This is a genomic window from Sphingomonas sp. (assembly GCF_025362505.1).
Lineage (GTDB): Bacteria > Pseudomonadota > Alphaproteobacteria > Sphingomonadales > Sphingomonadaceae > Sphingomicrobium.
This window is the reverse complement of sequence record NZ_JANYGG010000083.1, coordinates 1-46641: the sequence shown is the minus strand read 5'-3', so window position 1 is coordinate 46641 and position 46641 is coordinate 1. Positions and strand designations below refer to the sequence as shown.

The 46641-nt window shown below is 66.2% G+C and carries 47 protein-coding genes, 2 tRNA genes and 1 other RNA gene; 25 read left to right on the top strand and 25 right to left on the bottom strand.

What is annotated here, in order from left to right; translation table 11 throughout:
- Both Q0R27_RS08685 and Q0R27_RS08680 read right to left on the bottom strand, forming a co-directional pair.
- A partial coding sequence (locus Q0R27_RS08685; protein WP_293943389.1) for a hypothetical protein occupies positions 1 to 665 on the bottom strand: 665 nt, incomplete at its 3' end.
- A gap of 222 nt (positions 666 to 887) precedes the next feature.
- Positions 888 to 977, bottom strand: a tRNA-Ser gene (locus Q0R27_RS08680).
- 382 nt (positions 978 to 1359) lie between these two features.
- Between Q0R27_RS08680 and Q0R27_RS08675 the strand changes: the two genes are divergently transcribed.
- The 9 genes from Q0R27_RS08675 (at position 1360) to mazG (ending at position 9880) form a co-directional block, all read left to right on the top strand.
- A complete protein-coding gene (locus Q0R27_RS08675; RefSeq protein WP_293943388.1) occupies positions 1360 to 2523 on the top strand; it encodes a lytic murein transglycosylase in 1164 nt (387 codons plus the stop codon).
- 69 nt (positions 2524 to 2592) lie between these two features.
- The gene (locus Q0R27_RS08670; RefSeq protein WP_293943393.1) at positions 2593 to 3765 is read left to right on the top strand and encodes a D-alanyl-D-alanine carboxypeptidase family protein; all 1173 of its coding nucleotides are present in this window, start codon (positions 2593 to 2595) and stop codon (positions 3763 to 3765) included.
- A 9-nt stretch (positions 3766 to 3774) separates the two neighbouring features.
- On the top strand, positions 3775 to 4404 hold the full coding sequence (gene tmk / locus Q0R27_RS08665; protein WP_293943386.1) for a dTMP kinase: 630 nt from the start codon (positions 3775 to 3777) through the stop codon (positions 4402 to 4404).
- A complete protein-coding gene (locus Q0R27_RS08660; protein WP_293943384.1) occupies positions 4401 to 5357 on the top strand; it encodes an AAA family ATPase in 957 nt (318 codons plus the stop codon). Before tmk ends, Q0R27_RS08660 begins: the two co-directional genes overlap by 4 nt.
- Positions 5358 to 5388: 31 nt before the next feature.
- Complete coding sequence (metG, locus tag Q0R27_RS08655; protein WP_293943382.1) at positions 5389 to 6894, top strand: methionine--tRNA ligase; 1506 nt, start codon at positions 5389 to 5391, stop codon at positions 6892 to 6894.
- Positions 6891 to 7670, top strand: coding sequence for a TatD family hydrolase (locus Q0R27_RS08650; RefSeq protein ID WP_293943380.1), 780 nt, complete (start codon positions 6891 to 6893; stop codon positions 7668 to 7670). The genes metG and Q0R27_RS08650 overlap by 4 nt, the downstream gene beginning before the upstream one ends.
- On the top strand, positions 7667 to 8437 hold the full coding sequence (locus Q0R27_RS08645; protein WP_293943378.1) for an MBL fold metallo-hydrolase: 771 nt from the start codon (positions 7667 to 7669) through the stop codon (positions 8435 to 8437). The genes Q0R27_RS08650 and Q0R27_RS08645 overlap by 4 nt, the downstream gene beginning before the upstream one ends.
- Positions 8438 to 8443: 6 nt before the next feature.
- On the top strand, positions 8444 to 9031 hold the full coding sequence (locus Q0R27_RS08640; RefSeq protein WP_293943376.1) for a retropepsin-like aspartic protease: 588 nt from the start codon (positions 8444 to 8446) through the stop codon (positions 9029 to 9031).
- A 96-nt stretch (positions 9032 to 9127) separates the two neighbouring features.
- Positions 9128 to 9880 (top strand): nucleoside triphosphate pyrophosphohydrolase, encoded by a 753-nt coding sequence (gene mazG, locus Q0R27_RS08635; protein WP_293943375.1) that lies wholly within the window; start codon positions 9128 to 9130, stop codon positions 9878 to 9880.
- On the opposite strand, the gene hflX is transcribed toward mazG, so the two are convergent.
- Genes hflX through dusB form a run of 5 tightly spaced genes read right to left on the bottom strand, consistent with a single transcriptional unit; the run spans position 9868 to position 16402 of the window.
- The gene (gene hflX, locus Q0R27_RS08630) at positions 9868 to 11166 is read right to left on the bottom strand and encodes a GTPase HflX (protein WP_293943392.1); all 1299 of its coding nucleotides are present in this window, start codon (positions 11164 to 11166) and stop codon (positions 9868 to 9870) included. The genes mazG and hflX overlap by 13 nt on opposite strands.
- Positions 11163 to 11714 carry an RNA chaperone Hfq gene (gene hfq / locus Q0R27_RS08625; RefSeq protein ID WP_293943373.1) on the bottom strand — a complete coding sequence of 184 codons (552 nt, stop codon included), beginning with the start codon at positions 11712 to 11714 and terminating at the stop codon, positions 11163 to 11165. Before hfq ends, hflX begins: the two co-directional genes overlap by 4 nt.
- A complete protein-coding gene (locus tag Q0R27_RS08620; RefSeq protein ID WP_293943371.1) occupies positions 11714 to 13096 on the bottom strand; it encodes a sigma-54 dependent transcriptional regulator in 1383 nt (460 codons plus the stop codon). The genes hfq and Q0R27_RS08620 overlap by 1 nt, the downstream gene beginning before the upstream one ends.
- Entirely contained in the window at positions 13086 to 15350 is a 2265-nt protein-coding gene (locus tag Q0R27_RS08615; protein WP_293943369.1) for an ATP-binding protein, read from the bottom strand. The genes Q0R27_RS08620 and Q0R27_RS08615 overlap by 11 nt, the downstream gene beginning before the upstream one ends.
- A gap of 56 nt (positions 15351 to 15406) precedes the next feature.
- Positions 15407 to 16402 carry a tRNA dihydrouridine synthase DusB gene (gene dusB / locus Q0R27_RS08610; RefSeq protein WP_293943368.1) on the bottom strand — a complete coding sequence of 332 codons (996 nt, stop codon included), beginning with the start codon at positions 16400 to 16402 and terminating at the stop codon, positions 15407 to 15409.
- Between the two features lie 50 nt (positions 16403 to 16452).
- Here dusB and Q0R27_RS08605 point away from each other — a divergent pair, with 50 nt between their 5' ends.
- Both Q0R27_RS08605 and Q0R27_RS08600 read left to right on the top strand, forming a co-directional pair.
- Positions 16453 to 17610, top strand: a complete 1158-nt coding sequence (locus Q0R27_RS08605; protein WP_293943366.1) for a bifunctional 2-C-methyl-D-erythritol 4-phosphate cytidylyltransferase/2-C-methyl-D-erythritol 2,4-cyclodiphosphate synthase — start codon at positions 16453 to 16455, stop codon at positions 17608 to 17610.
- Positions 17607 to 18107, top strand: a complete 501-nt coding sequence (locus Q0R27_RS08600) for a CinA family protein (protein WP_293943364.1) — start codon at positions 17607 to 17609, stop codon at positions 18105 to 18107. Before Q0R27_RS08605 ends, Q0R27_RS08600 begins: the two co-directional genes overlap by 4 nt.
- Here the strand turns inward: Q0R27_RS08600 and Q0R27_RS08595 are convergent.
- Both Q0R27_RS08595 and lipA read right to left on the bottom strand, forming a co-directional pair.
- On the bottom strand, positions 18068 to 18529 hold the full coding sequence (locus tag Q0R27_RS08595) for a type II toxin-antitoxin system RatA family toxin (RefSeq protein ID WP_293943362.1): 462 nt from the start codon (positions 18527 to 18529) through the stop codon (positions 18068 to 18070). The genes Q0R27_RS08600 and Q0R27_RS08595 overlap by 40 nt on opposite strands.
- Positions 18529 to 19467, bottom strand: a complete 939-nt coding sequence (gene lipA, locus Q0R27_RS08590; protein WP_293943360.1) for a lipoyl synthase — start codon at positions 19465 to 19467, stop codon at positions 18529 to 18531. The genes Q0R27_RS08595 and lipA overlap by 1 nt, the downstream gene beginning before the upstream one ends.
- A 79-nt stretch (positions 19468 to 19546) precedes the next feature.
- Here lipA and Q0R27_RS08585 point away from each other — a divergent pair, with 79 nt between their 5' ends.
- Entirely contained in the window at positions 19547 to 19702 is a 156-nt protein-coding gene (locus tag Q0R27_RS08585) for a hypothetical protein (protein WP_293943358.1), read from the top strand.
- A gap of 60 nt (positions 19703 to 19762) precedes the next feature.
- Complete coding sequence (locus Q0R27_RS08580) at positions 19763 to 20383, top strand: carbonic anhydrase (protein ID WP_293943357.1); 621 nt, start codon at positions 19763 to 19765, stop codon at positions 20381 to 20383.
- A 50-nt stretch (positions 20384 to 20433) separates the two neighbouring features.
- On the opposite strand, the gene Q0R27_RS08575 is transcribed toward Q0R27_RS08580, so the two are convergent.
- Positions 20434 to 20784: a hypothetical protein gene (locus tag Q0R27_RS08575; protein WP_293943356.1), complete on the bottom strand. Its 351-nt coding sequence runs from the start codon at positions 20782 to 20784 to the stop codon at positions 20434 to 20436.
- Positions 20785 to 20896: 112 nt separating this feature from the next.
- Between Q0R27_RS08575 and Q0R27_RS08570 the strand changes: the two genes are divergently transcribed.
- Positions 20897 to 21619 (top strand): NYN domain-containing protein, encoded by a 723-nt coding sequence (locus Q0R27_RS08570; RefSeq protein ID WP_293943355.1) that lies wholly within the window; start codon positions 20897 to 20899, stop codon positions 21617 to 21619.
- Positions 21620 to 21882: 263 nt separating this feature from the next.
- Entirely contained in the window at positions 21883 to 22329 is a 447-nt protein-coding gene (locus Q0R27_RS08565) for a DoxX family protein (protein WP_293943353.1), read from the top strand.
- A gap of 21 nt (positions 22330 to 22350) precedes the next feature.
- On the opposite strand, the gene ettA is transcribed toward Q0R27_RS08565, so the two are convergent.
- The 9 genes from ettA to Q0R27_RS08520 all read right to left on the bottom strand — a co-directional run bounded on the left by ettA (position 22351) and on the right by Q0R27_RS08520 (position 30957).
- Positions 22351 to 24030, bottom strand: a complete 1680-nt coding sequence (gene ettA, locus Q0R27_RS08560) for an energy-dependent translational throttle protein EttA (RefSeq protein ID WP_293943351.1) — start codon at positions 24028 to 24030, stop codon at positions 22351 to 22353.
- Positions 24031 to 24125: 95 nt separating this feature from the next.
- Positions 24126 to 25736, bottom strand: coding sequence for a long-chain fatty acid--CoA ligase (locus Q0R27_RS08555; RefSeq protein WP_293943391.1), 1611 nt, complete (start codon positions 25734 to 25736; stop codon positions 24126 to 24128).
- A 117-nt stretch (positions 25737 to 25853) separates the two neighbouring features.
- Complete coding sequence (locus Q0R27_RS08550; RefSeq protein ID WP_293943349.1) at positions 25854 to 26177, bottom strand: YbaB/EbfC family nucleoid-associated protein; 324 nt, start codon at positions 26175 to 26177, stop codon at positions 25854 to 25856.
- Positions 26164 to 27810, bottom strand: coding sequence for a DNA polymerase III subunit gamma/tau (locus Q0R27_RS08545; RefSeq protein WP_293943346.1), 1647 nt, complete (start codon positions 27808 to 27810; stop codon positions 26164 to 26166). Before Q0R27_RS08545 ends, Q0R27_RS08550 begins: the two co-directional genes overlap by 14 nt.
- Before the next feature lie 65 nt (positions 27811 to 27875).
- Positions 27876 to 27973: signal recognition particle sRNA small type (gene ffs / locus Q0R27_RS08540), an RNA gene on the bottom strand.
- A gap of 57 nt (positions 27974 to 28030) precedes the next feature.
- Positions 28031 to 28315 (bottom strand): hypothetical protein, encoded by a 285-nt coding sequence (locus tag Q0R27_RS08535; RefSeq protein ID WP_293943344.1) that lies wholly within the window; start codon positions 28313 to 28315, stop codon positions 28031 to 28033.
- A 136-nt stretch (positions 28316 to 28451) separates the two neighbouring features.
- Entirely contained in the window at positions 28452 to 28781 is a 330-nt protein-coding gene (locus Q0R27_RS08530; protein WP_293943342.1) for a 2Fe-2S iron-sulfur cluster-binding protein, read from the bottom strand.
- Positions 28778 to 29890, bottom strand: coding sequence for a cysteine desulfurase family protein (locus Q0R27_RS08525; protein WP_293943340.1), 1113 nt, complete (start codon positions 29888 to 29890; stop codon positions 28778 to 28780). Before Q0R27_RS08525 ends, Q0R27_RS08530 begins: the two co-directional genes overlap by 4 nt.
- The gene (locus Q0R27_RS08520) at positions 29887 to 30957 is read right to left on the bottom strand and encodes an aminotransferase class V-fold PLP-dependent enzyme (protein WP_293943338.1); all 1071 of its coding nucleotides are present in this window, start codon (positions 30955 to 30957) and stop codon (positions 29887 to 29889) included. Before Q0R27_RS08520 ends, Q0R27_RS08525 begins: the two co-directional genes overlap by 4 nt.
- A gap of 90 nt (positions 30958 to 31047) precedes the next feature.
- On the opposite strand from Q0R27_RS08520, the gene Q0R27_RS08515 reads away from it, so the two are divergent.
- Positions 31048 to 31701 carry an alpha/beta hydrolase gene (locus Q0R27_RS08515; protein WP_293943337.1) on the top strand — a complete coding sequence of 218 codons (654 nt, stop codon included), beginning with the start codon at positions 31048 to 31050 and terminating at the stop codon, positions 31699 to 31701.
- A gap of 14 nt (positions 31702 to 31715) precedes the next feature.
- Here the strand turns inward: Q0R27_RS08515 and Q0R27_RS08510 are convergent, their stop codons facing one another.
- Positions 31716 to 31889: a hypothetical protein gene (locus Q0R27_RS08510; protein ID WP_293943335.1), complete on the bottom strand. Its 174-nt coding sequence runs from the start codon at positions 31887 to 31889 to the stop codon at positions 31716 to 31718.
- Positions 31890 to 31941: 52 nt separating this feature from the next.
- On the opposite strand from Q0R27_RS08510, the gene Q0R27_RS08505 reads away from it, so the two are divergent.
- From Q0R27_RS08505 to Q0R27_RS08490, 4 genes are all read left to right on the top strand, one after another.
- On the top strand, positions 31942 to 32193 hold the full coding sequence (locus Q0R27_RS08505; protein ID WP_293943333.1) for a hypothetical protein: 252 nt from the start codon (positions 31942 to 31944) through the stop codon (positions 32191 to 32193).
- A gap of 243 nt (positions 32194 to 32436) precedes the next feature.
- Entirely contained in the window at positions 32437 to 33660 is a 1224-nt protein-coding gene (locus tag Q0R27_RS08500) for a type III PLP-dependent enzyme (protein ID WP_293943331.1), read from the top strand.
- 159 nt (positions 33661 to 33819) lie between these two features.
- On the top strand, positions 33820 to 34872 hold the full coding sequence (locus Q0R27_RS08495) for a deoxyhypusine synthase (protein WP_293943330.1): 1053 nt from the start codon (positions 33820 to 33822) through the stop codon (positions 34870 to 34872).
- A gap of 93 nt (positions 34873 to 34965) precedes the next feature.
- Complete coding sequence (locus tag Q0R27_RS08490) at positions 34966 to 35400, top strand: MAPEG family protein (protein WP_293943329.1); 435 nt, start codon at positions 34966 to 34968, stop codon at positions 35398 to 35400.
- A gap of 6 nt (positions 35401 to 35406) precedes the next feature.
- Here Q0R27_RS08490 and Q0R27_RS08485 read toward each other — a convergent pair whose 3' ends face one another.
- From Q0R27_RS08485 to Q0R27_RS08465, 5 genes are all read right to left on the bottom strand, one after another.
- Complete coding sequence (locus Q0R27_RS08485) at positions 35407 to 36591, bottom strand: class I SAM-dependent RNA methyltransferase (RefSeq protein WP_293943327.1); 1185 nt, start codon at positions 36589 to 36591, stop codon at positions 35407 to 35409.
- Complete coding sequence (locus Q0R27_RS08480) at positions 36588 to 37922, bottom strand: NAD(P)H-hydrate dehydratase (protein WP_293943325.1); 1335 nt, start codon at positions 37920 to 37922, stop codon at positions 36588 to 36590. Before Q0R27_RS08480 ends, Q0R27_RS08485 begins: the two co-directional genes overlap by 4 nt.
- Complete coding sequence (locus Q0R27_RS08475) at positions 37922 to 38743, bottom strand: 4-(cytidine 5'-diphospho)-2-C-methyl-D-erythritol kinase (RefSeq protein ID WP_293943323.1); 822 nt, start codon at positions 38741 to 38743, stop codon at positions 37922 to 37924. Before Q0R27_RS08475 ends, Q0R27_RS08480 begins: the two co-directional genes overlap by 1 nt.
- Positions 38740 to 40314 carry a tetratricopeptide repeat protein gene (locus Q0R27_RS08470; protein ID WP_293943322.1) on the bottom strand — a complete coding sequence of 525 codons (1575 nt, stop codon included), beginning with the start codon at positions 40312 to 40314 and terminating at the stop codon, positions 38740 to 38742. Before Q0R27_RS08470 ends, Q0R27_RS08475 begins: the two co-directional genes overlap by 4 nt.
- A gap of 79 nt (positions 40315 to 40393) precedes the next feature.
- Positions 40394 to 42043 carry an electron transfer flavoprotein-ubiquinone oxidoreductase gene (locus tag Q0R27_RS08465; RefSeq protein WP_293943321.1) on the bottom strand — a complete coding sequence of 550 codons (1650 nt, stop codon included), beginning with the start codon at positions 42041 to 42043 and terminating at the stop codon, positions 40394 to 40396.
- A gap of 83 nt (positions 42044 to 42126) precedes the next feature.
- Here Q0R27_RS08465 and Q0R27_RS08460 point away from each other — a divergent pair, with 83 nt between their 5' ends.
- The 5 genes from Q0R27_RS08460 to Q0R27_RS08440 all read left to right on the top strand — a co-directional run bounded on the left by Q0R27_RS08460 (position 42127) and on the right by Q0R27_RS08440 (position 46332).
- Positions 42127 to 42834 carry a uracil-DNA glycosylase family protein gene (locus Q0R27_RS08460; protein WP_293943319.1) on the top strand — a complete coding sequence of 236 codons (708 nt, stop codon included), beginning with the start codon at positions 42127 to 42129 and terminating at the stop codon, positions 42832 to 42834.
- Entirely contained in the window at positions 42834 to 44624 is a 1791-nt protein-coding gene (locus Q0R27_RS08455) for a lytic transglycosylase domain-containing protein (RefSeq protein WP_293943317.1), read from the top strand. The genes Q0R27_RS08460 and Q0R27_RS08455 overlap by 1 nt, the downstream gene beginning before the upstream one ends.
- A gap of 62 nt (positions 44625 to 44686) precedes the next feature.
- Positions 44687 to 45757 (top strand): PA0069 family radical SAM protein, encoded by a 1071-nt coding sequence (locus Q0R27_RS08450; RefSeq protein WP_293943315.1) that lies wholly within the window; start codon positions 44687 to 44689, stop codon positions 45755 to 45757.
- 61 nt (positions 45758 to 45818) lie between these two features.
- Positions 45819 to 46187 (top strand): hypothetical protein, encoded by a 369-nt coding sequence (locus tag Q0R27_RS08445; protein ID WP_293943314.1) that lies wholly within the window; start codon positions 45819 to 45821, stop codon positions 46185 to 46187.
- A gap of 68 nt (positions 46188 to 46255) precedes the next feature.
- Positions 46256 to 46332: transfer RNA gene (locus tag Q0R27_RS08440), tRNA-Pro, on the top strand.
- The last annotated feature ends 309 nt before the right edge of the window (positions 46333 to 46641 follow it).

The following is a 46641-nucleotide window of genomic DNA, read 5'->3' as shown; positions in this document are numbered from 1 at the left end:
GAGTCGGCGCTAGGGTAATACTTCAATTGTCCACCAGACTGCGCGTACCAGTCGAACAAGACTTCGTTGGGAGCCTCTGGATCATATCCCTTAAGCGCCTTACCCCGATATTCCCATTCTATGTCAGTAGGAAACACCAGGGGAAAGGCGTGGAACTGAAACAATCGGGGGCGACCGTCTTGCCATTCACGATATGAAAGGCAGAGATAGATCGAGTGGAGCAGATCGAGAACGTGTCCCTTGTTGGCGCGTTCGAACAGCACCTTACCTTCCTCATGCCATTCATTGACCGTCGCCAGGACACAGCTTCCGACTACATTCGGATCAGCGCCTGCTCGGAAGTCCTCGATAGTTAAGGAGTGTTTTCGCTCAAGCGCGTCGAACATTTTGGCAGGTGAGTTTGCAATTTCCATGTACGTTCGGGCGCCACCCGAAAGTCCGTCAAAGTTGCGCTTGGAAAGCTGTTTCGACTTGATGGAGAGCCCGTAACTTAGCCGAGCAGTTTCTAGCGATGGAGCAATTACATCGAAGATTGACTTGCTCTCGGGTGGCGGTTCCCCGGTAAAAAGTTCCGCGACAACGCGCTCCATTTGGCGCCAGTTCGCTCGTGTAAAGCCGTCAGGATCTCGCTCCGTTCCGCTCCCATCGCGATATGTGCTCAGCATTAGGCGTATGGCTTGCACCTCAGCCTGCGTAGGGTTCCTAGTCGCGAATGGAAACGTCACCTATCTGCCCCCGAGATTTTCGGAGTCTGCTGACAGACAAATGCAGCGGAGTCATCTCGAAGTTTAATTCGCTTCCAACGCGAACGTCTTAACGATGCTCATACTTCCATAGACGTAACACCGTCACGTAGACCATCCGGCTTAGGAGCGCCTGCGAAACTTTGGCGGAAGCGGTGGGATTCGAACCCACGGACGGGTTTCCCCGTCGCTGGTTTTCAAGACCAGTTCCTTAAACCACTCGGACACGCTTCCAAACCGCTTCAGCGGCGCGGCTAGGATTGCGCTAGACGGCGCGCAGGTCGCCGTGCAATAGCAAATCACCGCTTGCTGTTAACGTATTGTAACCACACTCCTTTTTCGTTCCTTCACGCTTCGAGGGGCGCGAACCCCCATAAGCTTTCAAGACCAGTTCCTTAAACCACTCGGACACTCTTCCCTGCCGTCGCGAAGACCGGTGGCTTGCACCGCTCGGCCACCGATCCGCGCTTGGCGAGCGACGCGGCTAGCGCGGAGGGGGCAGTGTGTGCAAGCGGCGCGATGAACTGCGATGGGCATGACGCGTTGGGGCCGGTAGCAGGGTCACAAGAAGGGCGGGGTTGGTTTGCGTCGAGCCGGACAAGATTATCGGAGGCGGATGATGCTCGCGGCGGTCGCGCTGGTGACGACCCCGTCGCTCGCCCAGCGCGATCCGCTCGCCCCCTTGCCCGAGGCGGCGCCCCAGGTCCTGCCCCAAGTCCTGTCACGATTGTTGCCGGCCGCTCCGGCGCCGGTCAGGCCGCCGATGCTGGTGCCCGTCCCGGTCGTCGTCCATCCGGGCACGCCGCCGCTCGTCCTTCGGACCGGCCAGATGGGGTTCGCCTCCTACAAGCTGCAACTGACCGATCGCGCGCGCCGCGACGGGATCAGCGAGACCTCGATAAGCTCGACCATCCCGTGGCTGTCGCTGAACGCGCGCGTGATCCAGCTCGACCGGGGGCAGCCGGGCAACATCGGCAATCCCAACAGCACGCCGCCGTTCGCCCCCTATCGCCGCGATCACGTCAGCGCGTCGCTCATCTCGCGCGGCCGCTCGGTCTACGCGGCCAATTACCCCCGACTCGCCGGGATCCAGGCGCGCACCGGGGTCGACGCGGCCATCCCGATCGCCATCTTCGGCCATGAAACCAGCTATGGCATCGTCACCGGCGGGTTCGACCTGCTCGATGCGCTCGCCACGCTCGCCTATGAAGGCCGCCGCCGCGAGCTGTTCGAAAGCGAATTCGTCGCCGCGCTGCGTTTGCTCGATCGGGGCACGCCACGCGCACGATTGAGAGGCAGCTGGGCGGGCGCGACCGGCTATCCGCAATTCATGCCCTCCGCCGTCCTCCGCCTCGCGACCGACGGCGACGGCGACGGTCGCGCCGACATCTGGTCGAGCGAGGCCGACGCCTTCGCCTCGATCGGCAATTTCCTGAAGGATGCCGGGTGGAAAGCGGGCGTCCACTGGGGTGTCGCGGTGCGGACCCCGCCGGGCCTCGATCGCCTGTCGCTGCGCAACCCGGTCGTCGCAACGCGTTGCCCGCGGGTCTTCGCCCGTCACAGCAAGTGGCTGACGATGCGCGAATGGCGCGCGCTCGGCGTCGTTCCGCGCGGCCGCTCGCTGCCCGACGACGAGCCGGCCTCGTTGCTCGAACCCGATGGCCCCGGTGCCACCGCCTATCTCCTGACGGCCAACTACCGCAGCATTTTGAGTTACAACTGCTCGAACTTCTATGCGCTGTCGGTTGGGCTCCTCGCCGACGCGATTGCCGCGGGTTAAGGCTCGCCAGCCCCGCACCGCCGGGATAGAGAGGAGGCAACCTCTAGTCCTCCGGGAGTCGCCCCCTTGATCCGTGCCGTCCTGCTTTCCTCCGCCGCCGCGCTGACCCTGTCGACCGCCGCGCCCGCCGCCGCTCCGCCCTATGATACCCCCGCGCCGGTCGCCTACCTGATCGACCTGTCGTCGGGCGCCGAGCTGCTGGTCAAGGATGCCAACCGGCGCATGCCGCCCGCGTCGATGGCCAAGATGATGCAGACCGAGCTCGCCTTCGAACTGATCGACCAGGGCCAGTTGCCGCTTGCCAAGATGTGTACCGTCCAGCCCGCGACCTGGCAGAAATGGCATGGCCCGGCAGCGGGTTCGACGATGTTCCTGTCACCGGGTGAGCAAGTCAGCGTCGAAAATCTGCTCCACGGGGTCGTCACCTTGTCGGGCAACGACGCCGCGATCGTGCTTGCCGAATGCGTCGCCGGCACATCCGAGGCGTTCGTCGCGCAGGAGAATGCGCTGGCGAAGAAGATCGGCCTGACCAACAGCTATTTCGGGACCCCCAACGGCTGGCCCGACAATGGTGTCACGATGGTCACCGCGCGCGACCTCGCCAAGCTCGCCCGCGCCAGCATCGAGCGCCACCCCGCGCTATACCGGAAATTCTACGCCCAGACCTCGTTCACCTGGGGCAAGACGCTGGGCTCGGGCGCCGACATCAAGCAGGACAATCGCAACCCCCTGCTCGGGCGCGTCCCCGGTGCCGACGGGCTCAAGACCGGCCACACCGACGAGGCGGGCTATGGCTTCGTCGGGTCGGCCGAGCAGAATGGCCGTCGGCTGATCGTCGTCATGGCCGGGATGACGAGCTTCAACCAGCGCATCGCCGAAGGCGTTCGCCTGATGAACTGGGGCTTCAACGCCTGGACGACCAAGCCGCTCTACGCCGCCGGCGCCAGGGTTGGCTCGGCCAAGGTCCAGCTCGGTTCGGCCAAAGAGGTCAGCCTCGTCGCGCCCGGCAGGATCGCGCTGACCATGCCCGCCGGGCTCGGCAGCCAGATCAAGTCGACGCGGATCCGCTACGACGGGCCGCTGAAGGCCCCGATCGCCAAGGGCGCGCATGTCGCCGACCTCGTCGTCACCACCGACCATGGCCCGCAGGTCATGCCGCTGGTCGCCGGCGAAGCGGTCGCCGAGGCGGGATTCTTCGGTCGTGCGTGGATCGGCCTCAAGCAGATGCTGGGCATGGCGTGACCCCGGTTCGTGCCTGACGGACGGTTCATCAGCCTCGAGGGCGGGGAGGGGGTCGGCAAGACCACCCAGCTGCGCGCACTGGCGACCGAACTCGGCAAGCGCGGGATCGAGGTCGTCACGACGCGCGAACCGGGTGGCAGCCCGGGCGCCGAGGCGATCCGCGGCCTGCTGCTGAGCGGCGAGGACGGCCGCTGGTCGCCGCGCGCCGAAGCACTGCTGTTCGCCGCGGCCCGCGCCGACCATGTCGAAAAGACCATCCGTCCGGCACTCGACGCCGGCAAATGGGTCATCTCCGACCGCTTCCTCGACAGCAGCCTCGCCTACCAGGGTGGCGGCACCGATCTCGGGGTCGACGCGGTGCGCGGCCTGCACCGGTTCGGCAGCGCCGGGTTCCTGCCCGACCGCACGCTGGTCCTGCTCTTGCCCGATCGCGCCGGAGTCGCCCGGGCCAACGAGCGCGACGGCGACGAGCCCGACCGCATCGGCCGCCGCGACGCCGACTATCACCTCGCCGTCGACCGCGCCTTCCGCGCACTTGGCGCCGAGGAACCCGAGCGCGTCCGGCTGGTCGATGCGTCGGGCGAACAGCGCCAGGTCACCGAGCGTCTCCTCGCCGAACTCGCGGACCTCCTGCCATGATCGTCGGGCAGGATCGCGCGGTCGCCCAGTTCACCGACGCGATGCGCTCGGGCACGCTGCATCACGCCTGGCTGCTCGCTGGGCCGCGCGGGGTCGGCAAGGCGAATTTCGCGCGCGCCGCGGCGATGCGCCTGCTCGCCGATGCCGCCGGTCCGCCCGTCGACCTGCCCGGCCTCGGCACGCCCGCCGACCATCGCATCGCGCACCTCCTCGCCGCGGGCAGTCACCCCGACTATCGCGAGCTCGAGCGGCTCGAGCGCATGACCGGCGGGCTCGCGCGTAACATCAGCGTCGAGCAGGTGCGCAGCCTCGGCGACCTGTTGGGCGCAACGCCGTTCCTCTCGCCGTGGCGCGCGGTGGTGATCGACGCCGCCGACGATCTCGAACCGTCGGGCGCCAACGCGCTCCTCAAAATGCTCGAAGAGCCGCCCGCCAAGTGCCTGTTCCTGCTCGTCGCGCACAACCCCGGACGGCTGCTCCCGACGATCCGCTCGCGCTGTCGAAGGCTTGATTTTCAAGCAGTTGACGATGACGCCATGACGTCAATACTGATCCGCGAGCTAGCCGGGACGAGCATGGACGAGATCGCGCGGCTGGTGTCGCTCGCCGGCGGGTCGGTCGGCCGCGCTATCGCCTACGCCGGGCTCGACCTCGCCCCGCTCGAAACTGGCGCACTGGCCATCCTGCGCGAGGGCGACCCGTCCAACGCGCGCCGTTCGAAACTCGCGCAGGGTATGTCGGCGAAGGCCGCCGCCGAGCGCTACGCCGCCTTCCTGCAACTCGTCCCCTCGCTGATCGCCCGCGAGGCGCGCCGGCTCGACGGCCCGCGCCAGGAGCGCGCGCTCGACGCCTACGCCCGCGCCCGCGAGACCGCCGCCATCGCTCAGCGCCTGTCGCTCGACCCCGCCGCGACCGTCTTCCAATTGGGATCGATCCTCGCCTCGGTTCCTTGAAGCGCGGGCATGGCCCGGCTAGGGCAGGCCGATGTCCGAACCCTATTACATCACCACCGCGATCAGCTATCCCAACGGCGCGCCGCACATCGGCCACGCCTATGAAGCGATTGCCGCCGACGCCATCGCGCGCTTTCAAAAGGCCCGGGGCCGCGACGTCCGCTTCCAGACCGGGACCGACGAGCATGGCCTCAAAATGGCCCAGGCAGCGCGCGCCGAAGGGACTGATCCGGCCATTTACGCTGAAAATATGTCAGCCAAGTTCAAAGCGATGTGCGATGCGCTTAATGTCAATTATGATCGCTTTATCCGCACGTCCGAGCCCGACCACCATCGCGCCAGCCAGGCGATCTGGCAGGCGATGGAGACCAACGGCGACCTCTACCTTGGCCGCTACGAAGGCTGGTACTCGGTCCGCGACGAGGCCTTCTACGAGGAAAGCGAACTGACCGAAGGCGAGGGGGGCAAACTCTCCCCGCAAGGCACGCCGGTCGACTGGACCGTCGAGGAAAGCTGGTTCTTCAGGCTCTCCGCCTACCAGCAGCGCCTGCTCGACCATTACGCCGCGCACCCCGAGTTCATCCAGCCCGACAGTCGCCGCAACGAAGTGCTGCGCTTCGTCGAGGGCGGGCTCAACGACCTATCGATCTCGCGCACCAGCTTCGACTGGGGGATCAAGGTTCCCGGCGGCGACGGGGCCCACGTCATGTACGTCTGGCTCGACGCGCTGACCAACTATCTGACCGGTTTGGGCTATCCCGACGGCGGCGAGCTGTTCGACCGTTACTGGCCGGCCAACGTCCACCTCATCGGCAAGGACGTCGTGCGCTTCCACGCGGTCTATTGGCCGGCCTTCCTGATGTCGGCGAAGATCGCGCTGCCGAAGCAAATCTACGGTCACGGCTTCCTGCTGAGCCGCGGCGAGAAAATGTCGAAGAGCGTCGGCAACGTGGTCGATCCGCTCGACCTTGCCGCGCGCTACGGGGTCGACGCGCTGCGCTATTTCCTCCTGCGCGAAGTGACCTTCGGCCAGGACGGCAGCTACAGCCACGAAGCGATCGTGGGCCGCGTCAACGCCGAACTCGCCAACAGCTTCGGCAACCTCGCCCAGCGCAGCCTGTCGATGATTTTCAAGAACTTGGGCGGCGTTCTTCCGGTGCCAGGAGAGGCCGAGGAAGATCATAGCCTCCTCGAAACCGTGCGCACCGCGTGCCGTGGCACACTCCCCGCCGAGTTCGAGTGCTTCGCTTTTGCCGCTGGACTCGAGGCATGGATGGCGGCGGTGTACGCCTGCAACGCGTACGTCGACACGACCGCGCCGTGGGGGCTCAAGAAGACCGACCCCGATCGTATGGCCGCCGTCCTCGGCACGCTCGTCGTCGCGATCCGCGAACTTGCCCAGGCCGTCGCGCCGATCATCCCGGGATCGTCGGCGAAGCTCATCGCGCTGATCGACAGCGGGGAAGGGGGCCAGCCGATTGCCCAGCCGACCCCAATCTTCCCCCGCCTCGAACTCGAAGAGGTCGCCGCGGCGTGAGCCTGATCGACAGCCACTGCCACCTCAACTACGCCGGGCTCGTCGAACGGCAGGGCGAAGTACTCGAACGCGCCCGCGCCCGCGGCGTCGCCGGCTTCCTCAACATCTCGACCCGGCAGAGCGAGTGGGCCGACATCGTCGCCGTCGCGGAGCGCGAGCCCGACGTCTGGGCGAGCATCGGCGTCCACCCGCATGAAGCCGATGCGCACCCCGATCTCGGTGCTGCCGCACTGATCGACGCCGCCGACCACCCGCGAGTCATCGCCATCGGCGAATGCGGCCTCGACTATTATTACGACAAGTCCGACCGTGCGGCCCAGCGCGAGCGGTTCGGCGCGCACATCGAGGCGGCGAGGGCGACCGGCCTGCCGCTCGTCGTCCACACCCGCGATGCGGAGGAGGATACCGGCCAAATCCTCACCGCCGCAGTCGCCAGGGGCGGCGTCACCGGCGTCCTCCATTGCTTCACCGGCAGCGCCGACCTTGCGCGCAAGGCGCTCGACCTCGGCTTTTTCATCAGCCTGTCGGGCATCGTCACCTTCAAGAATGCGCGCGACCTGCAGGACACCGCGAAATTCATCCCCGCCGATCGGCTGCTGGTCGAGACCGACGCCCCGTTCCTCGCCCCCGTCCCCAATCGAGGCAAAACCTGCGAGCCGGCATTCGTCGCCGACACCGCCGCCTTCGTTGGGACGCTGCGCGATAAGCCGCTCGATCAACTCGCCGCAACCACGACCGCCAACTTCTTCAAACTCTTCGCGAAAGCCGCTGCGTGAAGCTGACGGTGCTGGGCTGCGGCACTTCTTCGGGGGTGCCGCGCATCGGCAATGACTGGGGCAGCTGCGATCCCAGGAATCCGCGCAACCGCCGCACCCGCTCCTCCTTATTGTTTGAAAGCGCGGGCAAGCGGCTGCTCGTCGATTGCGGGCCCGACCTTCGCGAACAACTGCTCGCCGCCGACGTTGTGGCCATCGACCGAGTGATCGTCACTCACGATCATGCCGACCATCTACACGGGATCGACGATTTGCGCCCGGTCGCGCAGGCCAGCGGCCACGCCATTCCGCTCGCCGCGCGTCCCGACACGCTCGAACGGATCGTTCGTCGCTTCGGCTATGTTTTCGACGGCAATCCGCTTTATCCGGCAGTGCTCGTCGCCAATCCGGTCGAGGGCGGGGAGGAGCACTTCGGCGCCGCCCGGCTCAACTTCGCCGACCAGCCCCACGGCGGCATCACCTCACTCGGCATCCGCTTCGACGAGGGCCCAAACTCGGCCGCTTATTCGATCGATTTCCATCACATGACCGAAGACATGCGGGCGCTGTATCAGGGTGTCGACCTGTGGATCTGCGACTGCCTGCGCCGTCGTCCGCACCCGACGCATGCCCATCTCGACGCGGTGCTCGGCTGGGCGCACGAATTAGGCGTCGGCCAGTTATTGCTTACCCACCTTGATAATTCGATGGACTTCGCCGACCTCACTGCCACGCTTCCGACATGGGCCAGCCCGGCCTTTGATGGCCTAGAGTGGTGCAATGTGTAGTTTCAAATGACCAATGACCTCATGCTCGGCGGCCTTTACCTCCTGATGGCGATGATGCTCGTTCTGGGATCGCTCATGTCGCGCAGGGAGCCTTGGGCAAAGCTCGTGAAGGTGGCCCTGATGTGGGTCACCATCTTCGGTGCGGGCTTTATCCTGTTCACATTTCGCGATAATCTCGGCTTCGTCGCACAGCGGCTCAAGGCCGAAGCGCTCGGCACGCCGGTGGTCGAGGGTCGCACCGTTCGCATCCCGATGGCGATCGACGGCCATTTCTGGGTCGATGCGACGATCAACGGCGTGCCCGCGAAGTTCCTCGTCGACAGCGGCGCGACGGTCACCACCGTCGGCAATGCGCTGGCGGTTGAGGCTCGGCTCAACCGCGACGAAGCGCGCGATCAGCTCGTTCGCACCGGCAACGGCATCGTCAAAGTCTCGAGTGCGCGCGCCGACACGATCGAGGTCGGCTCGATCGAACGTCGCAACCAGCGCGTCTATGTCGCTGATAATGATGACCTAAACGTGATTGGCATGAGCTTCCTGTCGAGCCTGACGCGGTGGGGGGTCGAGGGCCGCTGGCTGATCCTCGAACCTTGATCCACGCCACTACCTATCTTGGACTTTACATAATGAATATTATCATACTTTCTGGGGCAGGATGGCGAGGGGGCTCTGCGACCCCTCAGATGCGCGATGTTTGAGAAGTTCGCGCAAAACCTCGATCGGCTTGTGAAGATCATGGAGCACCTCCGCGATCCGGTCACGGGTTGCGACTGGGACCGCGTCCAGACCTTCGCCACCATCGCGCCCTACACCATCGAGGAAGCCTACGAAGTCGCCGACGCGATCGCGCGCGACGACATGGCAAGTCTCGCCGACGAGTTGGGCGACCTTCAGCTCCAGGTCGTGTTCCACTCGCAGATGGCGCGCGAGGCCGGCCACTTCACGCTCGACGACGTCCTCGCCGGCGTGTGCGACAAGCTCGAGCGCCGCCACCCGCACATCTTCGGCGACGCCGCGGCGAGCCCTGGCTGGGAGGCGCTCAAGGCCGCCGAACGCAACACAAACGAGGACCAGAGCGCGCTGGCCGGTGTCGCGCTCGCTCTCCCCGCGCTCGAACGCGCCGCCAAGCTGCAGAAACGCGCCGCGCGAACCGGCTTCGACTGGCCCGACGAGACCGGTCCGCGCGCCAAGATCGAAGAGGAGCTCGCCGAGCTCGCCGAGGCCGCGCCAGCGGACCGCGCCGAAGAGCTTGGCGACCTGCTGTTCGCCGTCGTCAACCTCGCACGTCACCTCAAAATCGACCCGGAAGATGCCCTTCGGTTGGCCAACCGTAAATTCGAACGCCGCTTCCGCGCGATCGAAACCGCGCCTGGGTTCAGTTCGCTCAACCTGGAGGACATGGAGCGCCTGTGGCAGGTCGCGAAGGCCGATCAGAGCGCCTGAAAACGGGCCCAATTATCGGCCGACAGCTTGACCGCGAGATGCATCATCTCCCCTTCGTTTCGCTGGTCCAGCACATCGCCGCGAGCATGAAGCCACGCCAGCCGCACCCCGTCCGATGCCGACAGCTTGAGCCGGTGGATGACCGACCCTTCCTGCAACCGCTGCCCGATCTCGGCGCGTAACGCCTCTACCCCCTCGCCGCTCAGCGCCGACAAGGTCACGACATCGTCGCGTCGCGTCGCCTCGTTGAGCAAATGCTCACGCTCCTCGGCGTCGAGCAGGTCGAGCTTGTTCCATGCCTCGAGCCGCGGCGGCGAATCCTCCTCGTCGAGCCCCAGTGACGCCAGCACCGCCACGACATCGGCCGCCTGCGCATCACTGTCGGGATGAGCAATGTCGCGAACGTGGACGATGAGGTCGGCCGACGCCACTTCCTCGAGCGTTGCCCGAAACGCCGCGACCAGCTCGGTCGGCAGGTCGGATACAAAGCCGACCGTGTCCGACAATATCGCCTTCTCGAACCCCGGTATGCGCACCTCGCGCATCGTCGGGTCGAGCGTCGCGAACAGCAGATTTTCCGCAAACACCGTCGCGCTCGTCATGCGGTTGAACAGCGTCGACTTGCCGGCATTGGTATAGCCGACCAGCGCGACCACCGGCCAGGGCGCGCGCTGGCGCCGGTCGCGATGAAGTCCACGGGTCCGCTTGACCTGTTCGAGCTCGCGGCGAATCTTCGCCATACGGTCGCGGATCTGGCGGCGATCGGCCTCGATCTGGGTTTCGCCCGGGCCACCGAGAAAGCCGAAGCCACCGCGCTGGCGCTCGAGGTGGGTCCAGCTGCGCACCAGCCGTCCGGCCTGGTAATCGAGATGCGCGAGTTCCACCTGCAAGCGCCCCTCGGCGGTCGCGGCGCGCTCGCCGAAAATCTCGAGGATCAGGCCGGTCCGGTCGATGACCTTGGCCTTGGTCAGCTCCTCGATCGACTTCTGCTGGACCGGGGTGAGCACGGCGTCGACCACGATCAGATGTGCATCGCCTTCGCGCGCAAGTTGCCCGATCTCCTCGACCTGCCCCTTGCCGAACAGGCTGGCCGGCCGCACCGCGCGCAGCCGATACGCTTTGCGCCCGACGACATCGATCCCGATCGCCGCCGCAAGTCCCGCCGCCTCATCGAGCCGCGCCTCGGTCGATCGCATGACCCGCTCGCCGGCGCGTTCGGGCAGGACGATCAGCGCCTTTTCGCCGCGTGAAACCCCCTCGCCCTCGGCACGGTCGAAGACGCTCAGCTGCCGTCCCCTTCCTCTACGCCATCTTCGAAGTCGTCGTCGTGGGCAGCGTCCTCCTCGTCCGCCGGATCCTCGCCAGACAAGTAGAGCGGACTGTTCGGCTGCAACGTCGACATGGCGTGCTTGTAAACCAGCTGGACCTGCCCGCTGCGCTCGAGCAGCAGCGAAAACTGGTCGTGGCCGGCGACCGCTCCCTGCAGCATGACGCCGTTGACCAGGAAGATCGTCATCGGTTCATGCTGCTTCTCGGCGGCGATCAGGAAGATGTCCTGCAAGCTGGTCGCTTTGCGCGCCTGCGTCTCGCGCGTGCCGCGATCGAGCCCGGCGAGAAGGTCGACGGGCACATTCGCCGGCATGATCGTCGAGATCGAATGCTTGTAGACCAGCTGGCTCACCCCGTCGCGGCGAAGCAGGATCGAGAAGGGATCGAACCAGGTGACGATGCCCTGCAGCTTGACCCCCTTCATCAGGAAAATCGTCACCGGTGACTTCGCGCGGCGCACGCCATTGAGGAAATGATCCTGCAGCGAGAAAGACTTATCAGTCATTATTCGTCGTCTTCCCTCTTGTCGCCCAAACCGAGCGCCTTCAGTTTGCGGTGCAGCGCCGAGCGTTCCATGCCGATGAACGACGCGGTGCGCGAGATGTTGCCCGAAAATCGCCTGATCTGGATCTTGAGATATTCACGCTCGAAATTCTCGCGTGCCTCGCGGAGCGGCGAGCCCATGATCGCCATCGATGCGGTCGATACGCCAACCGTGCCCGGGCTGTCGATGATTTCGGGCGGCAACAGGTCAACCTCGATGCATTGCGCGCGGCTGCCCGGTGCCATGATCAAGGTGCGCTCGATGATATTGCGCAACTGGCGAACATTCCCCGGCCAGTCGTGCGCCTGCAGCGCGGCGGCCGCCTCGGCGGACAGGGTCGGCGGCGGAATCCGGCGGTCGGCAGCGAAGCGGGCGAGGAAATGGTCGACCAACTCGGGGATGTCCTCGCGCCGTTCCTTGAGCGGCGGCATCCGCACGGGGACGACGTTGAGCCGATAAAACAGGTCTTCGCGGAACCGTCCCGCGGCAATCTCGTCGGCCAAATTGCGCGAAGTCGCCGACAGGAAGCGAACGTCGACCTTGACCGGCCGCTGGCCGCCGACCCGCGGATAGCTCTGGTCGGTCAGTACGCGCAGGATCTTGCCCTGCGTCGTCAGCGGCATGTCGGCGATCTCGTCGAGGAACAATGTACCGCCGTGCGCCTGTTCGAGCAGCCCCGGCCGCGCCACGCCATCGCGCTCGGTGCCGAACAATTCCTCCTCGACCCGATCGGGACTCATCATCGCGGCCGACAGCACGATAAACGGGGCGTTGGCGCGCGGGCTCCAGTTGTGGATGGTGCGGGCGGCGATCTCCTTGCCGACCCCGGCTGGTCCGGTGATCATCACCCGGCTGCCGGTCGGGGCGACGCGCTTCAGCACTGCCCGGACGGTATTGATCGCGACCGACGAGCCGTTAAGCACGTCCTCGGGTCCGGCCCGCTCGCGCAGGCTGGCATTCTCGCGCTTCAATCGCTCGGTTTCGGTCGCCCGCCCGACGAGGTGGAGCAGTCGCCCGGCTTCGAACGGTTTCTCGATGAAGTCGACCGCGCCCTCGCGCACCGCGGCAACCGCCGTGTCGAGGTTGCCGTGGCCCGAGATCATGATCACCGGCAGCGTCGGATCGCGCCGCTTGACCTGCTCGAGGATCTGCAGCCCGTCGAGCTTCGAGCCCTGCAGCCAGACGTCGAGCAGCACCAGCGACGGGCGCCGCTCCTCGATTGCGTCGAGCGCGGCGGTGCTGTCGGCGGCGGTGCGGACGGTATAGCCTTCGTCTTCGAGCACGCCGGCGACGAGGTCGCGGATGTCGGCTTCATCGTCGACGACGAGCACTTCAAGCGCCATTTGGATCTTCCCTATCTTCGCGCATACGGACCTCCTCAGCCCCCTCCCCGGCTTTGTCGGCGAGGGCGGCGAGGCGGGCCGAATCGAACGCGATCCGGACCCTTGTTCCACCGCCATCTCGGTCTAGAAATACAATCGTTCCAGAGTGTTCCTCGATGATCTTTTGAACAATTGCGAGCCCGAGCCCGGTGCCCCTGACGCGGGTCGTCATATAGGGCTCGGTAAGCCGCTCGCGATCTTCCGGTAACCCCACGCCTGTATCACTGATCTCGACTACCAACTCGTCCGACGCCTGCGAAATCGACAGCGCAACCCGGTCGCCGTCGGGGCTGGCCTCGCCCCGCGTGCGGCGCGCTTCGATTGCTTCGACGCTGTTCTTGACGATGTTGGTAAACGCCTGGCTGAGCTGGCGGCGATCGCAGACGAGACGAATGTCGGCCATCTCCGGGTCGATCGAGAAGCCGATGTCGGGATGCGCGACTTCGTGCAGGAACAGGGCGTTGCGCGCTATATCGTGGACATTTTCGTCGCGGAACACGGGCTTGGGCATGCGCGCGAAGTTGGAGAATTCGTCGACCATCCGCCGCAGGTCGCCGACCTGGCGAATGATCGTCTCGGTCAACCGGTCGAACGTATCGCGGTCCGAGGTCACTTCCTTGCCATAGCGGCGCTGGAGCCGCTCGGCGGCGAGCTGGATCGGGGTCAGCGGGTTCCTGATCTCATGCGCGATGCGCCGCGCGATGTCGGACCAGGCGGCGCGGCGCTGGTCGGACAATTGCTCGGTGATGTCGTCGAACGTCAGTACGGTGCTTCCGCCGTAGAGCACGCGCTTGACCGCCAGCGTGCGCTGGCCGCTTCCGGCGGCCACAAGCACATTGGCTTCCCGCGCCTCGCCCGCCAAGAATTCGGCGAGATCGGGCGAAAGGTCGGCGAGGCGGCGACCTTCAAGCCCCTGCCCGCCTGACTGGAGCAATGTTTCGGCCGAGCGATTGGTGAGCAGGATCTGGCCCGCGCCATCGACCGTCAGCACGCCGGCGGTGACGCTCGACAGCACCGCCTCGATGAACGCGCGGCGGGTGTCGAGCTGGCTGTTCGCGGTGATCAGCGCGCTGGTCTGCGTTTCAAGGCGACCGGCCATACGATTGAAGGCCGTCGCGAGCGTACCAATCTCGTCGGCGGTCTCGCTGACCGGCACCCGCACCGAGAAATCGCCTTCCTCGATCCGCCCGGCCGCATTGACGAGCGATCCAACCGGCTGGACCAGTCGATCTGCCAGCTTGAGCGCCGCGAGAATTGCCAGCCCGACGATGATCAGCGCGCCGAGATAGAGCGCCACGTTGAAGCGCAACTGATTGACCCGCGAGCGGTTGAGCAAGGCGCGATAATCGCCGAGCACACGGCCCGCGCCGTCGATCTGAGCGCGGACACCGGGATCGATACTCTTGGCGACATAAAGATAGGTCGACTGACCAAAATCGAGCCGGGTGAGGACCGCGACCCGGCCCGGGCTGGCGACTTCGGCGACCTTGTCGGACTTCAGCTTCGCCAGCGCATCGCCGATCCGCTTCTGGTCGATCATCCCTTCGTAGATGTTGACCGCGGCGAGCGTCTGGACCTGTCCCGATGGCTGGACATTGAGCACCGCCGCCTCGTTGAGGCTGCGCACATAGGTCTGGTAGCTGACCCCGGTCGCGAAGCGCGGGCTGTCGATCGGCAATTGCTTCAGATAGCCGCCAAGGTCGCCCGACATCGTCACCGCCTCAGTTCCGAGCCGGTGAACCTCGTTGGCATAGGCCCCTTGCGCCAGCGACACCGTATTTTCGAGCATCGTCCGCGCGCGGTTCGAGAACCAGAATTCGAGCCCGCTCTGCAGCAGCAGCGAGGCAAAAATTGCGACGACCACCGTCGGCACGGCGGCGACGAGCGAGAACAGCGCGACGAGCCGCGTGTGGAGCTGGCCGGTGCCGACTCCCCTGCCCTCGGCGTCGCGCCTGGCGGCATCGCGCGCGACAAGCACCATCAACACGATCGCGGGAATGAGGTTGGCGATGAGCAGCAACGCCATCAGTGGCGGCGAGATCAGCGTGCCCGGCTCTGCGCCGCGCGGGATCAGCGCGATCGTTCCGAGCAGAACCCCGGCCAGGACGAGTGCCGCCGCCAGCTTGGCGAAGCGGTAGAAGCGCCCATTCGCTCGCTCGCTCGCGAGCCAGCCGGTCGCGGGTCCCAAATCAGAATCGGCTGCGCGGGCATCCATCGCGGCCAGCCCTAGCATGACCGCGTTGCATGAAAAACACAGTGTGCGATATTTTCTTAAGCGGCGGCCTGAACGAGCCACGGCGCGTAGAATTCGCGGAGCATGGCGATGACGGTCGCCGGATCGTCGACCGCATTGACGCGATTGCGAAATTCAGCCGAGCCGGTCAGGCCCTTGGTGTACCAGCCGAGGTGCTTGCGCGCGATCTTGACCCCGGCTTCCGCGCCATAAAGCGACAGCATGGCGTCATATTGTTCGAGGATCACACCGAGCTGTTCGTCGAGCCCCGGGGTCGGGCGCGTCCCGTCCGAGGCGAGCGCGCTCATCACCTGGCCGAGCAGCCACGGCTTGCCATAGGCGCCGCGACCGATCATCACCCCGTCGGCACCCGACTGGGCAAGCGCCTCGCGCGCGTCCTCGATCGAGCAAATGTCGCCGTTGACGATCACCGGCAGCGAGGTCGCCGCCTTGACCTTCGCCACGAACGTCCAGTCAGCCGAGCCCTTGTACATCTGGCAGCGGGTGCGGCCGTGGACGGTGATCATCCTGATTCCGAGATCCTCGGCGATGCGCGCGAGTTCGGGCGCGTTGAGGCTGTGATGGTCCCAGCCCATGCGCATCTTGAGCGTCACCGGCAGCTCGACCGCCTTGACCGTCGCGTCGATGATCGCAGACGCCAGCGGCAGGTCGCGCATCAGCGCCGAACCGGCGTCGCCGTTGACGACCTTCTTGACCGGGCAGCCCATGTTGATGTCGATGATCGCCGCGCCGCGCTGTTCGTTGAGCTTCGCCGCTTCGGCCATTTCATGCGGCGAGCAGCCCGCGAGCTGAAGCGAGACGGGCTCCTCGGACGGGTCCCACTCGGTCTTCTGGAGCGATTGGCGCGTTTCGCGGATCATCGCCGCCGAGGCGACCATTTCGCTCACCGTGAGGCCGGCGCCATAGCGTTTGACGACTTTGCGGAACGGCAGGTCGGTCACCCCGGTCATCGGCGCGAGGATGACGGGCACGTCGAGGCGGAGCGGGCCAATCGAGATCGGTTTGAGCTGCATGGGAAGCCGCGCCTTTACAGGAGGGGGGCGGCACGGGCAAGGCGCGCGGGATGACCGTCACCGCCCTGATCGTCGCCGCCGGAGCGGGAAGCCGGATGGGCGGCGAGTTGCCGAAGCAATTTCGCCTGATCGGAGGCAAGTCGGTGCTTCGTCACGCGGTCGATGCAATGGCGGCGCATCCCTGTGTCGATGTCATCCGCGTCGTGATCGGTGCCGGGCAGGAGGCACTCGCAAGCAAGGCGCTGGGCGAGGTCGATGTCGGCGCGTTCATCATCGGTGGAACGGAACGGGCGGAGAGCGTGGCGAAGGGGCTCGCGGCGATCGAGAGCGAGATTGTGCTGGTTCACGACGCGGCACGGCCGTTTTGCCCGCCCGCGGTTATCGACCGGCTGCTTGCTGCGCTCGAGAAGCATCACGGCGCGGTCCCGGTTCTTGCCGTCGCCGACAGCCTTGCGAAGGGCGACACGCTGCTTGGCGAGGCGGTCGACCGCAAGCGGCTGCTCCGCGTGCAGACCCCGCAGGCCTTCTACCGCGAGGATTTGCTCTATGCACTCGAGGAAGCGGGCAAGCGGCTCGCCACCGACGAAAGCTCGGTGATGGTCGCCGCCGGGCTCAAGGTCGCGACGGTTGAAGGAGATCGCATGCTCGACAAGCTCACCACCCCCGCCGACTTCGTCGAGGCCGAGGCGCGCGTTGCCGCGCTGCTGGTCAGCCGGACCGGAATGGGGTTTGACGTCCACGCGTTCGAGGGGCCCGGGCCGTTGATGATGGGCGGGATCGAGATCGCCCACGATCGCGGGCTGGCCGGGCACAGCGACGCCGACGTCGTGCTCCACGCGATCACCGATGCGCTGCTCGGCGCGGCGGGCCAAGGCGACATCGGCGAGCATTTCCCGCCATCCGATCCGCAATGGAAGGGTGCCGCCTCCGACCAGTTCCTCGCCCACGCCGCGCGGCTGATCCGCGACCGGGGCGGGATCATCGACCATGTCGACTGCACTGTGATCTGCGAAGCGCCCAAGGTCGGACCGCACCGCACCGCGATGCGCGCCAATGTCGCGCGCATTCTCGGTGTCGCCGAGGGCGCGGTGAGCATCAAGGCGACGACCACCGAGCAGCTCGGCTTTACCGGCCGGCGTGAAGGCATCGCCGCGCAGGCCATCGCGACGGTGCGCCTGCCCGCGCCACCTGCTACGGCGCCGCAATGACATCGGTCCTGCACGACTCGCTGGTCGACCTCGCGCGCCGGGTAATCGATGAAAATCGGTCCGCCGGGAAGCGCATCGTCGTAGCCGAAAGCTGCACCGGCGGGCTGGTGTCGGCGGCACTGACCGAGATTCCCGGCTCGTCCGACGTGTTCGATGGCGGGTGGGTGACCTACTCCAACGCCGCCAAGATTGCCGACCTCGGGGTTTCGAGCGAAGTGCTCGACACGTTTGGCGCGGTCAGCATCGCCGCCGCCTGGGCGATGGCGCGCGGCGCACTGGCGGCGTCCACCGCCGACCATGCCGTCGCGATCACCGGGATCGCCGGGCCGGGCGGCGCGACCCCGGGCAAGCCGGTTGGAACCGTCGTCTTCGCCCGCGCCGAGCGGGGCGGCGATCCGAACGATATCGTCACCGACAGCCGATTCTTCGAGAATGAGGACCGCAGCGGGGTGCGGCTTCAGGCGGCGCTTTGCGCGCTCGAGCTGTTGCTGCCGTAAAGCGCCTCCGCGCGAGTTTCGAACGCGCCGGTCATGCGCCGCAGTGCGCGGTCGAACATCTGCCCGGCGATGGCTTCGAAAATGCGCGACTTGAAGGCGAAGTCGACCGAGAAATGGAGGTTGGTGCCGCCGTCAGGAGCCGGATCGAAGTGCCACTCATTCTTGAGATGTTTGAGCGGGCCTTCGATATAGTTGACGGTGATGCGGTCGGGCGCCTGTTTGGTCACGCGGCTCTTGAAGCGCTCCTTGAACGCGGTAAAACCGACGACGAGGTCGGCGATCGTCTCGGCCTCGCTCGATGAGCGAACCCGCACCGCGACTACCCACGGCAGGAACTCGGCGTAGCGGCCGACGTCGGCGACGAGGTCGAACAACTGCGCCGGGGTAAAGGGCAAATGCTTCGTTTCGCTGTGCCGCGGCATCAGGTGGTGGCGGCCCCTGCCCGCGCCAGTTGCGCCTGGCGCGCGGCGCGCATTTTCTCGAAGTCGTCGCCGGCGTGATAGCTCGAGCGGGTCAGCGGCGAAGCGGCGACGAGCAGGAAGCCCTTGGCGCGGGCGATCGAGGCATAGGCCTTGAACGCATCGGGGGTGACGAATTCATCGACCTTGGCATGGCGCGGGGTCGGTTGGAGATATTGGCCCATCGTCAGGAAATCGATCCCGGCCGAGCGCATGTCGTCCATCACCTGGTGAACTTCGAGGCGTTGCTCGCCCAGTCCGACCATCACGCCCGACTTGGTGAAGATCGACGGGTCGAGCCGCTTGACCGTCTCGAGCAGCCGCAGCGAGGCATAGTAGCGCGCGCCGGGGCGGATCGTCGGGTAGAGCCTCGGGACGGTCTCGAGGTTGTGGTTGTAAACGTCGGGTCGGGCCGCGACGATCGCCTCGACCGCGCGGTCATGCTTGTTGCGGAAGTCGGGGGTGAGGATCTCGATCGTCGTCGTGGGCGTGGTGCGGCGGAGCGCCTCGATCACCTTGACGAACTGGCTCGCCCCGCCGTCGGGCAGGTCGTCGCGGTCGACCGAGGTCACGACGATATGCTTGAGCCCCAAGGCGGCGGCGGCGTCGGCGGTGTGCTGAGGCTCCAGCAAATCGACCGCGCGTGGCATGCCGGTCTTGACGTTGCAGAAGGCGCAGGCGCGCGTGCAGGTATCGCCGAGGATCATCACCGTGGCGTGCTTCTTGCTCCAGCATTCGCCGATGTTGGGGCAGGCCGCCTCCTCGCATACCGTGGCAAGGTTGAGCGAGCGCATCAGCCGCTTGGTCTCGGCATAGCCCTCGCTGGTCGGCGCCTTGACGCGGATCCAGTCGGGTTTGCGTTGCCTCGGGGCAGTGACAGGGGCGATCAGGGGAGTGGTCATGGAAGCGGCAGATAGGCGCTCGCCCCCCGATTGCCAACACGGCCCGAGGCCATAAGCAAGCGTCACAGCCGGGGCTGGCATGATCATTGCGGCACTGGGCTCACCGATCATCCTGTTCGTCGTGCCCGGCATGTTCGCCGGTTTCGCGCGCTCCGACCTCGCCATTCCGGAAGCGATGGCCAAGCGCCGGTCGAACCGGATCATGGAGCGAAGATGGGCTGAGTCCCTTGCTTGACAGCCACCGCCTGCTTCTGACCATAGGCGAAGTCGACGTGATCCGGGGTGACCGCTTTTAATGCCAGAATTCCAGCGCTTGCTCGAAGGCTACCAGCGCTTCCGTGAGGTTGAATATCATACCGAACGCCAGCGGTGGGAGGAACTCGCCGAGGGGCAGGAACCACCGGTGATGATCATCGGCTGTTGCGATAGCCGCGTCGATCCGGCGACGATATTCGATACCCGGCCGGGCCAGGCCTTCATTCTGCGCAATGTCGCCAATCTGGTGCCACCATATGAGACGGGCGGCGGCTTGCACGGTGCGTCGGCCGCGATCGAGTTCGGAGTGACCAGCCTCAACGTGGCGCACATCGTCGTCGTCGGGCATGGTGCGTGCGGCGGGATCAGCGCGGCGCTGAATGAAACCGACCGCGACGGCGGGCATAGTTTCATCGATCAGTGGATCAGCATCATCGATGTGCCGCGCACGCGGATCCTCTCCGATACGATGATCGTCGACAAGCAACTCGCCCTGGAACTGGAGGCGGTCAAGCTGAGCATGGCGAACCTGCGCACCTTTCCCTTCGTCCAGGAACGGGTGGCGGCGGGCACGCTCAAGCTCCACGGTTGCCACTTTACCATCGCACAAGGGCAATTGTTCGTCCTCGACGAAACGGAAACGACCTTCCACCCGGTCTGAGGAGTTGGGCGCCGGCGAGGAACTCCGCGCCGACGCTCAGTCATGGTAAATTAGCAGCGGGTATTATAGTCATAGATCGCGTTGCCGTTCCTATCGACATAGTAGCAATAGCCGCGCGTATCGCGGTAATATTGCTTGCCCTTCACGACCGCGCCGAGCACGCCGCCAAGTACTGCGCCGGCGATCGCGCCTCCGGCGACGCTAACGCCTGGAACGACCGCGCCGATGACGCCGCCGGCAACGCCGCCGATGACCGCGCCGGTGACCGCGCGACCGGCCTGGGTCTGCTGGCCGCTGCCGTAACCGCCGTTGTTGTAGCCGTACTGATCATAGGGGTTGGTCGCACAGGCCGACAGCGACAGTGCGCTGGCCAAGGTCGCGCCGAGTATAAGCTTTTTCATGTTCGTTCCTCTTAATCACCGTCCAATGCGGCAAAAGCGTCCGAAGGGGTCATTTCGTTCCGCCGCCGATGCGGTATGATCATCGAAACGGAGTCAGAAGATGAATGAACGATTGTCCGCGTCAGACCCAAGCCTCAATATCGCATTGCTGATCGACGCAGATAACGCCTCGCCCGAACACCTCGACGAAGTGCTGCTGGTGTTGAGCGAGCTCGGCACGATCAATATTCGCCGCGCGTATGGCAATTGGTCGAAACCCAGCCTCAAGACATGGGGCACGCTGACCGGGCTGCACTCGATCGTCCCGATGCAGCAGTTCGACATCGTCAAGGGCAAGTCGGCGACCGACATGCGGATGGTGATCGACGCGATGGACCTGCTTTACCGCGGTCACGTCGATGGATTCGGGATCATGTCGAGCGACAGCGACTTCCTGCCCCTCGCTCAGCGGATCCGCGAAGACGGGTTGCCAGTCTATGGCTTTGGCACGACCAAGACCCCCGTCAGCTTCCAGCAGGCGTGCACGCGCTTTTTCGACGTCGCCGCGCTGGCGATCGATGAAGCCGAGGCTCTCGAGGCGCCCAAGGCGAGCGAAGGCCAGCGGACGGTCGACGCCGAACTGCTCAAGATATTGGGATCGGCCTACAAGGCTTCGAAACGCGACGAGGAAGGCTTCGCTTCCCTGTCCGAAGTCGGCCAGCGCGCCACCGCCGTATCGAGTTTCGCGGTCCGTAACTATGGCTTCTCGCGACTGTCCGACCTGATCAAGGCGGTTCCCAATTTCGAGGTCAAAACCGGGACTGACGGGCGGCTGGCGGTGAAACGGCTGCGCTGACAGGAACGCGCATCCCGCCTGTTTGTTGTGTTCGGCACCCCTTCATCGTCAGTGGCCTGCTTTTACTCCGCCGCGCTGGCCTGGAATCTCTCCGCCGTTGACAGACCCTACTGGCCGGACACGGCGGGATAGGCTAGCATCGCTGTCTTGGCAGATAATTGTCGATGCCTGCGGGAACAGCGGGCAGGGGAATTGTCGGCGGATTGTGTAGCGTGACGAGGAGCGTCGCTGCTTCCGCGTCTCCCTGCACCAACGGGAGGTGGATGATGATCGACCAGGATTCGACGGGGCTCGATGGCCGTTGGACAACGTATGCGCTGAGCCTGCTGCGCATCGTGACGGCGCTGTTGTTTCTTCAGCATGGCACGAGCAAAATCCTGTCCTTTCCCGCAACCGCCGCAAGCGACCCGTCGATGTGGTCGCTGTTCTGGGTCGCCGGGTGGCTGGAACTGATCGGGAGCCTGCTGTTGGTCGTCGGCCTGTTCACCCGCCCGGTCGCCTTCCTGCTCACCGGCGAAATGGCGATCGGCTACTGGATAGTCCACGCGCCGAAATCGGTCTTCCCAGTGCTGAACGGGGGCGAATCGGCGGTCTTGTTCTGCTTCGTCTTCCTGCTGTTCGCGGCGACCGGTCCGGGCGAGTGGAGCATCGATGAGGTCCTGCGCAAGCGGCGAAGCGACAGCGACGGCTACTCTTCGCCCAGGATGTAAGCGCCACTGCCAGGAAGCGGCCTACCGCGTGAGCTTCTTGTAGCTCATGCGGTGCGGGCGGTCGGCTTCGGGCCCCATGCGGCGGCGTTTGTCTTCTTCGTACGCTTCGAAATTGCCCTCGAACCATTCGACGTGGCTGTCGCCCTCGAACGCGAGAATGTGCGTCGCGAGGCGATCAAGGAAGAAACGGTCATGGCTGATGACCACCGCGCAACCGGCGAAATTCTCGAGCGCTTCCTCGAGCGCGCGCAGCGTTTCGACGTCGAGGTCGTTGGTCGGCTCGTCGAGCAGCAGGACGTTGCCACCCTCCTTGAGCATCTTGGCGAGGTGAACGCGGTTGCGCTCGCCGCCTGACAGCTGGCCGACCTTCTTCTGCTGATCGACACCCTTGAAGTTGAACGCGCCGACATAGGCGCGGGTCTGAAGCTCCTGCTTGCCGATCGTCATGAGCTCGGCCCCACCCGAGATTTCTTCCCAGACATTCTTGTTCGGGTCGAGGTCGTCGCGGCTCTGGTCGACGAAGCCGAGGCGCACCGTCTCGCCGATCTTGACCGCGCCGTCGTCGGCGGTTTCCTGACCGGTGATAAGCTTGAACAGGGTCGACTTGCCCGCGCCGTTGGGCCCAATGACACCGACGATCCCGCCCGGCGGCAGGTTGAACGACAGGTCGTCGAACAGCAATTTGTCGCCATAGGCCTTGGTTAGGTTAACCGCCTCGATGACGTTGCCGCCGAGCCGGGTCGGGGTCTGGATGACGATCTGCGCCTTGCCGATGGTGCGCTTCTCTGATGCTTCGACGAGCGCGTCGAACGCCTTGATCCGCGCTTTGGACTTGGTCTGGCGCGCCTTGGGGCTCTGCCGGATCCACTCGAGTTCCTGAGTGATCGCCTTCTGGCGCCCTTCGTCCTCGCGGCCTTCCTGATCGAGCCGTTTGGCCTTCTTGTCGAGATAGGTCGAGTAATTGCCTTCGTAGATAAAGTATTTCCCGCGATCGAGTTCGAGGATCCAGTTGACGACATTGTCGAGGAAATAGCGGTCGTGGGTGACGAGGATGACGTTGCCGGGATAATCGACGAGATGTTTTTCGAGCCACTGGACGCTCTCTGCGTCGAGGTGGTTGGTCGGTTCATCGAGCAGCAGGATGCCCGGCTTCTGGAGCAGCAGCTTGGTCAGCGCGACACGGCGCTTCTCGCCGCCCGACAGGTTTGTGACGTCGGCATCGCCCGGCGGGCAGCGCAGCGCGTCCATCGCGATCTCGAGCTGGTTGTCGAGCGTCCAGCCATCGACCGCGTCGATCTTTTCCTGCAGCTCGCCCATCTCGGCCAGCAGCGCGTCGAAGTCAGCATCGGCGGGAGGATCGCCCATCAACATGCTGATTTCGTTGAATCGATCCATCATCGTGGCGACGTCCTTCACGCCTTCACGGACATTCTCCATGACAGTCTTGGTCGGGTCGAGCTGGGGCTCCTGCTCAAGATAGCCGACGGTGATATGCTCACCGGCCCAGGCCTCCCCGACGAACTCGGTGTCGCGGCCGGCCATGATCTTCATCAGGGTCGACTTGCCCGAACCGTTCGGGCCGACGATGCCGATCTTGGCGTCGGGGTAGAATTGCAGGCTGATGTTGCTCAGCACCGGCTTGGGAGCGCCGGGGAAGGTCTTCGACAAACTCTTCATCACATAAGAAAATTGGGCAGCCATGGCGGCGCGAGTCCTTCAACGAAAGCGATTTGGCAACGATAGGGATTTGCAGCGCCGACTAGCCGAGGAGTGGACGTGAATCCAGTGCGCTGTGGTCAAACCCGCCCGACCATCGCGGTCGCATCGGGAAATATGTACCCGGCGAACTGCTCGCGCAGGGTGCGCTTGAGCAATTTCCCGGTTGCGCTGTGGGGCAATTCGTCGACGAACTCGATGGCGTCGGGGAGCCACCATTTGGCGACCTGCGTAGAGAGGTAGGCACGGAGGGCGTCGGCGGTGACGTCACTCCCCTCGCGGCGCACCACCAGCAGCAGCGGGCGCTCGTCCCACTTGGGGTGCGGCAGCCCGATCGCCGCCGCCTCGGCGACGCCTGCGCAACCCAGCGCGGCATTTTCGAGCTCGATCGAGCTGATCCACTCGCCGCCGGACTTGATCACGTCCTTGGCGCGGTCGGTGATCTGCATCGTGCCGTCCGGATGAAGCGCGGCAATATCGCCGGTGTCGAACCAGTTGTCGGGCCCGACCGCGTCGTGGGTCTCGCGAAAATAGCGGCGGATGACCCACGGCCCGCGCACCTGCAGCCGGCCAGACCGGCCGCCATCGCGCGGAAGGACTGTGTCTTCCTCGTCGACGATCCGCATCTCGATGCCGAAGGGAACGCGACCCTGGTGCGAGACATACTCCAATTGCTCGGCAGGGTTCAGCTTTTCCCACCCCGCGGGCCGCCCGCCGAGCGAGCCGATCGGCGATGTCTCGGTCATCCCCCACGCATGGCCGACCTCGACTCCGCGCCGGGCGAACCAGTCGATCATCGCGCGCGGCGCCGCCGATCCGCCGATGGTGACGAACTTCAGCGCACCTAACTCAGCGCCGGTGCGCTCGATATGCTCGATCATCCCCAGCCACACCGTCGGCACCCCGGCCGAGTGGCTGACCGCTTCATCGCGGAACAGGTCGCACAGCTGCGCCGGGCGATAGTCGGCCGACAGCACCAGCTTGCAGCCGGTCAGAGGCGCCGCCCACGGCACGCCCCACGCGTTGGCGTGGAACATCGGAACGATCGGCATGACGCACGCCCGCGCCGACAGGTTGAAGCAGTCGGGCGCGACCTCAGCCAGCGCGTGGAGCATGGTCGAGCGATGGGAGTAGAGCACGCCCTTGGGGTTGCCGGTCGTTCCGCTGGTGTAGCACAGCCCGCACGGGTCGAGTTCGTCGCCCTCGACCCACGCATAATCGCCGTCATGGTCGGCGAGCCAGGGATCGAATGAGACATCACCCTCGGCGCCGGGCCCATCGAAGCAGACGAACCGCTCGATCGTGCCGAGCTGCGGCCTGACCCGTTCGATCGTCTCGGTGAACGCCCGGTCGTAAAGCAGCACCCGATCCCCGGCATGGTTGGCGATATAGATGAGCTGGTCGTCGTGGAGCCGCGGATTGATGGTGTGGAGCACGCCGCCCATCCCGATCGCGCCATACCAGGCGATGAGGTGGGAGGCGTGGTTCATCGCGAGCGTGGCGATGCGGTCTCCCGGCTTCAGCCCGGCGGCCTCGAGCGCCTGCGCCATGCGCCGCGCGTCGTGCGCAACGGAGCGCCAGTCAGTGCGGGTAATCTCGCCGCCCGACCAAGCGCTGACAATTTCGCGTGACCCGTGTTCGCGCGCGGCGTGGTCGACCAGTCGCATAACCCGCAGCGACCAGTCCTGCATTGCTCCCAATGATGTCACCGAGCGTTCCCCAAGCCACGCGTTCAACCGAGCGCGCGCACCTTGCCCGCAACCGCCCCGTTAACGCAAGCCGGGCCGACTCGCCGGCACCGGAACGCCTTAGAACGGCATCTTGAACCCCGGCGGCAGCGCCATCCCCGACGTCACCTTCTGCATCTCGAGGCCTGCGGCGGCGTCGGCCTTGGTCCGGGCGTCGTTAATGGCGGCGGCTATCAGATCCTCGCACATCGATTTCTCGGACGGCTGCATCAGTGTGTCGTCGAGCGTAACGCCGAGAATGCGCCCCTTGGCGGTCGCGCGGATCCGCACCAAACCACCGCCCGAAACGCCCTCGACCTCGATTGTGTCGAGCTTGTCCTGCGCACGCTGGAGTTCGACCTGAGCCTCCTGCGCCATTTTCATGATGTCATCAAAGTCGGGCATGGGCGGGGCCTTTCGTGGTCAGGGTTTCTAGTGTCGCGTCGGGAAAGGCGGCGAGCAGCGCCTTCATCGCCGGCTCTTCGAGCACCGCGGCACGCTCGCGCTCCTCGGCCATGCGCGTTTGCTCGTGCAACGAAGGTTCGCCGCCGGCATCGGTAAACCTGATTTCCCAATCAGTTCCGGTGGTTTCCTTCGCCTCGGCGGAAAGTTCGCGGGCGAAGTCAGGCCCGAGCGGACGCAGCGGGCGCAGCACCAGTTCGCCGGGCGCATAGCTGACGAGCCCGACATGATCGCGCAGCTGGATGCCAAGCCGCATCCGTCCGGCATCTTCGAGCTGCTCGACCAGCGCCGGGAAGTTTTCGGGCAATCGTGAGGCCGGCGCCTGCCGGGGCGCCGAAGTGCGCGCGGCCGGAGCGGTGGCACTCATCCCGTCCCCGGTCGCCAGCCGCGCCATTAGCGCCGCGGGATCGGGCAGGTCGGCGGCATGGACCAGGCGCAGCAGGGCCATCGTCGCCGCTTCCTGCGGATCCGGTGCGACGGTGACATCCTGCAGCCCCTTGAGCAGCAATTGCCACAACCGATGAAGCACCGCCCAGCCGAGCTTGCCGGCGGATTGTGCGGCGGCCTCGCGCTCCTCGGCGGACTGGAGCAGATCCTCCGGCGCGCCGGCCTTGGCGCGAGTCACGGCATGGACCGTCTCCATCAGCCCACGCATCAGCGCCGCCGGGTCGAGCCCGAGCGCATGCGCCTCGTCGAGTTGCGCCAGCGTTGCCGCGGCATCGCCCTCGAGCAACACCGCGAACAGCCGTCGCACTCGCCCGCGATCGGCCAGCCCGAGCATGTCGCGGACCTCGGCTGCGGTGACCTTCCCCTCCCCATGCGCGATCGCCTGGTCGAGGATCGACAACCCATCGCGCGCCGATCCCTCGGCGGCGCGGGCGATGACCGCGAGGGCCTCGGGCTCAACCTCGACCCCTTCGGCGGCCGAAACCTTCGCGAAAAGATCGGTCAATGACTCGGCCGAGATGCGCTTTAAATCGAACCGCTGGCAGCGCGACAGGATCGTCACCGGAACCTTCGCCACCTCGGTCGTCGCCATCAGGAATTTCACATGCGCGGGCGGTTCCTCGAGAGTCTTCAAAAGCGCGTTGAACGCCGGTTTTGTCATCATGTGGACTTCGTCGATGATGTAGATTTTGAACCGGGCGGACACGGCGGAATAGCGGACTGATTCAATCATTTCACGAACGTCGTCGACGCCATTGTGCGAAGCGGCGTCAATCTCGAGGACATCGATAAAGCGTCCCTCGGTTATCGCACGGCACGGGTCGCAGACGCCGCACGGTTCGATCGTCGGACCGCCGGTGCCGTCGGGCCCGATGCAATTGAGCGCCTTGGCGACGAGGCGTGCGGTCGAGGTCTTGCCGACCCCGCGCACGCCGGTGAGCAGGAAGGCATGCGCGATCCGGCCGCTCGCGATGGCGTTGCCGAGCGTGGTGACCATCGCATCCTGGCCGATCAGCTCGCCGAACGACTGCGGGCGGTATTTACGGGCGAGGACGCGGTAGGCGCCGGGCACTGGCGGGGGCGCTTCCGGCAGGTCGAGGCCGAGGCCGGGTGATTCGTCGTCGGTCATTTGCGATGGTCTAGGCGAGTGGTCGCCCATCGTCATCCCCGCGCGCAGCTGCTCTTGGTCGCGCGAAGGGTGGGAGCCGGAACGACCCGGAGCGAAATCCTTGTGGCTGCTTCCTTCCGGATCTGACCAGGTTGGGGACAGCACCGCCCGCCCGACTCCCGGGCGGCATATGGGGGAATTGGCGCGCTCGATCAACCATCACCAGGCGCGCCGCTTCGGCCTACCTGTTGTGGCGGGTGCGGCAGACATGGACCTTCTTGCCGTGGCGCATCTGGGTGTAGCATTTGCGGTGCATCTTGTGGTTGCCGCGCATGGTCGTGTGGGTCACGCTGCCGGTCTTGCGCATGGTCGAGCTCGTCATCGTACTGTTGTGCATGACGCTGCCGGTTGTGCGGTTCATCTCCATCGGCGGCTTGGTCGTCGTCGACTGCATCGTCGTCGTGGTCGACTGGGCGAGCGCGCCGGTAGCGAGCAGGCTGGCGGCGATACCGATCAATAGTTTCATGTGTCTCTCCCTCAGGGCCATTACGCGACCCAACAATATAACCATCGAACGCGCACTTGCGTTCCTGCCGACGGCGCCGGTCTTTGGCCTGCCGACGGCGCCGGTCTTTGGCCTGCCGACGGCGCCGGTCTTTGGCCTACCGGCGGCGCCAGTCTTTGGTTGCACTGGGCATGCGCACTGTCAGCTGGCCTTCGGGCAGCGCGACCTGGCACGCGAGGCGCGAGGTGCGGGTCACCCCGACGGCGAGGTCGAGCAGGTCGTCCTCTTCCTCGCTGGCGCGCGGCAGTCGCTCGAAATCCTCCGCCGCGATGATGACGTGGCAGGTCGAGCAGGCCATCTGCCCTTCGCACGCGCCCTCGAGCGGCTGGCCCTCGGCCTGGGCAAGGTCGAGCAGGTTGGCCCCGGCAGGCGCCTCGATGTCGCGCTCGACGCTGCCGTCGACGCGAAGGAAACGGACGCGGGTCATGCCGGCAGGACCGATTGAGAACGGGCGGCTTCGTCGAGCCGGGTGCAGGCGGCAATCATGTCCTCGAGCGTCGTGTAGCGCCCAAAGCCGAGACGGATCGAGGAGCGTGCCGCGCGATCGTTCAGTCCGAGTGCGCGCAGTACATGGCTCGGCCGCCCCGAACCGCTGGCGCAGGCCGAACCGAGCGAAAAGGCGATGTCGCGGCAGTCGGACAGCAAACGCGCCCCATCGAGCCCCGACCGCGAGAGGTTGAGGTTGCCGTGGTAGCGCACCGCCGTGCTGCCATTGATCGTCCAGTCGGAGCCGAGCGTTTCCCGCGCCGCATTCCACAGCTGTTCGACGTGCACCGCGTCATCGTCCGCCCGCGCGAGCGACAGCGCCGCCGCCGCGCCGAAACCGACGCACAGCGCGGGCGACGAGGTCCCCGAGCGCAGTCCCTGTTCCTGCCCGCCACCGTGAAGCAGCGGCGCCGGCTCGCACCCGTTTCGCATCCACAGCGCACCAATGCCCTTGGGACCGTGGACCTTGTGTGCCGAGACGGCGATGAGGTCGGGCCCGTCGGGGATCGGCACCCGCCCCAGCGCTTGCACCGCATCGCACAACAACATCGCGCCAGCTGCGTGCGCGAGGCGGGCGAGGTCGGCAATCGGCTGAATCACGCCAATCTCGTTGTTGACGAGCATCGCCGCGACGAGCGCGGTCTCGCCGTCGATCGCGGCCTCGGCCAGCGCGAGATCGACCAGTCCGTTGGCTTCGACCGGAAGGCGGATGACCTCGACCCCCTGCTCCTTGAGCCAATCGGCGGTGTCGAGCACGGCGGCATGTTCGGTCGCGATCGTAACCAGCTTGCGCCGCTTTGAGCGCTCGAAAATCCCCTTCAGCGCCCAGTTTATTGCCTCGGTCGCGCCCGAGGTGAAGGCGAGCTTCCCGCCCGTGGCACCAATAGTGCGGTCGACCTGGCCCCGCGCAACCTCGATCGCCGCCGCCGCCTCGCGCCCGGCCCGCGACGGGCTGTGCGGGTTGGCGAAGCGCTCCTCGATCCACGGCGCCATTGCTTGCGCGGCTTCGGGCGCGACCGGGGTGGTCGCCTGGTAATCGAGATAGATCATGCGGCGCGCTGGCGCTGGGCGATGCGCGTGAATTCGGCGAGGAACGCATCGATCTCGACCTCCCTGGTGGCCGGCCCGAAGCTGATTCGGATCGTGCCCCCGGCGATGTCCGGCGCGACGCCCATCGCGGCGAGCACCCGGCTCGGCTTCATCGACCCCGACGAGCAGGCACTTCCCGCGCTGACCGCGAAACCGGCGAGGTCGAGCTGGACGAGGAGGCTCGCCGAACTTGCGCCGGGAATGGCGACCGCGCCGATCGTGGCGATGCGCGGGCTGTTGTGGGCGATGATCACCCCGCCCGCCGCCCGAACGTCGTCCTCGAGCTGCTGGCGAAGCGCGGTTAGGCGCGGCATCGCGTCGCGGAACGCACCGCTCGCCAATGCCGCGGCAAACCCCGTCGCCGAGGGCATATCCTGCGTTCCGCGGCGATACCCTTTCTCTTGCCCGCCCGACGGTTCGAGCGTCGCAAGATCGCGCACCAGCAGTGCCCCTACCCCCGGCGGCCCGCCCAACTTGTGCGCCGAAACCGCGATGAAATCGGCGTCGGGCAGGTCGAGCTTGCCCGCCCCCTGCGCGCAGTCGGCCAGCAACAGCGAGCCTGCCGCCCGCACTCGCGCACCAATTTCTCCGAGCGGCTGGATCACCCCGGTCTCGTTGTTGACCATCTGGATCGCGACCAGTGCGGGACCGGCGCCAAGCGCCGCGTCTAGTTCGGCGAGATCCACCACGCCCTCGCGATCCACCGAAATGACGCGCGCCTGCTCGCCCATCGCGTAAGGTACGATGTCATGTTCGGTCGCACTCAGGATCCGCCCGGGAACCTTCGCCCTTTGCGCGGCAATCGTCACCGCTTCGCTCGCGCCGGAGGTCAGGATGACGTCATGCCGCCACCCCAGCGCCTCCGCGATCGTCTCGCGCGCCCGCTCAAGCGCCGCCCGCGCTGCGCGCCCGTCGGCATGGGGCGAGCTCGGATTGGCCCATGCCTCGAACGCCGCCGCAACCGCCGCTCGGGCTTCGGGCAGCACAGGGGTCGTCGCGGCATGATCGAGATAGGTTCGGCGGCTCATGCCGGTGGAATACCCTGAAGATTGCGCTTGGGGTCGCCAAGCCTATATAGCTTCGGCGTTCTCCCGCCACCCTCTAGCGTACCGAGCCCCATGCCCGAAGTTATTTTCCCCGGTCCCGAAGGCCGTCTCGAAGGCCGTTTCAATCCGGGGCCGCGCCCGCGCGCGCCGGTCGCACTGATTCTTCACTCGCACCCGCAGGCCGGGGGCACGATGAACAACAAGATCGTGCAGCTGCTTTATCAAACGTTCGTTCGTCGCGGCTTTGCGACCCTCCGCTTCAACTTCCGCGGGGTCGGCAAGAGCCAGGGGCTGTTCGACAATGGCATCGGCGAATTGTCCGACGCCGCCTCGGCGCTCGACTGGGTCCAGTCGATCCACCCGGAAGCGGAGACGACTTGGGTCGCCGGAGTCAGCTTCGGAGCGTGGATCGGAATGCAGCTGCTGATGCGCCGCCCCGAGATCAAGGGTTTTATCTCGATCGCCCCGCCGGCCAACATGTACGACTTCAGCTTCCTCGCGCCTTGCCCGTCGTCGGGCATCATCGTCCAGGGCGAGGCTGACGAGGTCGTCACCCCGATCGCGGTCCAGAAGCTGGTCGACAAGCTGCGCACCCAACGCCACATCACCATCCACCACGACACCATCCCGGGCGCCAACCACTTCTTCGCCAACGAGATGCCGCTGCTGATGGGCAGCGTCGACAATTACCTCGACATGCGGCTCGACAAGGATTTCAAGCGCTGATCGTGAGCCGCTGATCAGAGCGTCCAGATCAGCACATTCGCGATCAACACCAGCGCGGCGGCGACCATCAGCAGCCCGCGCTGGCGGGTTCCGGGATCGCCCTTGAGCGCCAGTCGCACCCCAACTCCGCCCAACAGGAAGGCGGCGATCATCGCAAGCGCCATCCCCGCATTGCTTATTGCGTGCATTTTTCCTGCCCCTTTTTATGATCGGTTAACCGACTTCGCCTAATATACGCTCATGCCCGAGCTCCAACGCCAGGTTCGCCTAGACGAGGCATTCGAACGGATCGAAGAAACGATCTTGCCGTGCATTGCCATGCTGCTGGAATCCTTGATAGATGCCGCGGCCGGCATTGGAACGACGGATCCCAAGGCGCTCGCCGCCGAACTTCGAACCCTCGCCGCCGAGCTCGAAATGCTGACCCAGGCGGTCGAGCGATACAACCCGGTTCAGGTCGATCCGGGTGAGGTTCGCCTCGCCATCGGCTGAGCATGGCCTCATCGGCAGGTTCGTTGCCGCCTGCCTCAGCCTGCATGGCCCAAGAGACTGATTTCACGAGACTATCGGCAAAGCGAGTGGAGCGTCCGCTAAATCGTTCCGCTTCACGATCCGCGCGGTTCCATTAGCTGTTGCATCGTCGGCCCCCCGCCCATATATCGCCTCCCTCGCTGCCCCATGGGACTTCCAACCGCAAGGCAGCTTTCGTGAACTGACTGTTGGAGGTCCCTTGAATTGCACAAGCATCATCGCGCGCTGGGGCTAGCGAAAGCCCCGTCCGTCGGCATCGCCAATGCTGCCGAGATCGCCAAGCTCCGTCCGGTGCAGCCGGTTACGTTGCTACGTCCGCATGCCGCCCGTCGGGCCGCCCGTTACTTCGTCGAGAAGTTTCCGGGGCGCGCCTTGTATGCGGTCAAAGCGAACCCGTCGCCGGAGTTGCTGAAGCTCCTGTGGGCGGAAGGCGTGACGCATTATGATGTCGCTTCACTCGGCGAAGTGCGCCTGGTGGCGGAGACGCTGCCGGAGTCGACCCTGTGCTTCATGCACCCGGTCAAGGCCGAGGAAGCGATCGCCGAGGCTTATTTCAAGCATGGCGTGAAGACCTTCAGCCTCGACGCGATGGGCGAACTCGACAAGATCATGAGCGCCACTCGCGGCGCGACCGATCTCAGCCTGCTCGTGCGCATTCAGGTCAGTTCGGACCACAGCAAGCTCAGCCTCGCGACTAAATTCGGCGCCGATCCGTCAGAGCTTACCCGCCTGCTGTTCGCTACCCGCCAGGCGGCGGATGCGATGGGCATCTGCTTCCATGTGGGAAGCCAGGCGATGAACCCGGCGGCTTACTCTGAAGCGATGAGCCGGGTGCGTGACGCGATCGTCGACGCGGCGATCACGGTCGACATCGTCGATGTCGGCGGAGGTTTCCCGTCGTCCTATCCGGGGATGGAGCCGCCGCCACTCGAAGCCTATTTCGACGTCATTCACCGGACGTTCGAGGCGCTGCCGATCAGCTATTCGGCTGAGCTGTGGTGCGAGCCGGGGCGGGCGTTGTGTGCCGAATATGCCAGCGTGCTGGTGCGCGTCGAAAAGCGCCGCGGCGATGAGCTGTACATCAACGACGGCGCCTATGGCGCGCTGTTCGACGCGGCGCATATCGCGTGGCGCTATCCGGTGGCGTTGGTCCGCGAACCAGCGAGCGACGTGCGGTCGATGCCGTTCAGCTTCTACGGCCCGACGTGCGACGATCTCGACCATATGGTGGGTCCGTTCGAACTGCCCGGGGATGTCCGTGCCGGCGATTACATCGAGATCGGCATGCTCGGCGCCTATGGCTGCGCGATGCGCACCCAATTCAACGGGTTCACGGTCGGCGAGAATGTGATCGTCGAGGACGAGCCAATGGCGAGCCTTTACGGAGCGGTCGCGACGGAAACGCGTTCCAACGTCGTGAAGCTGTAAACTTCGATCGTCACCCCCGCGAAAGCGGGGATCCATCTCGAGCGGCTTGACTCCTTGGCGGCGGTCAGGAGATGGGTTCCCGCGTTCACGGGATTGACGCGTTGTGGGTATTCCCCGTCCCCTTATGACGGTGAGTCCAAGCGAAGTGGAAGACTGACCATGAACACCCCGATCAACGACACCCGCAAGGCCGAGCTGCTCTCGAGCGTCGTCGAGCATATCGACATCACCAGCTTCGACGCGCGCCCGATCGTTGAGGCGATGGGCAAGATGTCGTTCACCAGCCGCGACCTCGCGCGCGCCACCAGCCTGTACAACCAGATGCTCGAGGACGAGAGCTGCTCGATCATCCTCGTCATCGCCGGCTCGACCTCGGCCGGCGGTTGCATGGACTTATATGCCGAGCTCGTCCGCTCCAATATGGTCGACGCGATCGTCGCTACCGGCGCCACCATCGTCGACATGGATTTCTTCGAAGCGCTTGGTCACAAGCACTACCAAGCGCTTGAAATCCCTGACGACGACACGCTGCGCTCTCTCTACATCGACCGCATTTACGACACCTATATCGACGAGACGCAGCTCCAGGATTGCGACTTCACGATCGGCAAGATCGCCAACAGTCTCGAGCCCAAGCCCTATTCGTCGCGCGCGTTCATTCGCGAGATGGGCAAGTGGCTATCCGAGGGCAACGGCAAGAAGGACAACAGCCTGGTCAAGCTCGCTTACGAGCATGACGTCCCGATCTTCTGCCCGGCATTCGTCGACTCGTCGGCCGGCTTCGGCCTCGTCAAGCACCAGGTCGACCGCATGAAGGAGGGCAAGCCTTATATGGTGCTCGACGCCATCGCCGACTTCCGCGAGCTGACCGACATCAAGATCAAGGCGGGCACTACAGGCCTGCTGATGATCGGCGGCGGGGTGCCGAAGAACTTCACCCAGGACACCGTCGTCTGCGCCGAGATCCTCGGCCATCACGATGTCGAGGTGCACAAATACGCGGTGCAGATCACCGTCGCCGACGTGCGCGACGGGGCCTGCTCGTCGTCGACGCTGCAGGAGGCGGCGAGCTGGGGCAAGGTGTCAACCGCGATGGAGCAGATGGTGTTCGCCGAAGCGACCTCGGTCCTGCCGCTGCTGGCCAGCGACGCCTGGCACCGGGGCGCGTGGAAGACTCGGGCGAAGCGCGCCTTCGCGAAGATGTTCGACTAGGATCCTTCCCCTCCCGCCAGCGTGGGAGGGGGAGGGTTGCGTTCCGCCAACTTCTCACCCACCTTCTCCCCTTCACTAGGGGGAGAAACACTGATGACTCATGACCCGCTGCTCGGACCGATCGTCGCGCTCGTCGCCTGGTCGATCGTAATGCTGTGTTGGATGGTGGTCACGCGGATGCCGGCACTCAAGAAGGTCGGCATCGACCTCTCGACCATCGTTGGCGGCAAGCCCGGCGCACTCGACGGGGTCGTCGACGACAAGGCGCAGTGGAAGGCGCACAATTATATCCACCTGATGGAACAGCCGACGCTGTTCTACGCGATCGTCTTCGCGCTGATCCTGATGGGCCAGAGCTTCCCGCTCAACGTCGGGCTCGCCTGGACTTATGTCGGCCTCCGGATCGCGCACAGCATCGTCCAGGCAACGTGGAATCGCATCCTCGTTCGCTTCATCCTGTTCGCGCTGTCCACGCTGTGCCTCCTCGCACTGACGCTCCACGCCGCGATCGGCCTCCTCCACAGCTGACGCGCCTCAGCGGCTGAAGCAACTGGCCAGTTCGATGTGGGTCGACCAGCGGAACTGGCCGACCGGCTGCACCCACAGCAGCCGGTAGCCGCCGCCGACCAGCGTCTCGGCATCGCGCGCGAAGGTTGCCGGGTTGCAGCCGACATAAGCGATGCGGTCAACGGTCGAGGCGGCGAGCGTGGCGACCTGCTCGGCCGCGCCGGCCCTCGGCGGATCGAGAACGACGGCGTCGAAGCCACTGAGTTCGTTCGCTTGAAGCGGGTTGCGATAGAGGTCGCGGTGCGCGGTTGTGACGGGGCGCCCTGCCATGCTTGCAGCCGCCTTCAGCGCCAGGATTGCCTCGCGCGATGCTTCGGCGGCGGCGACTTCGCCATCGACAGCGAGCGCAAAGGTCCCGAGCCCGGCGAACAGGTCGGCGAGCTTGAGCGCACCGTCGGTCGCCTCGCGAACCGCCGCGACCAACGCCGCCTCCCCTCCGCTCGTTGCCTGAAGGAATGCGCCGACCGGCAGGGCCACCCCCACCTCCGACAAAGTCACCGTTGCCGGCACCGGCTCGTAGCGCACCTCGGCGCCATATCCCTCGTCGAGCGAAAGCCGCGCGAGGCGATGTTTTTCGCCGAACGCGGTGAGCACCTCGGCCGCCGCCAGCCCATCCGCTTCGACCCCGGCAAGACCGACGTCGACCCCCTGATCCGCCAGGGTCAGCTGGACGCTCGCCATCCGCTTTGGCTTGAGTATCGATGCCAGTAAACCGCGCAGCGGTGCGACCAGCGCGAACAGTTCGGGAGCGAGGACATGACATTCGCGCAGGTCGACGACCCGCTTCGACTGGCCTTCGTGAAACCCGATCGCCACCCCGCCGCCCGAGCGGAGCGCATGGAGCGAGGCGCGGCGGCGTGAGCGCGGCGGCGAGAGCATGGCAGAGCGAATCTGTGTCTCGATCCCGTGCTGCGCGAGCGCGCCGGTGATGCGCTGCTCGCAGTAAGTGGCGTAGGCGGCGTCGGTGAGGTGCTGGAGCTGGCACCCGCCGCACTTGGGGAAATGGCGGCACGGCGGCGCTTGATGACCGAGGCCCGGCTCGATCGTGCCGTCGTCAAGGAGCAGGTCGCCCGGCGCGGCAAAGGGGGCGTGGCGCCCGCTCGCCGTGACCCCGTCTCCCCGCGCCGCGATGCGGACGATCGGCTCGCTCACTTGAGCGCTTCGATCAAATCGTCAGCGATCATCGTCGGGCCGGCCCGCTCGGCGGCGCGGCCGTGAAGCCAGACGCCGGCGCAGGCCGCCTCGAACGAGGGCAGGCCCCTTGCCCGCATCGCGGCAATGATCCCGGCAAGGACATCGCCCGTTCCGGCGCTGGCGAGCCAGGCCGGCGCGGGCGGGGCGAAGCCGACGCGACCGTCGGGCGCGGCGACGATGGTGTCGGGGCCCTTGTAAACGATGACGGCGCCGCTGGCCTGCGCGGCGGCGAGAGTCTGGTTCACCTTGCTTCCGGGGAGGGCGCCGAACAGCTTGGCGAACTCGCCGGCGTGGGGGGTGACAATGGTGTCATGGCCGCGAAGGCGCTCAGGCTCGCCGACTAGGCCGATCGCGTCGGCGTCGATCAACACCGGGCGTCCGCCGGTCAGCGCGAGGGTCAGGACCGGCGGGATGTCACCGAGACCGGGGCCGACGACGAGGCAGCCGATCTTCGGGTCGCTGACCTCAGCCGTCTCCGTCTGGACGATCGCCGACGGGAGGTTGTCAATCGGTCGCGAGGTGCTGATGCGGACATAGCCTGCGCCAGCACGAGCGGCGGCGTGGGCCGAGAGCGCGATCGCACCGGGCATCTGGCCGGCGAGCAAGTGGACCAGGCCGCGGCTGTATTTGTGGCCGGCGGGGTCAAGTGCGGGGAGGTCGGGCTCGCCGATCTCGAACCAGCTGGTGTCGGTGCGAATGCCGATGTCGGCGAGGACGACCCGCCCGCAGTGGTACATCGCCGGGGCGAGGCGGTGGGCGGGCTTCAGCGCGCCGAAGGTTACGGTAAGCTGTGCCTCGACTATCTCGGAGAGCAGCGCGCCCGAATCGCTGTCGACCCCGCTTGGCAGGTCGCAGGCGACGCACAATCGCGACGCTGACGAAAGTCTGATAAGTGCTTCGAGCGCAATGCCTTCCACGCCTTTTTTCAGGCCGGTTCCAAACAGGCAATCGATCAGCAGCGGGGCTCGCGATGTCATCGCCGAGAGTGGTTCGACCCCGCCGTTCCACCGTCCCGCCGCCCATCTCGCCGCATCGGTTTTCGGATCGCCCAATGCGGCCACTCGCACCGCCACGCCGCGTTCCGCGAGGTGCCGCGCGGCGACATAACCGTCTCCGCCGTTATTGCCCGGCCCGCACAGGATCAGCGTGTCCATGCCGCCCGTGAACCGCCACGCAGCCTCGGCCAGCGCGGCCCCGGCGCGCTCCATCAACTCGGTCTCCGACGTGCCGGCGGCGATCGCGGCCGCATCGGCGGCGCGCATCGCGGCGGCGGTGAGGATCGGGCGCATCAGCGAAGCACCGTGGCGAGGTGCCACCATTCAGCGGGGACGGCGGCAGCGGCGGAGTCGCGGCTGGCCTCGCCGTCGAACAGCGCGAAGCAGGTCGCGCCCGAACCCGACATGCGGACGACGGTCGCGCCCGGTTGTCCATCGAGCCAGTCGACCAGCTCGCCGATGACGGGAACCAGCGTTCGGGCGGGCGCTTCGAGGTCGTTTCGTCCGTCCCGCCATTCGCCAAGCGGACCGAGGTCATTGCCATCCCAGCCTGCGAAGACGTCGCGGGTCGACAAGGCGATGTGCGGAGCGACCAGCAACACGGGCGCTCCCGAAATGCCCGCGTCCAGCAGGCGCAATGCGTCGCCCGTCCCCTCGCCACGTGACGTCATGCTCAGTAAACAGGCGGGAACGTCGCTGCCGAGCGCCGGGGCGACACGGGCTGCATGAGCCGGATCGATGCTCCACAGCCTGGTCAGCAATCGCAGCGTCGCCGCCGCATCCGCCGATCCACCACCGATGCCGGAGGCGACCGGCAGCTTCTTGTGCAGCCGCAAGGCGGCATTGGCCGGGATCCCCGCCGCATCCGCCAGTGCCCGCGCCGCGCGCACGACGAGGTTGTCGTCCCCGTCCGCCAGCGCATCCGCGAATGGCCCGTCAACGGTCAGGCTCAGCCCCTCGCCAGCCATGGCCTCGACCCGGTCGCCATCCAGGCAGAAGGCGAACACCGTCTCGATGTCATGGCGTCCATCGGGCCGACGCCCGCGGATGTGAAGCGCTAGGTTGAGCTTTGCGGGGGCAAGCTCGGTCAGCACCGCGGGAACGTCCTCGCTCAAGGTGCGGCCGTCGCGGGTCCCAGCCCTTGCTCGATCTTGGCCTTGATCCGCGCCGCTTCCTTGTCCTCGGCGGTGACCAGTGCCGCGCGCCACGCGAACCGCGCCTCAAAGCGCCGCCCGGCGGTGTACAGCGCATCGCCGAGATGCTCGCCGATCTCGCTCTGCGCCGGATCGCCAGCCGCCGCCTTCTCGAGCGTCGCGATCGCCTCGCTGACCTTGCCGCGCTTGTAGAGCGCCCAGCCGAGCGAGTCGGTGATCGACGCGTCGCTTGGCCTGAGTTCGCTGGCCTTGCGGATCATCGCCTCGGCGGCGTCGATATCCTCGCCGTGGGTCAGCTTGGCATAGCCGAGGAAGTTAAGCAGCAGCGGCTGGTCGGGCGCGAGCGTCATCGCCTTTTCGACCGCCGCGCGCGCTTCGGGCCAGCGGCCGGCTTCTTCCAGCGAGCTTCCCGCGAGCAGGTAGGCGGTCCAGGCCTCGCTCGAGCCCGGTCCGTTGGCGGGCATCGCGGCAACCGCGCGGAGATAGGCGTCGGCCGCCTCGCCGTGGCGTTCCATCGCTTCGTACGTATCGCCGAGCCGGACGAAATCGACACTGTCGGCGTCGCGCGCTGATGCCGCCGCGCGGGCGATGGCGAGCGCATCGTCATCGCGCCGCGCCTTCAGCAAAGACCGCACCCGCGCGTCGCGCGCCTGAGCGATGAGGAAATCGTCGGCGGGGACAGTTGCGAACGCCGCCAACGCGTCGTTGCTGCGCCCGGCCTGGTCCAGCAGCAGGCCGAGCACGATCGACGATTCGTTGTTGTCGGGCATCGCGTAACGCGCAACCTGGGCGAGCGCGATCGGCAGGGCCTGGTCGTCCTGGCGATTGAGGCTGATCGCCAGCCCGAGCAGCACTTCGGCGAGCGCGCTGACCGGCGTATCGATTCGGCGGCCGATCGACTGACCGGCGGCGATGCGAGCACGCGCGACGGCGAGGCCCCGCCCCTGCCCTTCGAGCATCACCAAGGCGCGTGGCCGATCGCCGGCGGCTCGGAACGCTTCCGCCAGTTCGAGGCGAACTCGGGTCTCGCGACCGCCGGCGCTGGCGACGGCGCGGCGGGCGAAGGGTTCGGCTTCGGCGGAGCGATTCAGCGCGGCGAGGATCAGTGCGCGCTGCTCGGGGACGAATGCGCCGAGCGGGCCGTTGGCGGGAATGAGGCCGATGGTCGTGACCGCGCCTGCATCTCCGCGCATGACCTGGTCCCAGGCGCGAACCAGCGGGCCCATGAACGACAGGTCGGGTGTCTGGCCGGGGGTCTCGAGCGACGCCAGCGCCAGAGTGACCCGGCCCGCGCGCAGGTCGTCGGCAACGAGCAGGAGCCGCGCGTCGAGCGACAATTCCTTTGCCGGAAGGCCCCGCGCGACCTTGAGCGCCAAGGGGAAATTGCCCGCCGCAATCGCGCCATCGAGTGCGCGCTGGGCGATTGTCGGGTCGGCCGGATCGGCGGCGGCGAGACCGGCGAACAGCTGGGCCGCGCGCGCCTCGTCGCCGACCGCCTCGGCCGCACGCGCCTGAACATAGGCGCGCAGCAAATCGTCGCCGGGCGGACGCCGAACCGCTGCCGCCGACGGAGCGGCGACGGCGGCGGCGAGGACGAGCGCCAGTGCAAGACTACATGTTCGGGTAATTGGGGCCTCCGCCGCCTTCGGGCACGACCCAGTTGATGTTCTGGGTCGGGTCCTTGATGTCGCACGTCTTGCAGTGGACGCAGTTTTGCGCGTTGATCTGAAGCCGCGGATCGCCTGTCTCCTGTCCCACGATCTCGTAAACGCCCGCCGGACAATATCGGCTCTCCGGGCTGTCGTAGAGCGCGAGATTGACGGTGATCGGGACGCGAGCATCCTTCAGCGTCAGGTGGACCGGCTGGTCCTCCTCATGGTTGGTGTTCGACAGGAACACCGACGACAGTCGGTCGAAGGTCAGCACCCCGTCGGGCTTCGGATAGGTTTTCGCATGGACCTGATCGGTGCGGCGGAGCGTCGTATGGTCGGCGTGGTGCTTGAAGGTCCACGGCACACCGATGCGCAAGTGATTGAGCCAAAGGTCGAGCCCGGCGTAGATCGTCCCCGCGGTCGCGCCGAACTTGGTCACGGCGGGCTGGGCGTTGCGGACGGTCTTGAGTTCCTTGGCGATCCAGCTTGAGCGCAGCGCCGGCTCATAGTCGGTAAGTTCGTCGCCGCGACGATCCGCGACAACCGCGGCGAAGGCGGCCTCGGCGGCGAGCATGCCCGACTTCATCGCGGTGTGGCTGCCCTTGATGCGCGGCACGTTGAGAAACCCCGCGGCGCAACCGATCAGCGCCCCGCCGGGAAAGGCGAGCTTTGGAATCGCCTGCCACCCGCCCTCGTTGATCGCGCGCGCTCCGTACGAGACGCGCTTGCCCCCGAGGATCTCGGCGGCGATCGCGGGATGGGTCTTCCACTGCTGGAACTCCTCGAACGGGGACAGCGTCGGGTTCTGGTAGTCTAGTGCGATCACGAAGCCCAAGGCGATCTGGTTATTCTCCTGATGATAGAGGAACCCCCCGCCCCATGCGTCGTCGAGCGGCCAGCCCTGCGTGTGGATAACGCGGCCGGGCTGATGCTGCGCGGCAGGAACGTCCCATAGCTCCTTGGTCCCGATACCATAAACTTGCGGCCCGCTCTTGGCGCGCAAGTCGAATATCCGCGTCAGTTCCTTGGTCAAATGGCCCCGCGCGCCTTCGGCCATAAAGGTGTAGCGCGCGTGGATCTCCATCCCCGGCTGCCAGTCGGGCTTGCGCGTGCCATCCCGCGCGATGCCCATGTCACCGGTCGCGACGCCCTTCACCGAGCCGTCGTCGTTGAACAGGATTTCGGCTGCGGCGAAGCCGGGGAAAATCTCGACCCCGAGCTCCTCGGCCTGTCCCGACAGCCAACGACAGAAGTTGGCGAGGCTGACGGTGTAGGTGCCCTTGTTGTCGAGGAACCCCGGCATCATGAGGTGCGGAAGGTTGTACTTGCCCTTTTTCGTGAGCACCCAGTGGAGGTTCTGGGTCACCGGGACGGTGAGCGGCGAGCCCTTGTCCTTCCAGTCGGGGATCAGCTCGTCGAGCGCGATCGGATCGACCACCGCGCCCGAGAGGATATGCGCGCCGATCTCGCTGCCTTTTTCGAGGATGCAGACGGAGATCTCGCGGTCGGCGGCTACGGCAAGCTGTTTCAGGCGGATCGCCGCTGAAAGCCCCGCCGGCCCGCCGCCGACGATGACGACGTCATACTCCATCGATTCGCGCTCGCTCACCGCAATTCCTCTCGGCCTATCCCGTCCAGCCCTGCCAATTCCTTGACCGCATCGTCAATGGTCGTGACAAGGCGGCGATGGTAGTGAGCACCGACGAATTAACCTGCGGCGATGCGGCGAAGCTGTTGCGCTGGTGGCTCGACGCTGGGGTCGATGTGGCGATTGCCGAGGAGCCGCGCAACTGGCTCAAGGCTGCCGGGTCGTCGCGCGGCGCTCAGGTCGCACCGGAAATCGCGGCGCCGAGCCCGGCGGAATTGCCCGCCGATTATGAAAGTTTCCGTGCCTGGCTCGAGACTAGCACCGGCCTGCCGCTCGATCACAGCGGCGCGCGGCGCATCCTGCCGCACGGGCTGCCCGGTGCAAGGATCATGCTGCTGAGCGACGTTCCCGCGCGCGAGGACGCCGCCGACAGCCAGCCGATCGGCGGCGAGGCATGGTTGCTCGCTAACCGGATGCTCGCTGCGATCAAGCTCACACCCGACGATGCCTACAGCGCGTCGCTCGCCTGCTTCCATGTCCCCGGTGCGCGGCTCGGCGACGCGGAACTGGAGCGCTGCGGCGAGATCGCCCGGCGCCATGTCGCACTGGTCAAGCCCGAGCGGCTGCTGCTGTTCGGTGAGGCACCTGCCCGCGTCCTCCTCGGCCATTCGCTGCGCGATGCGCGCGGCCATGTCCACAAAGTCGAGGGGGTGCGCACCGTCGCGACTTACCACCCGCGCTGGCTGCTTCAGCGGCCGGCCGACAAGGCGCTGGCGTGGCGCGACCTGTTATTGCTGATGGACGAGGCTTGATGCTGTCACTCACGCTGCTCCTGCTTGCGTCCCAGCAGGATCCCCTCGCCCCGCTCGAAACCGCACCAACGATCAGCGCGCCGGTCTCGAAGCCGATTGTGCTGAGGCCGCCGGTCGTGGCCAGGCCGCCGCTTGTTGAAAAGCCGCCGCTCGTCGTCAGGCCACCAATCTCATCGCCGCCCGCGGTAACGCCGCCAACCATACTTCCCGCTGTCCCGCTTGTCGTCCCGAAGGATTGGCCAGCGGTCTTCGCCGCGATCCGGACGAGCGACTGGGCGGGGGCCGCCGCCGGGATCGCCGCGCTCCCCGACGGTCCGTTGAAGCCGGTCGCGAAGGCCGAACTCTACACCGCGAAAGGATCGCCCGCGGTCAGCGTCGACGATTTGCAGGCGCTGATCGGAGCAGCCCCCGAGCTTCCCCAAGCCGAACAGCTCGAGCGGCTTGCCGCCAGCCGCGGCTCGATCCAGCTGCTCGCCATCCCCGAGCAACCGGTCATCGGCCTCGGCGCCGGGCCGCGCCGGGGACGCGCGAAAGCGGTCGTCGGCGACCCGATCGCGGACCAGCTTCGCCCAATGCTCGATCCGCTGCTCAAGTTCGATTCGGCCGATTCAGCCGAGGCGCTGATGCTGCAGAGTACGCTGTTGATGACTCCCGAAGGCCGCGCCGAAGCCGCGCAGCGCGTCGCGTGGAGCTTTTACGCGCTCGGCCGCGATGCCGATGCGGTGCGCGTCGCCGAGGCCGGGCGGGTCGGCGCGACCGGGGACTGGGCGGTCGCGGCGTCGTGGGTCTCGGGACTGGCGTCATGGCGTCTCGGCGACTGTACCGCCGCTCAGGCGCGCTTCCGCGACGTCGCGACCCAGGCGCGCGAAACCGAACTGTCCGCCGCAGCCTATTACTGGGCCGCCCGCGCCGCTCAGACCTGCCGCCAGCCTGAAGCGGTTGGGCCGCTGCTGAAAGCCGCCGCTCGCTCACCCGAAAGCTTTTACGGCCTCGTCGCGCGCGAAACGCTTGGCCAATCGACCCGCCTCCCCGCCGCGGCACCGGCCGATACCAGTGCAGTCGAATCTCTCCCCAACGTCCGACGCGCGGTGGCATTCGCGGCGATCGGCGAACGCGGACTCGCCGAGGAAGCGCTGCGCCACCAGGCGCGCATCGGCCGCCCGTCTGACCAGCGCGCATTGATCGCGATCGCGAGGCAGCTCGATCTCGCCGGGGTACAATATTGGCTCGCCACCAACGGCCAGCCCGGAACATCGGTCGAGCCCGCCTTGCGCTACCCGCGCCCACGGTGGACCCCGCAGAACGGCTGGCGGATCGACCCGGCGCTCGCCTATGGCCACGTCATCCAGGAATCGAATTTCCGCAGTGGCGCGGTGAGTTCGGCGGGCGCGGTCGGGCTGATGCAGGTCCGACCGGGTACCGCTGGCGACACCGCGAGAGCACGCGGGACCGCGTTCGATCCCTCCTATTTGACCGATCCTACCGTCAATCTCGACTATGGCCAGGCGTTCATCGAGCTGCTGCGCACCCACCCCGCCACGCGCGGCCAGCTCCCCCGCGTGATCGCCGCCTACAATGCCGGCCCGCTTCCGGTCGACCGGTGGAGCGCGATCAACGACAAGGGCGATCCGCTGCTGTGGATTGAGAGCATCCCCTATTGGGAAACCCGCTATTACGTGCCCGCGGTGTTGCGCAACATGTGGGTCTACCAGGGGCTGGCCGGCGCCGAGCAGCCGAGCCTGAAGGCCATCGCCGAGCATAAATGGCCGGCTTTCCCGACCAACCGTTAGCGACACCAGCTTGCGGCGGAACGGCTATTGTTCCTTGTCTGTTCTCACAATATGATCCGTCCATGCCGGTCGAGTCGAAACAGGGGCGCGGGACGACGCGCAATGCGACGCCGACGCGGTTCAACCTGCCGCAGCGGGTGGCCGACGGCGACTGGCTCGACAGCGTCGAAGGCCTCGACGGGATCGCACCGCGACGGACCACGGTGACGATCGAGAAACCCAAGTCGATCCTGACTCGCAACGCCTCGCCCGACATCGGTTTCGACCGCAGTGTCAATCCCTATCGCGGGTGCGAGCATGGCTGCATTTACTGTTTCGCCCGGCCGACCCACGCCTATCACGACCTGTCGCCGGGAGTAGATTTCGAGAGCCGGCTGTTCGCCAAACCTGACGCCGCCAAGCTGCTCCACGCCGCGCTGTCGCGCCCGGGCTATGAGGCAAAGCCGATCGCGCTCGGCACCAATACCGATCCCTACCAGCCAATCGAGGAGCGGTTCCGGATCACTCGCTCGATCCTCGAATTGCTGCTCGAGACGCGACACCCGTTCACGATAACGACCAAGTCGGACCGGGTGGTGCGCGACCTCGACATCCTTGTGCCCGCCGCCAGACTCGGCATCGCGGCGGTGGCGATATCGGTGACGTCACTCGACCCCGCGCTCCACCGCACGCTCGAACCCCGCGCGCCGTCAGCGGCCAAGCGCCTCGCCGCGATCCGCACGCTGGTCGACGCCGGCGTGCCGACGATCGTCGCGATCGCCCCGGTGGTGCCGCGGATCACCGACCATGAACTGGAAGCGATCGTCGAGGCCGCCGTCGCCCACGGCGCGCGCGGCGGCTTCTATCTGCCCGTCCGCCTCCCGCACGAAGTCGCGCCGCTGTTCCGCGCGTGGCTCGACGATCATTTCCCCGACCGGGCGGCCAAGGTCATGGCGACAATCCGCTCGCTGCGGGGCGGGCGCGACAACGACCCCGATTTCTTCAGCCGCATGCGCGGCCAAGGAGTGTGGGCCGACTTGCTGCGCACCCGGTTCGAGAAAGCGAGCAAGCGCTTCGGCCTAACTCAGACGCGCTTCAACCTGCGGACCGACCTGTTCGAACCTCCGCCCGGCGACCAATTACGGCTGCTTTAAGCGACCTTACGGAGCCGAAATGGCCTCCGCCGCGTTAATGCGCCAAACCAAGGAGACAAACATGCGTGCCCTGCTTCCGCTACTGCTGCTGCCCGCGATGGCGCTCGGCGCCTGCGAGGTGACCAAGGATCCGCAGAATAACAGCTCGACGGTGACCCTGTCGGGCGATGCCGCGAAGAACGGCACGGCGTCGGCGCTCAACGGCGCGTCGAAGGCGGTCGACAGCGCCGCGATCAAGATCAACGACGTCAGCAACAACGCCGGCGAGGTCCGCACCGGCCTGTCGAACCTGACCGCCAGCGCGAACAAGCTTGGCCAGTCGGTCGACCATGCCGCCGACAGCCTCGGCAATGCGGTCGACGGCAAGCACCGCGTCGAGGTTACGACCGGCAAGACCACGACCACGACCTCAACGACCGCGAAAAAGTAGGCGCGCCCGCGCGCTCGTGGGAAAAAGTAGCGCCGCCGCGCGAGACTTGTTAGAGGCCCGCGACCAGTCGGGGAGTGGCGCAGCCTGGTAGCGCATCTGCTTTGGGAGCAGAGGGTCGCAGGTTCGAATCCTGTCTCCCCGACCACTTTTTCCCCGGAAAGAGCCTATTTCAGGGGCTTCTGCGTATCGAGCGCCCGGGGCTGTGTATCCGCCGTGTATCCGAGTGACCCCGCCCCCGCGTCGACCACGGAGAATGAAGGGTATTCGCGAGCTTGCCTATACGCAGCGCTCATTCTTAAGCGGGTCTTAGGTTCGACCCCAGGTGCCTCCACCATTACTCCAGTAGCTTGACCTCGGCGAAGGCGATTGGGGGGCACCGACGCCCCACCGCATGCGCCTTTCCAGTTATTTCCGCGCAGCGTCCGCTGCTGAGCGAAGTTCGACGGCACGGATA

Excerpts from the sequence above, each read along its gene's own strand:
- Q0R27_RS08495 (WP_293943330.1), top strand. The coding sequence starts at position 33,820 with ATGAACACCCCGATCAACGACACCCGCAAGGCCGAGCTGCTCTCGAGC.
- Q0R27_RS08575 (WP_293943356.1), bottom strand. The coding sequence starts at position 20,784 with ATGAAAAAGCTTATACTCGGCGCGACCTTGGCCAGCGCACTGTCGCTG.
- Q0R27_RS08525 (WP_293943340.1), bottom strand. The coding sequence starts at position 29,890 with ATGATCTATCTCGATTACCAGGCGACCACCCCGGTCGCGCCCGAAGCC.
- Q0R27_RS08505 (WP_293943333.1), top strand. The coding sequence starts at position 31,942 with ATGCCCGAGCTCCAACGCCAGGTTCGCCTAGACGAGGCATTCGAACGG.
- Q0R27_RS08675 (WP_293943388.1), top strand. The coding sequence starts at position 1,360 with ATGATGCTCGCGGCGGTCGCGCTGGTGACGACCCCGTCGCTCGCCCAG.
- Q0R27_RS08515 (WP_293943337.1), top strand. The coding sequence starts at position 31,048 with ATGCCCGAAGTTATTTTCCCCGGTCCCGAAGGCCGTCTCGAAGGCCGT.
- Q0R27_RS08585 (WP_293943358.1), top strand. The coding sequence starts at position 19,547 with ATGATCATTGCGGCACTGGGCTCACCGATCATCCTGTTCGTCGTGCCC.
- dusB (WP_293943368.1), bottom strand. The coding sequence starts at position 16,402 with ATGCAGCTCAAACCGATCTCGATTGGCCCGCTCCGCCTCGACGTGCCC.
- Q0R27_RS08520 (WP_293943338.1), bottom strand. The coding sequence starts at position 30,957 with ATGAGCCGCCGAACCTATCTCGATCATGCCGCGACGACCCCTGTGCTG.
- Q0R27_RS08535 (WP_293943344.1), bottom strand. The coding sequence starts at position 28,315 with ATGAAACTATTGATCGGTATCGCCGCCAGCCTGCTCGCTACCGGCGCG.
- Q0R27_RS08620 (WP_293943371.1), bottom strand. The coding sequence starts at position 13,096 with ATGGCGCTTGAAGTGCTCGTCGTCGACGATGAAGCCGACATCCGCGAC.
- Q0R27_RS08555 (WP_293943391.1), bottom strand. The coding sequence starts at position 25,736 with ATGCAGGACTGGTCGCTGCGGGTTATGCGACTGGTCGACCACGCCGCG.
- lipA (WP_293943360.1), bottom strand. The coding sequence starts at position 19,467 with ATGACCACTCCCCTGATCGCCCCTGTCACTGCCCCGAGGCAACGCAAA.
- Q0R27_RS08600 (WP_293943364.1), top strand. The coding sequence starts at position 17,607 with ATGACATCGGTCCTGCACGACTCGCTGGTCGACCTCGCGCGCCGGGTA.
- Q0R27_RS08545 (WP_293943346.1), bottom strand. The coding sequence starts at position 27,810 with ATGACCGACGACGAATCACCCGGCCTCGGCCTCGACCTGCCGGAAGCG.
- Q0R27_RS08480 (WP_293943325.1), bottom strand. The coding sequence starts at position 37,922 with ATGCGCCCGATCCTCACCGCCGCCGCGATGCGCGCCGCCGATGCGGCC.
- Q0R27_RS08450 (WP_293943315.1), top strand. The coding sequence starts at position 44,687 with ATGCCGGTCGAGTCGAAACAGGGGCGCGGGACGACGCGCAATGCGACG.
- Q0R27_RS08530 (WP_293943342.1), bottom strand. The coding sequence starts at position 28,781 with ATGACCCGCGTCCGTTTCCTTCGCGTCGACGGCAGCGTCGAGCGCGAC.
- mazG (WP_293943375.1), top strand. The coding sequence starts at position 9,128 with ATGTTTGAGAAGTTCGCGCAAAACCTCGATCGGCTTGTGAAGATCATG.
- Q0R27_RS08445 (WP_293943314.1), top strand. The coding sequence starts at position 45,819 with ATGCGTGCCCTGCTTCCGCTACTGCTGCTGCCCGCGATGGCGCTCGGC.
- Q0R27_RS08550 (WP_293943349.1), bottom strand. The coding sequence starts at position 26,177 with ATGCCCGACTTTGATGACATCATGAAAATGGCGCAGGAGGCTCAGGTC.
- hfq (WP_293943373.1), bottom strand. The coding sequence starts at position 11,714 with ATGACTGATAAGTCTTTCTCGCTGCAGGATCATTTCCTCAATGGCGTG.
- Q0R27_RS08455 (WP_293943317.1), top strand. The coding sequence starts at position 42,834 with ATGCTGTCACTCACGCTGCTCCTGCTTGCGTCCCAGCAGGATCCCCTC.
- Q0R27_RS08580 (WP_293943357.1), top strand. The coding sequence starts at position 19,763 with ATGCCAGAATTCCAGCGCTTGCTCGAAGGCTACCAGCGCTTCCGTGAG.
- Q0R27_RS08565 (WP_293943353.1), top strand. The coding sequence starts at position 21,883 with ATGATGATCGACCAGGATTCGACGGGGCTCGATGGCCGTTGGACAACG.
- Q0R27_RS08510 (WP_293943335.1), bottom strand. The coding sequence starts at position 31,889 with ATGCACGCAATAAGCAATGCGGGGATGGCGCTTGCGATGATCGCCGCC.
- Q0R27_RS08595 (WP_293943362.1), bottom strand. The coding sequence starts at position 18,529 with ATGCCGCGGCACAGCGAAACGAAGCATTTGCCCTTTACCCCGGCGCAG.
- Q0R27_RS08490 (WP_293943329.1), top strand. The coding sequence starts at position 34,966 with ATGACTCATGACCCGCTGCTCGGACCGATCGTCGCGCTCGTCGCCTGG.
- ettA (WP_293943351.1), bottom strand. The coding sequence starts at position 24,030 with ATGGCTGCCCAATTTTCTTATGTGATGAAGAGTTTGTCGAAGACCTTC.
- Q0R27_RS08640 (WP_293943376.1), top strand. The coding sequence starts at position 8,444 with ATGACCAATGACCTCATGCTCGGCGGCCTTTACCTCCTGATGGCGATG.
- Q0R27_RS08615 (WP_293943369.1), bottom strand. The coding sequence starts at position 15,350 with ATGGATGCCCGCGCAGCCGATTCTGATTTGGGACCCGCGACCGGCTGG.
- Q0R27_RS08660 (WP_293943384.1), top strand. The coding sequence starts at position 4,401 with ATGATCGTCGGGCAGGATCGCGCGGTCGCCCAGTTCACCGACGCGATG.
- Q0R27_RS08605 (WP_293943366.1), top strand. The coding sequence starts at position 16,453 with ATGACCGTCACCGCCCTGATCGTCGCCGCCGGAGCGGGAAGCCGGATG.
- metG (WP_293943382.1), top strand. The coding sequence starts at position 5,389 with ATGTCCGAACCCTATTACATCACCACCGCGATCAGCTATCCCAACGGC.